Raw genomic sequence first — 57,671 nt, 5'->3', positions numbered from 1 at the left:
TTTTTTAGCATCATTATTTGTAAAATATTGTTCACTTTCGGCGTCTTCTGCCTCTAATCTGTCAATCAATAAATTAGCCGATTGTTCACCCATTTTTTGTCCATGTTGGCTCACCGTTGTTAAACTAGGTGTTGCATGTTTTGAAAGCACGCCATCTGTAAAACCTATAACTTGGATATCGTCTGGGATTTTCAATCCTAATTGTCTAGCAACTTTCATAGCGGAGACCGCATAAAGTTCGTTTACCGCAAACACCCCATCAATACTAGGGTTTGACTTAAAAAATTGAACAATCTCTGTTTCTAAAACTTCTAAATTATTTTCAACATCCAAACTGTCATCAATTTTCAAAATCAGATTTGAATCTGCAACTATTCCGCTATATTGTAATGCCTCTAAATAGCCTTGAGTCCTTAATCTACCTACACTAATGTAATCCATTGTTGTTATTAAGGCAATATTTTTACAGCCATTTTCAATGAGTTTCTTAACCGCCTTAACTGCTCCATTTAAATCATCAACAATAACTTTGTCACAATTTACCTCATTAACGACCCTATCAAACATGACAATGGGGATTCCTTGGCTTATGGCGGCATTAAAATGATGATAATCTTGTTTCAATAACGTTTCCTTGGAAATCGATAGAATAAACCCATCAATACTCCCATTGGCAAGCATTTCCATATTTATAACTTCCTTGGTAAATGACTCATTGGACAATCCCACAATAACATTATAGCCTCTACGATTGGCTACCCTTTCTATACCTCGGATGACTGTTGAAAAAAAATGGTGTACAATCTCTGGAATTAAAATACCAATGGTTTTTGTCTTTCTGTTTTTTAAACTGAGCGCTATGTTGTTAGGTTTATAGCTATAAAGTTTAGCAAAGGCCTGTATCTTTTTCGTAGTATCCTCACTAATCTCTTTGCTATTGCTCAATGCTTTTGAAACTGTAGAAATGGAGACATCTAGTTCTCTCGCAATTTGTTTTAATGTTATCTTTCTTTTCATTAATCTTATTGTTTTTATCTATCAAATACCAATAGCCAGTAAACATTCTACGAATTCCTAGCATTTTTATCGCTTATTTGTCGGTGTCGAATTCTTACTAAAATAACAATTTTATATGGTTATGTAAAGATATCATCTTAATTATTTCAACAATAAAAAATTATTACTTTATTAGAATAAAGTCGTTTAAACTAAAAAGTTGTCAACACGAAAACGTTTTCGCTGAATATTTCGTAACTTATAATTATTTATTCATAATTTCTTTACATAGTTTTGATTTGAGAAGTGAAAATATAACTAAACTAAAAATTAAGACTTTAACTAAAAAATGTATGAAGACAATTATTAATGCTATACTGTTTTCTCTGCTTTTTGTGCCCACCATCTTAGAAGCACAAACAAATTTAAAAGGAACAGTAACAGAACAATCAACATCTTTACCTATCCCAGGTGTTAACGTGATTATTAAAGGCACGTACACAGGAACAGCTACAGATTTTGATGGTGAATATCAAATTGAAGTAAACAACGGTGATGTACTATTGTTTTCTTTTATAGGTTATAAATCACAAGAAATTATTTATTCGGGGCAAACCGTTTTGAATGTCGTATTAGAAGAAGATACCGCTCAATTATCTGAAGTTGTAGTGATTGGTTATGGTTCTACTACTAAAAAGGATGCTACTGGCTCTGTAGAATCGGTGACATCTGAAGATTTTACAAAAGGTAACATTGTAACCGCAGAAAACTTACTAAATGGCCGGGTATCTGGCGTCACGGTTACCACTAGTGGTGCACCTGGTTCGGGCTCTGAAATTAGAATTAGAGGTGGCTCATCTATAAACGCATCTAATAACCCTCTTATTATTATTGACGGCTTGCCTATTACCAATGATGGTGTAAGCGGGTCTAGAGGTGTTTTGGCCAGTATAAATCCAAATGACATTGATTCGTTTACTGTTTTAAAAGATGCCTCAGCAACTGCTATTTATGGTTCACGGGCATCAAATGGTGTTATCATTATTGTTACTAAAAAAGGGAAGTCTACTTTTAGTGCAACTTATGATACACAATTCAGTTTTTCAGAGGTGTCAGACCATATAAATGTCTTTACTGGCGATGAGTTTAGACAACTAATAAATTCCCAACCCATTAATGGGACAACAATAAATACTGGTTTATTGGGAAATGCCAGTACAAATTGGCAGGACGAAATATTTAGAAATACCATGTCATCGCAACACAATGTTTCTATGCAAGGAGCTCTTTTTAAAGTTTTGCCAGCAAGATTTTCATTTGGAACAACCAATCAAGAAGGTACTTTAGAAACTTCAGAGTTTGATAGACGAAATTTAAGCTTAGCATTAAACCCTACTTTTTTTGATAACCATTTAAAAGTAAACTTAAATGCGAACCTTGCTTTTGAAGATAACCGATTTGCCGATGCTTCGCAAATAAATGCAGCACTAGTGTATGATCCATCACAACCCGTTTACGATCCATCGTCTCCTTTTGGAGGCTATTACCAACATAGAAATGGAACACTTATAGCGAACGGAACGACAAACCCTGTTGCCTCTTTACTGCAAAGAACCAATACTGGAGATGCCAATAGATCGTATGGTAATTTAAATTTTGATTATAAATTCCATTTCTTTCCAGAATTAAAAGCAGTAGTGAATATAGGTTATGATGAAACGGAATCTAAAGGATTAGATATATCGGATGCGCTAGTAGCAACTACAGATGCCGATCAACTTTTTAAAGGTTCATACAAGCAAAATTCACAAAAGAGAACCAATAAGTTACTTGATGGATACTTAGCATATAATAAAGAGTTTGATGATTTTCGAACTGAATTAACTGCAGGTTATTCATATCAAAAATTCACTAACAGTGGAAAAAATGGTAGAAATATAACAGATCTTTTAAGTGTTGATGACTTTTACTCTGATCCAGATATTGTTTTAATAGGTTTCTTTGGTAGAGCCAATGTGACTTTTCTAGATAAATATTTATTAACTTTTACATACAGACGCGATGGTTCTTCTCGCTTTAGCAAAGAAAATCAATGGGGAGACTTTCCCGCTGGTGCTATCGCTTGGAATATTAGTGATGAAGACTTTCTAAAAAACTCCAACACCATTTCGAATTTAAAATTAAGAGCCAGTTACGGGATTACTGGACAACAAGAGGTGTCTGAAAAAGATATTTTCTTAAGTAGATATAGAGGTGGAAGATCGGACTCCCAATATCAATTTGGGAATTCTATAATTGAATCTTTAATTCCCTCTGAAATTAATCCAGACTTGAAGTGGGAAGAAACAACGACTATTGAATTCGGAATTGATTATGGTTTATTTGATGATAGAATTTCGGGGTCATTAAATGTCTTTAAGAAAAATTCCAAAGACTTATTATTCGTAGCACCGGTAGCTGATGCCACTAACTTTTCAAATAGCATCATTCAAAATATTGGAGAATTGCAAATTCAAGGTTTAGAATTTTCTTTAAATGCTGATGTGGTTAAAAAAGAGGATTTTAATGTTAATTTAAACTTTAACGCCACCTTTTTAGACAGAGAAATTAAAAATTTAGCACTTGGACAAGATGTTAGAACTGGTGGAATCGCTGGAGGAACTGGAAATAATATCCAAATACACAGAGAGGGCGAAGCTCCCAATTCCTTTTATGTATTCAAACAATTGTATGATCCTTCAGGAAATCCAATTGAAGGTGCTTACGCAGACTTGAACGGTGATAACATTATCAATGACAACGATCGCTACATAAAAGAAAACCCTGGAGCTGATGTTATACTCGGATTCCAATCCAACATTAACTATAAAAATATTGATTTAGCTTTCAACTTGAGAGCCAATATAGGAAACTATGTTTACGACAACATAAACTCGTCTAAAACACAATACGAAAAACTGCTTGATAATGCCGTACTTGGCAATCTTCCAACATCCATATTAGAGACCAATTTCCAAAGAACGTCGGATGTTATCACTTCAGATATATACATTAAGGATGCCTCTTTTTTAAGAATGGACAATATTACTTTGGGCTATACTTTTAATGAGATATCAAATTCCTTAAAAAGTATACGCATATGGGGCGGACTACAAAATGTCTTCACTCTAACAAATTACAGCGGATTAGATCCAGAGGTAACAGATAATGATTCAGAAGCTACATTATCAATAGGAATTGATAACGTCGTGTATCCCAGACCTAGAACCATTTTAGTTGGAGCTAATTTTAAATTTTAATAAAAAACAACGATGAAAACAAGATTTAAAATATACAAAACAATTGGGGTTTTAAGCCTTTTCCTTGCTACGATTACCTCTTGTACCGATGACTTGAACATCATACCCAATGACGATCAGACCATATTAAGTGATGAGCTTTTTAAAGATGAAGCTGCTTACAAACAGGTTTTAGCAGGTATTTATGCCAATTTAGCCTTAACAGGAACGGATGGCGCTGGAAGCTCCAACCTTAAAAATATTGATGCAGGTACTAGTCAATTTGGACGTGTGCTTTTATACGTCCAAACATTATCTGCAGACCAAATGATTTGGTCTTATGAAAATGACCCTGGTACCAGGGAAATTCAAAGAAACCTATGGACAGCACAAAACCCTTTACTATTGGGAATGTTCAGTAGAGCTCATTTATCAATTGCTTTAGCAAATAACTTTTTAAGAGAAACTACAGATGCCAAATTAGATGAAAGAAACGTGTCAACATCTGTAAGAAGTAACATAGCAGCTTATAGAGCCGAAGCGCGATTGATGAGAGCCATGGCATATTATTATATGATGGATATTTTTGGAAAAGCAAATTTTGCTACCGAAGATGATGCCATTAATTCACAGCCTGCAGCAGCAGACAGAGACGAATTATTCGCTTTTATAGAAAGTGAACTAAAAGCTATTGACACAGACTTGATGGCACCTAGACAAAATGAATATGGAAGAGCAGATAAAGGTGTTGCTTATATGATTTTAGCAAAAATTTACTTGAACGCTGAAGTTTATATAGGAGAAAACAGATACAGTGATTGTATTACTTACTGCGAAAAAATAATTGATGGTGGCTATTCATTAGCAACAAATTATCTTCACAACTTTATGGCAGATAATAATACAAATTCAGCTACCAATGAAATTATTTTCCCCATTATATCAGATGGCGTTTCTACACAGAATTATGGTCCTACAACCGTGATGATTAATGGATCTGTAGGAAGTCTTGAGGTTAATGGTGAAGAAGTTGGTGTTGGTGCTGCTGGCTGGGGAGGCGCTCTTAGAGTAAGAAAGCAGTTTGCAGATTTGTTTGGATCGAGTTTTGCAAATGATGATCGCAATACTATCATTTCTGAAAACAGACCTATTGATATTATTGATATTTCTGATAAAGATACTGGATATATTATTCAAAAATATTCTAATGCAACATCTACAGGAAGCTTTGGTGCCGACAAAACATTTGTGGACACAGATTTTCCATTATTCAGATTGGCCGATGTGTATTTAATGTACGCCGAAGCTCATTTAAGAGGTGGAGGCGGAAACTTAACTACTGCTGTAGGTTATATAAATGCGTTGAGAACAAGAGCGAATAACTCAAACACTATAACATCTGGAGAATTAACCTTAGATTTTATTTTGGACGAAAGAGCAAGAGAACTTCACTGGGAAGCACACAGAAGACAAGATTTAATTCGATTTGAACGATTTACTGGTGGGAATTACAATTGGGCATGGAAAGGAAATGGCAGTAATGGTATTTCGATTCCTTCATATTTCAATATATATCCTATACCAACGGCGAGTATTGGTGCTAATCCTAATCTTACCCAAAATCCTGGGTATTAATAAAAAATGAATTAAAATGAAAAATTTAAAAAACATATCAATTTTAGCATTTGTGGTATTTATGTTTTCGCTGCTTAATTCATGCGAGGACACCACAGATACTTTTGAAGTAGCAGTTACGGCCCCAATTACTTTGGCAGATTTAACAATAAGTACCATAGAGCTAGATCCTGTAAACACAAATAATGCAGCGTTAACGCTTAATTGGACTGAAGCCGATTATGAACAACCAGCATCTGTAAATTACAGTATTGAAATTTCTGCAGATGAATCGTTTACTAATCCAGTAAAAGCAGCCACCGTAAACGGAAAAAATACAGTGACGTTATCGGTAAGTGAATTAAATTCGGCAGCTGGAACAATTGGTTTACCTCCATTTGCATGGAATACTTTATATACAAGAGTAACATCGTCTCTTGGTTCACAAAACGGACTACCAGTACCATCAAACAGCATCAGTTTTAGCGTCTATCCCTATTTTAATTATCCCTTTAATGATTTTTATTTAGTAGGAAACGGCGTCTCGTCTGGTTGGAATAATAATAGCAACAACCATCCTTTATTCAGGGATCAAGGAAATGCTAATTTATATCATTACACAGGCTTTTTTACAAAAGGAGGCGGTGGCTTTGATGATGGTAGATTCAAAATATTAGAATCTAGAGGCTTATGGCAACCACAATGGGGTGTTACCGATAATGAAGGTGATGATGTTCTTAAAGAAGCTGGTGAGATTGCTGGTAACCCTGGCACGCAAAGTAGTGATCCTGGTCGTTTTGGAGTTCCTGCTGATGGATACTATATGTTTACTATCAACTTTTCTTCAAAAACATATACTAATGTTCCTTATGATGCCTCAGCTGCAACCAATTTTACGAGCATGAGCATTCAAGGGACTGCGGCAACTACGGCAGCCATGAACCAGTCAAGTTTTAACGGGCATATTTGGTATTTAAATAGTGTTCGTTTAATACCCGGAGATTTACAATTTCTAACCAATACAGGATCTGTTTGGGCAGGAACAACGGCATTCTCTGGTCAAGCTACAGAAAATGGAGGAAACATTCCAGTTGTTGTAGAGGACGATTACGAAGTTTGGTTCAACGATTTAGATGGTCGTTATATACTAATTCCATTGAATTTATAATCATTAAAAGAACATAGACATGAATTTATATATAAAAAAATTAGGCGTCCTTTTTCTCTCTCTTGCTTTTATTTTTACAGCTTGTGAAACTCAAGAAAGTATTGAGATTACGTCTCCAGATCCAGCATTGGTATTACAAGAACCAGGCATTAGTAACGTGTTTTTAAATTTTGGAACACCAACAAATGCAGCAATAACAATCTCTTGGAACGATGATTTAACAGAGAGTTCTTCTTATGATATTGAAATGTCATTAGATCCCGAACTAACAACCACAGTTAATTTAGGGAGTGTAAGTGCTAAATCTTATACAATAAATGTTGAAGATTTAAATGCAGCTATAAGAAGTGCTGGCGCTACAAACTACAGAGATGTTGCTATTTATTTAAGAGTAAATGGAAGTGGAATATACAGTAACGTGATACAATATTTAGTGACTACCTACCCTACTGAAGCACCTGAAATAACCAGTCCGTCAGCAAATGACGCTTTCGTACTATCTTTAAGTACTTCAAACGAAACGGCTATTACGGTTGAATGGACAGATCTTGCATTATCTTCTACTCTTGGAGTTGATATAAACTATACGGTAGAAGCTGCCTTAGAAGGAACAGACTTTGCGGTTCCAGTTTCTTTAGGCACAATTGAAAACGATACGAAAATATCTTCGACCCATGCCGATTTAAATGCCGTTGCCATTGGAATTGGATTGACTCCAGAAATTTCAGGGAACATGAACATTAGAATTGTCGCAAAAAACACGAATTCTAATGGCAATGTTCTAGAAAGAGTCTCTGAAGTTCTAACTATTTCTGTAACACCTTACCTCGCAAGTTTCCCTAATTTATATATGGTTGGTGATGCTACAACACCTGGTTGGGATAACAATAATAATAACACACCCATGTTCAGAAATCAAGATGTTCCAAATGCTTATGTATTTACTGGTTACTTCAAGGCTGGCGCATTCAAATTATTAGAAACCAAAGGACAATGGCAACCACAATGGGGCACAAACGATGGTTCCTCACTAGCCGTAAATCCTGGTGGTGGTTCAGACCCTGGTACATTTAATGTTGCTTCTGCTGGCTACTACACCTATAATATGACAACAGTTGGCGAATCAGGCAGTTACACAGTAACACCTTATGATGCATCTGCTGCTGCTACTTATACAACGATGGGCCTTATAGGACAAGCTATTGGTGGCTGGGGTGATGGTGATGAAATTAACTTCACTCAAGATCCAAACAATCCTCATTTATGGTATTCATTAGCTGTTAACTTTACTAATGGTGAGGAATTTCTAATAAGGGCCAACGATATGTGGAATGATGTATGGCGACATACTGGCTCAACAGAACTCTACGGTAAAGCTCTTTTAGCTGGAAGCGGAAATAACTTCCCGTTTACAGAACCATCTGGCAGTTACGATGTATGGTTTAACGATTTGGATGGCAGTTACGTCATCATTGCAAACTAAATACTTTTTAACAATAAAGAAAAGAGGCTGATGTATTTCAGCCTTTTTTTTCCAAAATATTATAGGTTATGAAAAAAATTCTACCCATACTTTTTTTACTTTTCACCCCTTTATTAAACGCTCAGGTTTACACCACATCTCCTGCAATACCAACTTCTACAGGAATAATTACAATAACATTTAATGCTACGGGAACCGAATTAGAAGGCTATACAGGCGATGTCTATGCACATACCGGAGTCATAACTACAGCTTCAACAAGTAATTCAGACTGGAAACATGTTATAGGAAGTTGGGGAAATAATACCACACAACCAAAATTAACCCGAACCGGCACAAATACGTATCAATTAACCATAACTCCCGATATTCCAACTTTTTACAGCACAACTGTTGGTGAGGTTGTTACCCATATTGCCGTTGTGTTTAGAAACAGTGCAGGAAATGCCCAATCCAGACCCGATATTTTCATTCCTATCTATGCCGAAGGCCTAAACGTTACTATAACAAACCCTATAAACAGTGCCGTTTATAATTTAAACGACAACATTACCATTAGTGCGGAATCCAGCATTAATGCCAATTTAGAATTGAAAGTTAATAGTACTTCCATACAAACAGCTTCAAACACGACTTCAATTTCAACCTCATATACGTTTACATCAACAGGAAGTTATACTATTGATGCATTGGCATCTCAAAACGACGAAACCAAACAAGAAACCATTTCGGTTTATGTAAAAACAACGACCCAAAACCAAACCATGCCCACAGGTTTAAAAAAAGGTTATAACAACAATGGCGACGGTACTGTAACGTTTGTTCTAGAAGCCCCTTTTAAAACCGATGTATTCTTGGTTGGAGGTTTTAATGACTGGATGCTCAATGAAACTTACCAGATGAAGAAAGATGGGGATTATTTTTGGTTAACGGTAAACGGACTGAACCCAGATACAGAATATGCCTATCAATATGTTATTGATTACAATTTAAAAGTAGCCGACCCCTACTCTAAAAAAGTTCTTGACCCTAATAATGACCAATACATACCAACAACCACCTACCCTAATTTAATGGCGTACCCAACAGGTGAAACAACGGGCATAGTTTCTACTTTTAAAATTAATGAAACACCATATACTTGGCAAAACACCTCGTTTACAAGACCCAACAAAGAAAACATCATTATCTATGAAATGTTATTAAGGGATTTTACAGAAAGTGATACGTATCAAGAAGCCTTAACACATCTGGATTATTTACAAGACTTAGGCGTTACAGCTATTGAACTCATGCCTATTAATGAGTTTGAAGGCAATGATAGCTGGGGATATAACCCTTCATTTTACATGGCTTTGGATAAAGCATACGGAACAAGCAACGATTTAAAACAATTTGTTGATGCATGCCATAGCCGAGGGATAGCCGTTATTACAGATGTTGTTTTTAATCATTCATACAGCCAATCACCTTTATTACAAATGTATTGGGATAGTGTAAATAACCGCCCTGCTGCAAATAGCCCTTATTATAATCAAAACCACAATTTAGTTGATAATACGTCTGCACATTGGGGCTATGATTTTAACCATGAATCTACTTATACAGTCGACTTTTTTAATGATGTTTTAAAGTTTTGGATGGATGAATATAAGATTGATGGGTTTCGTTTTGACTTTACCAAAGGGCTTTCAAATACCCTTTATTATGGGACAAACAACTGGGCAAGTGCCTACGATGCCGATAGAATAGCAAATTTAAAAGCGTATGCAGACCATGTATGGAATCAAGACCCTGGAAATGAAGCTTATGTTATTTTTGAGCATTTATCCGATAATTCTGAAGAAACGGAACTCGCTAATTATGGCATCATGCTTTGGGGGAATCTTAACCATAGTTTTAATCAAAACACCATGGGATATGCATCAGATGCCGATGTTTCTTGGCTATCGTATAAAAACAGAGGCTGGAACAACCCACATGTTGTTGGTTATATGGAAAGTCATGACGAAGAACGTTTAATGGTTAAAAATTTAGCCTATGGCAACTCGAATGGTGGCTACAATGTAAAAACCTTAAGCACAGCATTAGATCGACAAGAAGCCGCCTCCGTCATTTTTTATGGCGTTCCCGGTCCTAAAATGCTTTGGCAATTTGGAGAACTTGGTTACGATAAAAGTATTAATTGTGCAAACGACATTAGCGACGGTAGCTGTAGGCTAGAGAGAAAACCTGTTGCATGGACACTGGGTTATGATACTGAGACAGACCGAATGGATTTGCATAACGTAACAGCAAAAATGATAGCGCTTAAAAAGCAATTTCCGTCTACTTTTAATACCGATGATTTTAGTTTTAGTTTAAACGGTCTTGTAAAACGCATTAACTTGAATGATAATGTTGGGAATTTAGATGTTGTTATTGTAGCAAATTTTGATGTGACTACGCAATCCGTAAATCCAAACTTCCCTACCACAGGGAACTGGTACGACACGTTTTCTGGAAACACATTAAACGTTACCAACCCAACAGCCTTATTAAGCTTACAGCCCGGTGAATACCGATTATATTCCCAAACACAAAGCTTAAGCACGAACCATGTAGGAACTTCAGAAAGCATTAAAATGTATCCAAACCCAACAAACACTAGTTTTTCACTCAATAAAAACAGCAACAATATTGTTATTTACAGCCTTACCGGAAAACAGGTAAAACAATTTAAAGGGCCATTTTTAAAAGGAACTTCATTTGATGTCTCGAACTTATCCAAGGGTATTTATTTAATGAAAATAACAAATGATTCTGGAGAATTAAACGTTATGAAACTAATAAAGGTATAAACTAATAAACCAACACATTTATTCATAGGTTGGAAATTATAAAACGAAGCTTAATACGTCTATATCTTTGAAAATCAAGAAAACGAATTGAACAGCGAAACATATCACGAATAATTCAAAATACACAAACAAAAAAAAAGCAGATTGTACAATCTGCTTTTTTAAAGCCAAAAAGATTGAGAGCAATCCATTTGGACTTTACCCTAAACCAACTAAAAAGTATACAAACCTAATTAAGAGGTCATGAAATAAGTTACACTTTTATGGGAAAAACTTACACAATTCACAGATTATGATAATGAACCCCTCTTGACTTTTTGTTTTTAACCGAAAATAAGGTGATGTTTCCATACTGATTTATTTTACATAAATTAAGAGCATAAACCAGACGTACCGAACCAAAATAGGTTGTATAAAACCAAATCGAATTTGTTTTTTACAAGTGTGGTAAATTTCATAAAAAACCTTATATTTGGTTCATGGAAACAGCAACAAAACCAAACCACATAGGCAGAAAGATTAGCCGTATCAGGGAGCTAAGAGGCATGAAACAGGAAACCCTTGCCGAAGGACTGGGCATCAGCCAACAAGCAGTGTCTAAAATTGAGCAATCTGAAACCATTGAAGGTGACAAACTGGAACAGATTGCAAAGGTGCTGGGTGTTACAAAGGAAGCAATCGAAAATTATAGTGATGAAGCTGTATTTAACAATATTCAGAATAATTACGATGGTTCCGTAATCCATGCTGGACCTACAATAAATCACCATTGCACATTTAACCCTCTCGATAAACTATTAGAAGCGCACGAAGAAAATAAAAAACTCTACGAACGTCTTTTAAAATCTGAAAAGGACAAAATCGAGTATTTAGAAAAACTCCTCAATAAATAATACCATACCAGAAGAAAATAATTGCTAATTTAAATCTCAAAAAATTCCCTTTTATATGTTATCCGGCTGCAAGGAGCATATTAAAGGGATTTTTTTTTAGCCTTATAAAACAACTGCATAGACGCACTCAAAGTGATGGTTTCCTTTAGTTTAAAATCGCTGCTATAGGTGTTTTTGGCAACTTATAAGGTTGGGAATTATAAATAAAAATCAATAATTCCGTCTAACTTTTCATGTGTTTATATTTATCTGTTTTTCAAAGGACACATGGAACGCCTATAATCATTTCCTTGGGTGTACAAAGTTTTGGTCATGGTCGTTTCACCTTCGGTTTCGTGAATAGTTATTTTCTTATAAAGAGGGACTTCAAAAAAAAATATTTTCAATAGTTTGGTTTTAATATTGCTACGAAGTCACAGACTTCGCAGAGCTGGATGTTGGCAACTGGCTTTATATTATTCCTTTGTCTTTCAGCCATTTTTCCAACTGATTTGGCAATGTTTCTTCAATATCAAGAGGGTCGAATGGTTTATATAATTTTCCAACTAAATCAGTGTGAAGGTTAGTCAAGGTTTTGTCTTTTAATAAACAAATAGGTTTTCCAACTCCCATCATATAACCAACTTCTAAAGATACATTTGGATTAAAGTTATCTTCTGTGACTCTTTCAAAAATTGAAATTCCAAAATCGCTACAATGCATATATGTTCTAATGTTAGCAAATAAATCGTCAGCATATTCTTTGTCGTCTGCTCTTAAACCAATAATGTTGTGCTTTTTTAAAGTTTCTTTAATAACCTTTACTAATGAATCGTGAACTTTTGTATTTCCAAACTGCATTACAATAAATGCTGTTTTTTGAGTAGTTGGATAATCATCTCTAAAAGCTTCTATATATTTTCCTAATTCTGGTACTGATATTGCTTGGTCTGACACTTTTTGTTCTGTTTGTTTTGATGCTTGTAAAACAGATTCAACATACTGTTTTGAATATTCTTCTATTTGTCCGTCTGTAATTGTTTTTGCAGTTAAAACTGGAATAGTAAAAATCCAATGAACTTCGCCTATTTCAATTTTTAACTGGTATATAAGAGATTGAGTTGGAATAACTCCGTATTTACTTAAATCTCTATATGAGATAGAATTTCCACCAGGTTTGTCTACAAATGCAAAGTGATAGTTTTGCTGGTCTTTACCAACAAATAAAAAATTCATACGAAAAATTGAAAGCTGATTAGCAGGAACCATAAGTTGTCTGCCAATTTCTCTTACTTTATTTCCAAACTTTTTTACTAATTCATTACTTTCTTTTTGTTCAGCTTCGGATAAGTCTCCACCTATAGAAGCCATTCCTCCTTGCATTATAAATTCTATTGCAGACATATTTTATATTTTGGTTTTTTTTCAGCTTGTTGCCAACAATTGTATAACCACAACAAACAGCAGTTCAATTGTAGCTATATTCTTTCCACATGCAATATATTACTTTTTAATAAGCTTTTAATAAAAAAACTTAGTCTAAAATACAGTTTCTTATGCATACTTGCTTTAGCTTTAATATTGCTACGAAGTCACAGACTTCGCAGAGCTGATGTAATAATTCTGCTTGCATCAATATTAGATGAGTTAATTTATCAAAGAAATATTAAATAATGAACACATTAATTTCAATACATTTTTCTTTATATATTATTTCGATCCCCTTCATTGGTTTATTATACCATTTTTGCGAAATTCCATCAGCATTATATTTTTTTGATTTTAGAAAGTCTAAAATTATTCCTGCCATTTGGAAAGAACGGGAATCACTACCTAAACCAGATATTTCTATACAAACATCAGGTTTTAGAGAGTTTTTTTTAATTATTTGTTCTAAAAAAGTAATTAACTGTTGTTTATCAACATCATTTAAAACCAATGGTTTTTCATTAACATTAACAGTGTTATTATTACCTAAAATTCCGCTATTATTACCTGTATTTATATTTGCTGGTTGGTTATTAACTTGTATTTCTGTTTCTGAATTTTTGACTGAAGTAGATTTATCTTTTTTAGGAATTTCAACATATTTAGTTACTACTCTTTCTTTATATATTGTATCTGAAGGGATTTTTATTTCCTTTTCTAAATATAAAGTATCTGGAACTTTTCCTATTTTGAAATATGATGTTTCGATTGAATAACCTTTTGATAAAATAATTATGATAATAATAAACAAAGCAGCAAGCACAAAATATTTAATCTTATCCAAGATTTGCCAAAAATTCATAGGTTTTGATTTATCGTTGTTGCTCATAGTTTCTCAAATGTGTGCCAACACCCATATAACCACAACAAACACCATCGCCATTGTAGTTATATCGTTAATATGTTTACGAATATAATAAAAAACCACCTACAAAAAACATTTTTAAATGTAAAGTAGGTATGACAGCCGTCTTAGTTTAGTTTCGTTCGCCCTTTGTTCAGGCAAACCCCCATCCAAAAAATAGATTCCCGAACCATAGCTGAACAAAACCCGAACAAAACGCTAGGGGACGCTACGAAAGCCAAGCGCCAAAGCACCGTAGAACCCGTATTTGGGATACTCACCCAGTTTCTGGGACTTCGAAAAGTAAATACCATAGGTATTAGGCAGGCCAATAAGTGCATGCAGCTATCGGCTATTGCTTATAACCTTAAAAAGTACCTGAAATTCATAGATAAACACAGTAAAAGTGGAGCCACAAGCCTGTCCTATGTTCGTTTTGCTTTTAAAGCTATCATACAATACATTTTACGTCTTTTTAAGCCTCTTAATTTTAGGGAGCAAGCAATTTAAACGGTAAAATAAAAGCCCTTAAAAGGGCTTATTTGTATCTTGTTTTTAGAAAATTAAGGGCTTGTGCAACGGCTACCGGTGTTACCACACGTTTTTTTCTTTTGGTGTTGATTTATATTCTCCATTTCCACTTTCCATAATTCTCTTTTCAAATATTTTTGGAAAGTATTTCATAATTATATTAGACTTTAATTTTGTAAATCGGCTAACATTTTGGTCAGACTTTTTCCATAAATTTTCAGCCTCTTTTTCAGTCAATACTTTTTCAATTCCGTTTTTAGTATCAATTTTTATTAGCGGAAGTTCAGGTTGATTCTCTCCACAAAGTGTTATCTGTTTTTCTAATTTCAAACTTATGGATTTCATAAAATCCGTAATCTTAATAAATTCCGATTCCGTTTTAATTTCGGTTGGATTTATGTCAAACTCGATTTGGTTTTCTAGAAAGAAGAAGCATTTCACAACAATTCCACTTAAATCGATAGTTGCTGATTTAGTTTCCAATTCACCAGTTTCGTCCGCAAACATTGTTTTCACGTATCCGATGTCGATTTTGTCTGTCAAATTATCTTCATAAATTCCAAAAGTCAATTTGTATTCAGAGTTTAATAAATCAACTACTTTTTCCCAATCCGAAATGGTTGCGTTTTGGACATAAATATCTCTTAAGGCTCCATCCTTTTCAAAAATCCATTCTATGTTTTTCCAATTTCTCAATGTTGCTCTCAAATGTGTGGTAACACCCATACAACCACAACAACAGCTATACAATTGTAGTTATATCGCCTATATATGCAATAATGTATACTTTTTTAATTATGGTTTTATAAGAATTCCTGTTTTAATACGCTCCTGCCCTTTACACCCTAACACCCATGGCTCCTACCCACAAATCTGGCTCTCATCAGTTTCTCCCTCCATTTCCCCTTTTTCCAAAACAACGAAAATTCTTATCCCATGCAATATATAAATAAATGTTTAAAAAACTTTCAAAACATACTCTTTTAAACAGTGTTTATTTAGTTTGCTCCCACCTATGTTCGCCCATTGTTCAGGCAAACCCCCATCCAAAAAATAGACCCCCGAACCGTAGCTGAACAAAACCCGAACAAAACGCTATGGGACGCTACGAAAGCCAAGCGACAAAGCACCGTAGAACCCGTATTTGGAACACTCACCCAGTTTATGGGACTTAGAAAAGTCAATACCATAGGTATTGGGCAGGCCAATAAGTGCATGCAGCTATCGGCTATTGCTTATAACCTTAAAAAGTACCTGAAATTCATAGAAAAACACGGTAAAAGTGGAGCGGCAAGCCTACGTTCTCTATTTTATCGTTTTAAGTCTATTATAGACGCCATTATAAGTCCATATAGTCATCTTGAATTTACATTGTAATACCTATAAAAAACAATAAACGCCCTTAAAATTGGCGTTTTTATATCATAGGTTTGCAAAATTACGGGCTTGTGCAACGGCTACCCGTGTTACCTACAGTTTTTATATTTCGTTTCCTTTTTCGTCAGTTACTATAATTGTCCTTTGTCCCATATTTGGCTCGACAAAAAGCCCCATTTTTTCAATCCGATTTATGGTTGAATTTTTTAATTCCGAACACTCAACATACATATAATAATCATATCCGAAAATTATTTTAAATTCAGATTCGAGTAAGTTCATCCAAATAGTTTCTCTTAAAATTAAGCGAACTATTTTTTGAATCTGAGTTAAATTCAGAATAGTTCCGTTTTCCAAAATGTCAATTTCATTATTAAAATCAACATCAAGATTCTTTAATCGACCATTTTTTCTATAGTTTTCAAAATCTTCGAATGTATCACGTAATTCTAATGAGTCAATTTTTAGACTTGTTATATTTTTTTCGTTAAGAATCAGTTTTATAGATTCCGCATATGCCGTTTCAGTTTTTTCATATTCTTCAAAATCCACATTTCTATATTCAGATTTTCCTATATCACTAATCGCTGTCCATTCGGAATTATCCAGAAAATGCCCTTCTTCATTTCTCTTTTTTGGGTTAAATTTTGTTATTCTGTAAGTCATTTTCTCAAATTGTGGGTAACACCCGTATAACCACAACAAACACCATCGCCATTGTAGTTATATCGTTAATATGTTTACGAATATAATAAAAAACCACCTACAAAAAACATTTTAAAAATGTAAAGTAGGTATGACAGCAGCCTTGGTTCAGTTTCGTTCACCCTTTGTTCAGGCAAACCCCCATCCAAAAAATAGACCCCCGAACCGTAGCTGAACAAAACCCGAACAAAACGCTAGGGGACGCTACATGAAGGGCAAGCGAGGTTCGTTTTTTATGTATTTCTGTTTTTAGTTGCATTTTTCGTTCCCCATTTAGCCATTTGTGTTAAAATACTTTCTAATGACTTACCTTTTTCGGAAAGTTCATATTCTACTCTTGGTGGAACTTCGGGATGAGAAATCCGATTTATCAAGTCGTCGGCTTGTAATTCTTTAAGTTTTGCTATTAGCATTCTTTCCGAAATTCCGGATAATCTATTTCTTAATTCACTATACCTTAATTTTTTTTCATCCAATAAGAATGCTAAAATACTAAGTTTCCATCGACCGCTTAAGATTGAGTTTGTATATGCAATTCCACAATTTGCTTCTAATTGCTCCTTATTAATTGTATTGGTAGACGTTGTTTTTCTCATTTCTTACTTTTTTGTTAGTATCATACAATTTTGTATGTACTTTCAATTTGTAAATATAACTATTACTTTTGGACAAAATTATATTAGATATGAAAATTTTAGTACAAGTAGCCCATTGGATTTCATATGGGTATTTAATTTATGCATTTGGCTATGCAAGTCTTTTCAAAGTTTTTCAAAAGGAAAGTATGATGGGAAATATGAGCAATTTTGGTTTCGGGAAAATATGGACACTATTTATTGGTTATGGCGAATTGTTGGGTGTAATAGGTTTAGTTGTTGGATTTTGGATGCATCAAGTTAAAAACATATCAACTTTATGGTTATTGCCATTCGCAATTGGTGCATTAATGGTTCATTTCGCACATAATGATTATAAATACTTTTACACAGCTTTGTATTGTTGTATTGCTGGTATTATTTTACTTGTTACGGATAAAAATTTCAAAGTAATATTATAATGATTTAACCTCCGAAATTTTGAATGAATGCACGGTTTTAAATGACCGCCAACACCCATATAACCACAACAAACAGCAACACCATTGTAGTTATATCGTTAATATGTTTACGAATATAATAAAAAACCACCTACAAAAAATATTTTAAAATGTAAAGTAGGTATGACAGCAGTCTTAGTTTGGTTTCGTTCTCCCTTTGTTCAGGCAAACCCCCATCCAAAAAATAGACCCCCGAACCGTAGCTGAACAAACCCCGAACAAAACTCGAACAAAACCCCTCTATTTTTGGGCAGGTGTGTCAATATGTGTCAATATGTGTCAATATGTGTCAATTTGTGTCAATATGTGTCACGGGTTTGTTTGTTAGCGTGCTGGGTGTTGGGTTCAAGGTTCTGGGCGTCAAGGTTCTGGGTTTGGTGAATCGGTTAACTATAATCAGGGAGGTCAAAATCGTGAAACGTGAAAAAAATCGTGAAAGGTGAATCGTCAATCGTCAATCGTCAATCGTCAATCGTTAATCAGAAATCGTTAATCGTTAATCGTTATTCAGAAATCGTGAAAGGGGAATCGGGAATAGCGGCTTGGGTTCTGGGTGTTGGGTTCTGGGTGTTGGGTTTTAGTGAATCGGTCAATTCTAATCAGGAAGGTCCAAATCGTCAATCAGAAATCGTTAATCGTTAATCGTTATTCAGAAATCGTGAAAGGGGAATCGGGAATAGCGGCTTGGGTTCTGGGTGTTGGGTTCTGGTGAATCGGTCAATTCTAATCAGGGAGGTCAAAATCGGGAATCGGGAATCGTAAAGTAGGGTCTTGTCGTTAAAAAAAAGCATCTTTCTAACTTTCTAACAATCTAACCATCTAACTATCTAACCTCTTGGGTTCTGGGTGTTAGACTTCTTAGAATGTTAGATTTTTTAGATTTTTAGATTGGGGATACAATACAAAAAAGAGGCTGTCTGAAAAGTCTAGTTGGATGTCATATTGAGCACTTCGACAAGCTCAGTACAGGCTTTGTCGAAATATTTTAACTTACTGGTAATCAATATCGGTTTCGACAAGCTCAACCTGACAAACTAAATTTAAAGGACTTTTTAGATTTTTAGATTAGAGATACAATACAAAAAAGAGCCGTTATTTAAAATAACGGCTCTTTTTTCGGCCTAAGCTCAATCAATTACAGTTGTCTTAACAACACATTCTTTGATTAGTTTTCAAAATATAAATAATTTCATTAAGGTTTTTATTTAACTTGTTTACTAATCTTTGAAATAAATCGGTTTCTTTACCTGCTTCAAATTTTAAATCTTCACTGGTAAGTTTTGGATATTTTTCTTTTAAGGCAATGGCTTGTTTTTCCCAATCACCTACAATGATATATTGTTCACTGGGCAGTATCTTAATTTCTTTGTTGGTGGTTACTATCATAATAATATACTATTTACATATGACTTAATCGCACTTACACAAAGATTGCTAAAAATTCTATATTATAGTTTACACAAAAAAAACAAAATGTTATATATGTTACAGGTTTTCTAAGTTACCCCTTCGTTTCTTCCCTAACTTTTTATAGAAAGTTGGAGTATGTCCCGTTACTTTTTTGAATTGATTGGATAATTGGGCTACACTGCTATAATGCAGCTTATAGGATATTTCCGAAAGATTTAATTGGTCGTAAAGTATGAGTTCCTTGGCCCTTTCTATTTTATGTTTTATGATGAAATGTTGTATGGTTATTCCTTTTACCTCTGAAAACAAGTTGGACAAATAGGTATAATCATAGCCGAGCTTTTCACTTATATAATCAGAATAGTTGACTTTGGGTATCTCATCCGTGTAATGAACCATTTCTATGATAACATTCTTGATTTTATCAATAAGAATGTTTTTTTTATCATCCAACAGTTCCAATCCAGAAAGCGCTAGATTGTGTTTAAGTATCGCCTTTTGTTCTTCGCCAATGGTCTCTACAATTTCAATCATACCAAGTTCAATACTCATATGATGCAGCCCGAGTCTTTCTAATTCATGCTTGACCATAAGCTTGCATCTTAAACTTACCATATACTTTATATATAATTTCATATGAAAGTTTTTGATTGAATGTATTTATATTATTTAGTTTATGTAAGATACAACTATTTTATGTAAGGTGTGTTACACAACTTTAGTCCATAGTTACATAACACACATCCTTATAAACCGAAACACTTAAAAAAACATTTAAAAAACAAGAATTTAATCAAACCCTTCATAACCGCTTTTTATGACGGTAGATATCATCTTAAATTGCTCGTTGGCAGTAAAGTGATGTCTTTGGTTACTGGGAATAACAATACCCTGCCCGAGACTTAGTTGATATTCAATCTTATTAATGGTAAGATTGGCGGTCCCATCTATAATTTGTATGTAAGTGTCAAAAGGTGACGTTTTTTCGGCTAGTTCTTCGCCAATATCAAAAGACAATGCAGTTATGTTTCCTGTAACTTTTTTGATAATGGTCTTACTCACTACAGCATTTGGTATATATTGTATTATTTCTACTACAATATGAGGAGTAGCTTTTTCTAATTCATTGCCAATTGATTTCATGGTGTTACTTTTTTATTTACTATTAATAATTATTGTATACCAATTGCACATACTCGTGCTATTGATTATTAGCTAAAATAGCTATCTACAGGTTGGTTAGCTAAATCTTTTTTCAACTTTGCAGAATAAAAAGTAAGCATGATGTAATACTACAATTTTATATTTTAATGTTCTTAAAAATAACAACAAATAATAAAATAAGGGTTGCTATTGTTAAACCGACTAAAACAAATCTCATTATTCTATATTTTAAAAAAATTGATTCCATTGAGGGTTTTATTTTATATTTTATACCATTTTTTAATGGTACACAACTATTATTACTTCAGTTAAAGATAATATTATGGTATTATTAATACTGTAAAGATGGGCAATAGTACCCCGAAATTATTACATAATATAATTAAATACTTACATAATCTACAGGTATTTTAATATATAACCCATTTAGGGTTAGTTTTTATGAGCTTTCTTCTATGGCGTATGTGCTTTGTTTATTTCTCCAGACTCTTGCCTCTGCCTGTAATTCTACCTTTTTTATTATATCTATTATTAAGTACTTCAAATAAATTTTTAAAATACTCTGAAGGTGTAAGAATTAAATATTCCTATAAATGAATTATATCAATTACAGATACTATTATATGTAATTAAAGAACAAAAAATAAAAGCAGACATCATGTCTGCCTTTATTACCAAGTTAGATGATTCATCTTGAATTCTTCTAACAAAGTCAATGGAATTAATTAATAGCGGTATCAAAGGTAATTGGAAAGCTGGTAAATTAGTTATACCCTTTTTAAAGAGATTTACATAATTCACAGATTTTTAATTATGAACACTAAAATTAAAAAGGACTCTACAACGGGACAACCCAAAACCAAACACCCATCAATTTGATGTAATTACCCATTGGGTATATTTCTTTATCAATACTAATTTTTATATAAATTGTCACATTGAGCACTTCGACAAGCTCAGCACAGGCTTTGTCGAAATGCATCTTCTAGTGTCTTCGACAGGCTCAGACTGACACTTGAGTACTAAATTGACTTTAAATTCGTTATAAATTAAATTTTCTTAATTTCACCCAACGGGTTATAACTATATTTTTATATAAATCCGATACTTATCAAGCCACCACCCTAACCACCAACATAATAGCATAAATACTAATGCTGTAACTAAAGCCCCAAAAGATCCTGGAAATACATTTTGAAAAATAGTTTCGCTTACCCACTCAAATAGGTCTAGCCCAGAGCTTGTTTTAATTTGACGTAAAGAGACATAGAACAACTCGGAAAACAAATAAATAAACAACGGATTTTTGCCAAAAACATCAAAAAACTTAACGCCAAACTTTACGTTTTGTATTTCGATGGCATAAATTAAAATAGCCATTATAGATAAATCCAATCCTATAGTGTAAAGGGCAAATGAGCTTGTCCAAAGTTTTTTTGAAATTGGAAATACTAAATCCCACCAAAGCGCCAATGAAGCCAGAAGAAATCCTACTATAAGTAATTTGGAAATCCCCTCATGCGTCTTCCCCTTTTTTTGAACAAAAACCCCTGCCATATATCCAGCCAGTACATTTACTATAGCTGGCAACGTACTTAAAACACCTTCGGGATCAAAAGGTATACTATCTCTTTTATAAATATGTCCTTCCCCTAACAAGCTTAAATCCAATTTAGTAACAGCGTTTGTTGCCATATCCAAAACGCCATCAGGCTCTCCAAACACGTATAAAATCACCCAATAAGCCAGCAGAATGCTCCCCGACAAAATCAAAGCGACTCTTTGTGATACATAGTAAAAAATGATGGATGCAAAAAAGTAACATAAAGCAATACGTTGTAAAACGCCCATAACACGAGTCTCACTGAATGGTTTTAGTTCCCATGAGTCGTTAGCTTGTTGAAAAAATGGAAACCAATACATTAAATACCCAATCAAGAATATTAGAAAGGTGCGTTTTAATATTTTTTTCCAAACAAAACTTGGTGGGGCAGATTTTAGTTTTCCCATTGAAAAACTCATGGCATTGCCCATTGCAAATAAAAATGAGGGAAATACCAAATCGGCAAGTGTAAAACCAAACCAATTGGCATGCACCAAATAAGGGTATAAATTGGCTCCTGTTCCCGGTGTATTTACAACAATCATTAAACAGATGGTTAACCCTCTAAACACATCCAGAGATAAAAAGCGAGCAGAAGCTTTAGAAATCATTTCTTTCATTTACTTTATATAATTTAATTATTTCCCAATAGCACATAAATAAGAATAGTAATAACACAAAGTAACATTGCCATTGGCTTCGTATATTTCCAAGATTTCATATCTACTACATGTAAATCTTCCTCATTAAATTCTGAATTTGCAGGGTAAAAATGAGAAACTCCAAACATGACCGCTAAATTCAATAAAAACTCAATACCCCATATATGCACAAAATGAATGTCAACCTTAAAAACAAATGTTGTTAAAATATAAAATGCAAGTCCTACAAAAAGTGACACTTTAGCTCCCATAGCCGATATTCTTTTTAGAAAAAAACCTGCTAGCATAATAGAAGCTATTGGTATAAAAAAGATTCCATTTAATTGTTGCAATAATTGATACAACCCATCTGGAGCATTAGCAACCATAGGAGCTGCTAATATGGCGAAAACGGCTAAAACGGTAGAGGTCAACTTACCTATCCGTACCAATTTCTTATCGCTACATGTTTTTTCTAAATGTCTTTTATAAATATCTATACTAAAAATAGTTGCAGCACTATTAAGCACACTATTAAAAGTGCTTAAAACAGCCCCTAATACAATAGCTGCAAAAATACCAACCAATCCAACTGGCAACACTTTCTTGATTAATTCTGGATAAATCATATCTTGATTATCATATAAAGAATCTCCAAAATAATAATAGCCAATAACGCCAGGTAAAATGATAATGATTGGAACTAATATTTTTAAAACACCCGTAAAAAGTAATCCTTTTTGTGCCTCCACTAAATTTTTGGCTCCAAATGCACGTTGTATTATGGTTTGATTCATACTCCAGAAATAAAGTTGATTAATAATCAATCCCGTAAAAAGAACACCAAATGGTAATACGGAATCCTTAGCGCCTATAACATTAAATTTCTCTGGGCTATGTTTATATACTTTACTTAAACCTTCTAAAGGATTGCCATCTCCAATACTTATAAGAGCTAATAAAGGAATGGCTACCCCACCAACCAAAAGGCCATAGCCATTAATTGTATCTGATATGGCAACGGCTTTTAAGCCTCCAAAAATGGCATAAACTGAACCTAACATGCCTATGGACACGACAGAAATCCATAATCCCTGCTCTTTGGAAACTTCTAAAACTTCTGAAATATTAAAGATACTTTCAATATTTATGGCTCCTGTATAAAGAACTATGGGAATTAAGGTTACTATAAACGAAATCATTAAAAACAATGCCACTAAAGTTCTTGTAGCGTTATCAAATCTTTTTTCTAAATACTGGGGAATTGTAGTAAGTCCCATTTTTAGATATTTTGGGATAAAATAAATAGCGGCCGCTACTAAGGCCAATGCAGATGTTACTTCCCAAGCAATAATAATAAACCCATTTTTATAGGATGACCCGTTCATCCCTATAAGGTGTTCCGTTGAAATATTAGTTAGCAACATGGATCCCGCAATAACAACGCCCGTTAAACTTCTTCCTCCAAGAAAATATCCATCTTGTGAATTTAACTTTTCCTTTCTTAGCTTATACCAAGAATAGAAAGCAACAAATGCCGTAAAGGCAACAAAAGTAATAACAGTATACATGGTTAGTTAGTTGGTTTGATTTATAATACAATGTTTAGATAAAAGATGATTTTATCTAAACATATAAAAACAAAAAAATATAGAAGCTTTTTAATTTAAAACCTCAATTTTTCCGGCAAATACTTAGCTACTAATTCTTTATAATACGGAAGCAAAGCATTAACATCTGGTTTAACTGGTGTTTTTGTATATAAATCATAAGGATTAAACTTTTTTACCCACTCAAACATTTCAACATCTTTATCATTCATTAAATGTGCATAAGCATTATCTCTATGCTGTGAATAAAAAGAATGAAATCTAATCATGTATAAAGCGGGTTCAGGTAAGTAATCTTTCATTATTTGATATAGATATTCATCATGTCCCCAACTCATTTTCACGTTATCAAGTCCGCAATTTTCAGAATAAATACCAAACTTAGTGTTGAAGCGTTCATCGTTATAATCCGGATTATCTTTAAAAAATTCTGGATACACAATTTTATCTGAATAGGCACAACCCACGGGAAAAGTATCACCTACAACAGCCCATTGTGGTTCTCCAAAAAGACATAAAACTTTTCCAAGATCATGTAAAAATCCAGTAAGTACAAACCAATCGGGATGACCATCGGCTCTAATGGCTTCAGAAGTTTGTAATAGGTGTTGTGTTTGATCTAAATCAATATCTGGATCACTATCATCTACAAGCGTGTTTAAAAAATCAACCGCTTCCCAAATAGACATTTCCTTTTTATTAAATTTCAGAAATTCTTCTTCCTTACTACATACAAAATCATACGTTTGATAGGTGTGATTTATTCTATAAAACTCTTTAACCGTTTCCTGTCTATCAGAATCCACATAATTTCTAAATGCTTCTTTTTCTTTATCAGTTGTGATTTTGTCTGGATCAGGATATCTTTCTAATAAGTTATCTTCCCACTCATCTAGATTCTTTAACGGGTTTTCTGAGTCTATTGAATTTTTCATGAAATTAAGTATTGAAAATTAATAAAACGAAGCTAAAATTTTCAATAAAAAAAAGCATGGATTAATACATCAAAAACATGGATAAATTCACATATACCCCAAACCCTGTTAGGGTTTTGAACCCTAATAGGGTTCAAATATCAGATATTACCTTTTAAATCGAACTCCAGTTAATTAATCAACTTGCTTGGTGGAAAACCAAACTGCTTTTTAAAACATCGGCTAAAATATAAGGGATCGTTAAAGCCTACTAAACTTGTTACTTCAGACACGTTATACTTTTTTGTTTTTAAAAACTGTGCCGCTTTTTTTAAACGTATGGTTCTTATAAACTCATTGGGAGCTAAATCTGTTAGTTCTTTAATTTTTCGGTATAATTTTGAAGAGCTCATACCCAATTCATTGCATAAATAGACGGTTGACAAGTCTAATTCACTTAAATTATCGTTTATTAAAGCAGTCACTTTTTTCATAAACTCTTCATCTATTGGGGAATGGGTAAGCAACCCTATTTCACTTTCTACTTCGCCAGAAAATTTAGCTTTCAATTCCAATCGTGTCTTAATAATGTTTTCAATGACTGTTTTTAAAAGGGAAGGATCAAAAGGTTTTACTAAATAGGCGTCAGCTCCAATACCATACCCTTTTACCTTATCTTCGTTTTCAGAAAGTGCCGTTAATAAAACAACAGGAATGTGGCTTATAAATTCGTCTTTTTTTAATTCTTCACAGAAATCAAGTCCGTTCATAACTGGCATCATAATATCGGCTACACAAATAATAGGTTTAATTTGTCTACAAATCCGTAACCCTTCTTCGCCATTTTCTGCATCGTAAACCTTATAATAATCAGACAAATAGTCAACTAAATATTTTCTAAGTTCATTATTGTCTTCAATAACTAATATTTTTTGCTTTAACTCTGTACTTTGAATTATTTTCTTAGCCGGTAAAACTGGAGTTATTGGTTCTTTTATGTCTTTAATATCATATTCAAAAACTTCCTTGTCTTTATAAAAATGACGAGCTATAGGAATTCTAACTATAAATTCACTGCCTTTATTTGGCTCGCTCTTTACTTTTATTTTTCCTTTATGAAGTTCTACTAATGATTTTACCAACGACAAACCAATACCCGAGCCTGTATTGTTTTCTTTACTATTAGTGGCTTGATAAAACCGCATAAAAATCTTTTCTTGACTCTTTAATGGGATGCCGATACCATCATCAATAACTTCAATAACTAAATAATCCTCACTGCCATTTTTCAACCTAATAAACAAGTCCACATTACCATATTTATTTGTAAACTTTAAGGCATTGGATAAAAGATTATAAAGGATTTTGTCATACTTGTCATTGTCTATCCAACCCACAATATTCTCATTTTCCGAAATAAAATTTAATTGAATTTTCTTATTGTAAGCCAGTTCTTTAAACGATTCAAAAATGTTTCTGGAATAATCTACAATATTTGTTTTTGAAACTTTAAGCTTCAACTCTCCTGTCTGTGCTTTTCTAAAATCCAGCACTTGATTTACTAAAGTCAACAACCTACTGGCGTTTTGATGAATAAGATTAAATCTGCTTTTTTGATAATCAGTAGCAGTTTCTTTTCCTTCTTCCATTAACTGTTTAGCAGGTCCTAGAATAAGTGTTAATGGGGTTCTTAATTCATGTGAAATATTTGTGAAAAACCTAAGTTTTTCATTATTCAATTTAACATCTCGTTCCCTATTTACCTTCTCTGTGAGTAACTCTTGTTTTAATTTAATTCGATTTTTGATCTCTCTTCTTATAAAATAGAAGATTAAAACAAACACAACTGCGAATAAAATAAATGCTTGTGGGGTTAACCAAAAAGGAGGCGTTATTTCTATTTGATAAGAAGCAACCTCGCTCCAATAACCGTAACTATTACTTGCTTTTACTTTAAACACATAATCGCCTGGAAACAGATTTGTATATTGTACAGTCCTGGAATTGCTGTTAGCCGTTATCCAAGTCTCATCAAACCCCTCCAACATGTATTGAAATTTATTAAGTCTTTCGTTTGTAAATGATGGTGCTGAAAACTGAAATGAAAAATTACGATTTACATAACTTAACGCTACTTTTTTAGTATAATTAAGATTCTTCAAAAGTGGCACTTGCCCATTAATATCCATGCCTGGAAATATTTCTCTATTCTGTATTTTAAATTCGGTAATCATTGGTTTTGGCGAATAGGTATTGTCTTTTATATTATCTGGCGAAAAATAAATGACACCGTATTTACCACCCACATAAATCAGTGAATTATTAAAATTATAAAACCCTTTCGAGCTAAATACATCTAATCTATTACCGCTCATCACATGATAAACGTTTGCTGTTTTTAGCGTTGGATTATATTTTGCGATGCTATTGTTATTTATGTTCAACCATAAATTATCATTAGTATCTAAAGTCATATCCGTAATCCATTTGCCACGTAATTCCTTCGGTTCAGAAATAAGCTCAAACTCATCGTTTTCTGGCACATAAACAGCCATTCCATTTCGTGTTGCCGCCCAAACATTTTTATTTGAATCAATTAAAATATCACTCAAATTGTCTTGCGGAAGTCCATTCTTCTTTTCTGGATTATACTTAAATAATTTCGTGGTTTTTGTCACAAAATTGTGTCTTACCAAACCTCCTTCAGTCGCAAGCCACAAATCATCATCAACTTTCTTTATGGTATTAATTTCAAAATTAGGCAACAATCTGCCACTAGAACGTTTTGGAAGTAGCGTTTTGGAATCTAAAACAATTACACCCTCACCAAAAGATCCCACAAGCAAGGTATTGTCATTATATTTTAAAAATGTAGAAACAGATGAATTCGCAAAACCTGGATCAACGACTTTTGATGTATTTTTTATGTAATCGTAAACTAATATGTCCCCATTCCATAAACCGCAATAAAAGATGTTCCCATCTTCAGAATAAATGCACGAAATATCCATCTTAACATTAGATAAGGGAATAAAACTCTTTCCTTTAGAAATAAAAAGTCCATTATGCCAAGTAGCTACAATGACTTTTTCATCATAAGTTTTAGCAAACCCTCTAACCCTAGGAATTTGATCGCCGGTATATAAAGCAATATCATTATTTACATTAAATTGATTTTCATAAGGATCATACTTATCCAATCCGTCTTCCGTACCAATCCACAAAACCCCTGAAGCGTCAAAATAGAGAACAGAAATCAAGTTATCAGCTAAAGATGTATTATCTGTTAATATGGAATAGTACCATTGAAATTTACCCTTTTCAATATCTTCCAATTGATCACATACTAGAAGCCCCCCTAAAGTTCCAATCCAGAATTTACCGTCAGGAGCACGTGCTATTGATACAAAATAAGGCCCTATTTTTTCTCTAAGCAAACCGTCTTTAACATATATATTTATAAAAGTATTAGAAGCTTTATCCAGCTTATAAAGCCCTTCTCTAGTACCTACAAAAATATCCGACTTGAAATCTTCATATATGAAATTTAAATAGGGATTTATATTATTTGAATTTGGAATCGATAATGTATAAGTTCTTAATTCTACAATATCCCCGGCGTTATCTAAAGAAATCTTCGCAACCGAACCTGTTTCATAACTACCTATCCAAATATTTCCTTGACTGTCTTCAAAAATTTCCTTGACATAATTAAATCCTGGGAGGTCAACCTTTTCAAATTTATTTTCTTCTTTATAAAACAAATAAACGCCTGCACTTTTAGTGCCTACCCAAATTCTATTAAATTTATCTACGTAAACAGAACGAATTTCTTCATCAGGTAAACTATTTGGATTATTTTTTTCTGGCAAAAAAGTGGTAAATTCTTGAGTATCCAGTTTTAATAGCGTTAGCCCCATTCTTGTTCCAATCCAAAGATTATTGGATTTCTCGTCCAACTCCAAAGCCGTTATATCATTACTGTATATACTATTTCTCTCTTGAGTCGAACTTAAATAATTTGCAAAATGATAACCATCAAAACGATTAAGACCCGAAAAGGTACCAAACCACATAAAACCATTTTTGTCTTGAACGATATGCCTAACTGAATTATGAGTCAAACCACTATCATCATTATAATGCTCAAATTTTATATTCTGAGCATTATAATGATAACAAGTAAATAAAAAAATGATTAAAATAAATGAATGCTGTCTCATAAAATAAATTCTAAATGCAATTTAATTTTTTTAAATCACAATGTCAATCTTAATCCCATTTAAGGATCTAAACGTTCTAGATTATTGGTTTTTAAATTTATTTTGAAGTGATTCGAAGGTTGTCCTTTTAGGGTTTTTTGAAATATTTTCGCCCATAAAACTAACTTATCATCATCTACATTTTCTAATTGTTTACATACCATTTGATATTGTTTTAACCTACTAAGTCCAATTTCTGGAATGGCTAATTCATCAGAATTTCTCAACCTATAAAAATCAAATATCATATCAAAACCCGTCCAAGTTTCAAAATCACTAATAGTCAAATCATTAGATAACAACAATTTGTGCGTTTCAGAGTTATTACTCTTTATTTCCAACAAATCTTTACCTGTAAGTTTTAAAAAAGATTCTAAAAAGTCGACTGGAAAATCCTTTGGTAAAAACCGAAGTCTTACTAATTCTTTTAAATGCCATGCTGTAAAATCTTTATAATTTAAAGAATTCAGAATATTTCTATTCCAAATTTTATCATTTTTTATACTTTTTAAATATGCATACTCCTGTTCATAAAAAGGAAATAAACTATTAAAATTTCTAACCGAATCTAAAACAACAGTTTCCACTTCAAACTCTGAATCAGAAAGGATCGCAAGTATTTTATAAGCTGGCATATAAGCCGCCAATGAGGGTGTTTGAATATTAAACAACGTATTGCCTTTTTCTGTTGTTCTAATACCCGTATCGTTTATATGCATGTGTCCTCCAAAATGAATTTGAAGACCCGCATCTGCAAATGCTTTGGCTACATCTTCATTTGGAACTCTTTGCAATTGCATTTTATTACCTCCAAAAAAACGTTTTAATTCTGAAGATGCGTCGTCGTTAAAATCAACCATCGGGTAATGACTAAAAGCAATCAAAATCTTTCCTTTTTGTTTTGCTCTTTCTGAAACTTTTTTAACCCAATCTATTAAATGTTTTTTATACAAAAGCACGTTATTATAGCCTATACTAGCTCCTGAAAAATCTTTAGGATTCTCTTTCAATCCAGATAAATTTGTATTAGGAACATATACATTGGCATCTATAGCTAAGAGCCAAACTCCGCTTATAGGTTCAACCAAGTAACTAGCATCTGGCAGTGATAAATCGGTATTTTTAATGGCATAGTTTCTTTTTTTTAATAAAGATTCTTTTAAAGCTTTTTCATAATTATAGTCTTCATAATTATATTTGGAAAAAGGAGTTTCCCAATATAAGTAAGTGCTTTTTGGATAAAAACCAAAATCGGCCATTTCAGTCATCATCTCTTCGTAACCCCAGTTTTTAATATCAGATGTCACAATGGGTTCTAATTGATTTTCTAAAATAGGTGAATTAGTTTTAGCACTGCTAATAATTTGTTCTTTCCCGTCTTTCCCTAAAAAATCAGTTTTGGTTGCATCTTGGGAAAAAGGTCTTACCGCATCATGATTTCCTGTTGTAACAAAAAAAGACATTCCATACTTATTGGAATATTCGTTAAGTATTCGTCTTAATCCTCTAACATGAATAGGTTGTCCATCATCACTAAAATCACCAGGAAGGACTACCGTTTTTATTCCTCTTCTCGAAATATCATTCAATGCCTCTAAAAAAGCAAAGTAGTTTTCATTAAAAATTCTGGTAGATTGCAATTGTGAATGCATGGTTCTGATATTTGCATACTCTCCCGTTACAGGGTTTTTAATCCCCTTATAATCGTTATCTTGAAATTCCCCAAAAATATCTTGTAAATGGGCATCGGCTATGAAAGCAATGCGCGCATTACTATATACAGCTTCCTGATTTGTTTTACAAGAAACCAGTATTAGCAAGAGTATTATAAATACAAGATTTTTTTGAAATTTCATGCCATCAATAATTGATTTATTTCTTTACTGTTTCTTTCGGAAAAGCATATGATTTTTTCCAGCCACCCAAATCAATTAAAATTTGATCTAACATAACCCCAGAATCGACCATCCAAATTTTTAATGTATGTTTTCCTGCTTTATTTACAATTTGTTTAACACTCTTTACACTAGCATTTTTAAGCACATTTTGTTTCCATTCATCACTACGCCCTGACGTTTGAAAATTAACTATTACAGGTTCGGCATCATCGATTGCAACAGCACAACGCACACCTCTACCTTCATAGTTGGCGTGTGTAGGAACGGCTTGCATTCTTACATCAACCTCGCCAAAATTAAAGGCATAAAAATCGTATTCCAGTAATGGACTATTTTGCTGAATCAATTTTAAATCTGTTTCAGAATTTACGCTTCTAGGTAAGGCTGTAATCACTTTTCCTGTATACCCTAAACCTTCTAATAATTCCCAAGAAGCTTCTAACCCATTTACTTTTCTTGAAAAGTTTTCAGCATTTATGGACACAAAGCCTTTATCTTCAACAAAACCTGAATAATCTTCCAACACTTCAAATTTAGGATTATAGACAGATACTCCTATAGTTACAGTATGATCTCCACTAACAAAATCTATAGCACTATTTACTTTATAACTTGGAGGAATCAATTGAAAATCATGACCTAAAGGCGCTTCTTTTTGGTTTTCTCCTTTAGGTACTTTATCCCAATCAATACTTACCCATAAACGTTTTTGTTGTTTCCCCGATTCATTTGTTAAAACACCTTTTGTTTCTGAAATTTTAATCCAATCATTTTTCGGAATTGCTTTCCACTCTACATTGCCTTTTCCTTTTAAAAAGACATCAATAAAATAATGATTGTCTGTATAACTATTAAAAACAGGTAAAACATCTGCAAAACTATTTACTATATCATGATTGACTTCCATTTCATAACCTTCTAAAGCAAGACCTAAAGTTGGTTTTTCATTAGAATCTACAATGGAATAAACAGGTTTGGAAAACACTGGCAAAAATCTAGGTTGCATCGTCATGATATGATTCCATTTTCCTTGTGCTAGCGTTTTGTTATAATAATTAGTTTCTTTTAAAATACGATTATAAGCATTTGCTGATTGCTCTCCATAAAAATGAGCACTTGCCTTTCTCTGTTGTGCTGAAAACTTATTTTTATAATAATAGAGCCATTTCTGATTTAATTTTGAAGCACCAATTACTGGATAATACACTAACTGATAAAAAGCATCTTTACGATTTTCTGAGATAGAATTATATAGGCGCTCTGTGGTTTCAACTACATGTTCATAGGCGTTAATTCTACTCGTTACCTCATCACCATAATGATACTGCGTCAATTCTGTTTCGCCAGCTTTCGTAACTGGTTCCACCTGACTCCAAGCCATAAACTCCGGACGACGCATATAAGCCAGTCGATTATTTTCAAACATTAAATTGGTAATTTCAGTAGCATTTTTATTTCCAAATTCTCTAGCTGCCCAAGATTTCAGATGTGTTCTTATAGAACTACTTTTATCAAAAGTGTCCATATTCCAAGCCATATCTAAAAACAATTCTATATTGTATTCGTGAGGTTTGATGTCGCCACAATTGAGAATCCATAAATCACGGGATTGAAATTCATAGGCTTTAGACATTTCTTCCCACATTAAAACGGGATTCGTAGAATTTAGCCATAAGTAATCATGAGGACGCCCCCAATAGGATGTGTGATAATACACGCCTGCGCCTCCTTTACGCTTTTGTTCTTCAGGATTGCTTAATTGTCGGATATAACCATAGTTATCATCAGTCCAAACAAGTGTAATATCTTCTGGTAAATGCAATCCATTTTGATAATATTTCAAAACTTCTTTATAAGGAATAAAAGCTTGTGGTATCGCTTTCGGATCTTTTTTTAGTTCTTTCTTTAAAATCGCCCTTTGGTCGGTAATAATATTTTCCAATAATTTGACCTGTTGATCGGTATCATCTTCACCAACGATCATAGGGGAATCATGCTCTCCACGCATTCCTGTGGTATACATATTTTCATATGGAGCAGCTTCTTTTACGCGTTTGGCAAACAGGTTTTTTATGACCTCCGAATTGGTATCATAGCGATACTCCCCCATCGTTTCATGATTCCATTCTGTGTTAATATTACTCAACATGGGTTCTGCATGCGATGTGCCAATAATAATGGCATAATCATCTGCTACTTTTTTATTTTCAGGATACGAATAAAAGGGTTTTGTACTTCTATGCATGGCGGGCCAAATGGTATTTGCTCGTAAACGCAATAAGAGTTCAAATATTTTGGAATAGGTTTTTGGGCCTATATCTCCAATTTCAGGTTCGAAATTTAAAGCTGCCCATCGTTGTAACCCCCAATCTTCATCATTTATAAATATACCACGATATTTTACAGATGGCTCATGTGACACTCTATTCTCTATTGAAAGTGTAATATCTTCTTGCTTTGAAGGAGTCACATCTGCCCACCATTCCCAAGGGGAAACACCAATCATTCTAGAGATTTCGAGTATCCCATATGCTGTTCCTCTTCTATCTGACCCTACAATTACTAGAGCTTGACTCACACCTTTAAAGGGATTCTTAACCACTTGAATACTAAAACGCTCCCATGTATTCTTTATGGTTGAGACATCTATTTTGTTCGACTTAATAAGTTTTTCTATAAGCTTATTGTTACCAATAGTCCCAGCTAGAATAATATTATCATCTAATTCATTCAAAACTTTAATAGTTTTTCCTGTGGTATTTTTTATATCGTTTGCCAATATGTTTGCAGCAATTTCAACCACTTTTGCATCTTTTTTATCGATGACAATACTACAAGACTCCGTTGCTTTTACAATTGAAAAATCAAGTGTATTTTGAGCATTAAGAAAAGCTATTTGAAAAAAAAGTAAGGTGATAAAAACTTTAAATATCTTCATGGTTGTTTTTTTATTCTTTCAAAAGTATCGTTATCGAAGGATACTATAAAATTGGATTGAAATAAGGTTGATGGCACATAATAGTCCGTTGAAATTATTTGTGCACCAGACTCTTTAGCTTTTTCAAAAGGGATATAATTATTAGTTCTCGCTTCTTTAGTACCAGAATCAGCTCTTGTACGAACAATATATCCTTTGGCAACTAATTCTTTTATATAATCAAAATCCTTAATAGGATCGTTTATAATTCTAAAGGCTGCTTCTGGGCGTCCTTCTTTACTATTTGCAAATAAAACCCTATCTTTTAACGAAGGATGACCTTCTAAATACCTATTGATTTTATCTTCTTTTTCATCTAAGACAAAAAGAAAACGCCCTTTAACACTAGTCAATTCAGGCCAACCATTTTTAAGAATTGCTTCTTCTAATGTTTTAAAATTGCCTCTAACCAAATCGGGGGTAATTAATTGACTTTGTGGAAGTACACTTTTAATCTCGGTATCAATACTACTTAAAGCTAATGCCGAAAATGGTAATGGCTCTCGCAAATTTTCTATCACTTGATCCTTTGTATTTATTAAAATGAAAATTGGAGTATGATTTGGATTAGTATCGGACCATTTTTTTAGAGCGACTAAAGCATCTTTAAACAACAAATAGTGACTTCTAAAATCAATATCTTGAATATGAAATATTTTTAAACCTGGCGTATTAAGTTTCTGCTCTTTATCAAAAACTTGCGGTTCCTCTCCCAAAGATTTCACTATTTCCAATCCTTTAGGATTCGAATAATAACCACCATTGGGATCGTAAAAAACATCTAATTCTAAATTCCGTAAACCTAAATCTAATTGTTTCTCTAATGATAAATGTGTGTATTGTAATGATTTTGCTTTGGAAGAATCTAATTGAAACATATAATTAAATAAAGGTTTTTCAATAGCAACTTTATAAGAATTATGACTTCCTATAACCTGTACATCATTTAAACACACATTACTATTACCACAACTATAAATACATGTAGCTATGATAAATAGAAAAAAATACTGTTTTCGAATAGTACAGTTCATTTGAGTTTTTAATTAATAATTTCAATTTTTTGATCTTTCATGTCATTGTCTAAAAATGATGAACCAACCTTTTTAAATATATTAATGGTTTTTACTAAAATTAGAGTTAATAAATCTTAAGCACAATAGGTGTGACTTTATTGTTTTTCTCTTCTAGACTAACACTTAATCCTTTCTTGTTGAATTTATACGACCCAACTTTGCCTCCCAACATATCTACCTTTTTATATTTTTTATTATAATAAGGACTCTTTGTTGATAAAGATTTAATCAATACATCCTGGTTATTTTCTGGCCATTCCATAATTACAGCATATAGTACATCTCCCTTTTTTGTAAAACGAATATCTTGAGATGTGTAAGCATCTCCTTTTCCTTCATTAAAACCCTGTGCCTTAAGCGGGTTTGCTTTGTCTACTTTTGGTCCCTCTCCATATATATGCCATGGACGCGTTTCGTAAATACATTCACTATTAATATCCATCCATGCTGTAATATCTTCTACAATTTTTAATTCTTTTTCATCTATGGTGCCATCACCTCTTACAGGAACATTTAAAAGAAGGTTCCCGTTTTTGCTCACAATATCAACTAATATTTGCATAACAGTTTTAGCCGATTTATAACTGTTGTTATTATAGATATCTCTTTTATAATGCCAATTACCAATACATGTACAAGACTGCCATGCCTTTTCCTGAATTGCATCTGGAGCGCCACGCTCTACATCCCAAACCAAGGATTCCTTTTGATGTTCATTTAAAATCTTACCAAAAATTACACCTTCAAGTTTTCCATTATTTAATTCCATATTAGTATTATAATAATGTGCAGCAACCTCTAATCCAACATTGCTTATAGGCCATAATGGAAGTACCGTATCATCAAAATAAATTAAATCCGGTGAAAATTTATTTATCATATCAACCGTACGATTGTAGAAATTAAGACAATATTCTTCTGATGGAATAGAAGCACCATTTTCCCAGCCCCACTGATCTCCTGTAACAACTTCCCCTTCACTTCCAGCACTTAATGAGTGGTTTTGTGCATACAATTTTTGAGGATCTAAACCTTCCCACCATGTATCTTTACCATCTTCCTTTGTCAATTTACCATCATAAGGTATCCCTGCATATTTACCCTCTTTATCTGATTTTTGAGACGTTTCATACCAAGTCCACGCATGGGCAGAATGAATACTCACACCAAATGGCAATCCATTATTTTTTGAAGCCTTAGCCCATCCTTCCAAAATATTTTTACGAGGTCCTATATCAACCGAATTCCATTCTTGATATTTGCTATCCCATAAATCCAAATTGTCATGATGGTTACCCATGGCAAAAAAATATTTGGCGCCTGCACGCTTGTATAACGCTACTAATTTTTCCGGATCCCATTTTTCTGCTTTCCACTCATGAATAACATCTTTAAAACCAAATTCTGATGGATGTCCATATTGTTTTAAATGAGATTCATATTGTTTTTCACCTTCTATATACATATTGCGACCATACCAATCACCCTGTTCTGGTTCACATTGTGGCCCCCAATGTGCCCAAATACCGAATTTCGCATCGCGAAACCACTCTGGTGTTTCATATTGTTTTAATGACTCCCAATTAGGTTCAAATTTACCATTTTGCATTTCTTCTTTTACCTCCTGAGAATATGCGTATATACTTAAAAAAAATAATATTAAACTACTTAATTTACTCATTTTTAATCTTTTATTTGAAAATTAATTTACTGTTTTTACAATACTTTGTTTGACATTTAAATTAGCACGTGTTACTTCTTTTAAAATTACTTCTTCTTTCTTTTCTAAAGACAAATCAACTTGCTCCATCATTAAATCTCGAACATCATCAAAAACAAAAGCAGGTCTAAAATCTGAATAATCAAGTGTGAATTTAATATTTTTCATAGAGATACCCTTTGCATGTCTTACATACAATCCATACGCTGGAAGTTCACCAAACATAGAAAACTCGGGGTAATCTTTTATTTTCTCAGGAACTTGTTCTAACCTATTTATAGGCACATATGCCATGCCTTTTGATGCTCTACCAGGATAACTTATTTCAATATTTTCTAAGACAACATTTTCAACAGCAAACTCTTCAATTCCAACTATTGAAGCAGGAAATGGGTTATGAAAAAAATCGACCTCAGGACCTCTTAAGTCATAATTTATATCTGGACGTCCAAAAGGCACCTGAACTTTCATGTTTTTAATAGAAATATTCTTTACAATTCCAGGAGTTCCACCATCGCGATGACCCAAACGGATAAAAAAAGCATTACCAGTATTTAAAGCCTCTATATTACTTATAGAAACATTTTCAATAATTCCTCCATCAACAGATTGTATGGCTATAGCAGAACGAAACGTATCAAAAACCCTAATATCTTCAATAGTAATATTTTTAAAACCTCCGTAAGATGCTGATCCAAACTTTATAGCGCTTGCGCTAGACCGAATAATACAATTAGCTATATAAATAGAATCATTAAAATGTTCTGGGTAATACGATTTTAAACAGATACCATCATCGGCAGAATTAATATTACAATTGGTGACCTTTACATTTTTACAATCGGTGATATCAATACCATCGTTATTCCAATAGGAACGATTTGTTATGGTCAGTCCATCAATTATAAGATTGGAACACAACTCAAAAGACAAACCCCAACAAGAAGCTTCACCTACTTTTAAATCTTGTACCGTAACATTATGACATTGTGAAAAACGAAACAATTTTGGGCGCATGGTTTCATTGGGTCTATGCCTCCTGTAATTATAGTTTGGATCTATGGCAATACCTGCATGATGTAAACTATCTATTGTCAATGCTAACTTAAGCCCTTGACCATCAATAGTTCCTTTTCCGCTTAGTTTTATATTATTGGCTTTGTGTGCTAAAATTAGAGCCATTTGCGAATTATCATCACTTTTGGGTGAAACCGGTCTTCCTTCAAAAGCCATCGTATCATAATCTTTTGGATTGGTACTGCCCAATAAAACAGCACCTTCTTCAAAGTACAAACTAACATTGGTTTTCATTTTAATACTCCCCGACAAAAATCGTCCCTTAGGAAAAACGACCTGTCCGCCTTTATTTTTATAAGCCGCATCAATGGCGTTTTGAATAGCATTAGTATTCAAGGTTTGACCATCAGGAATTGCACCGTATTTAGTTACTAGGTAATCCTTTTGTTTTTTTTCAACCCTATAGTCTATACCCTTTGCAGAAAGCAAAAAAAACATTAAAACAGGAAGACTAAATAGTGCGATTTTTTTCATTAATTATTTTAAATCATTAAACTTTCTAACCAATAAACATGGAGTGTTGAAAAGGTGTATATCCTGTAAGGTAAACATGCACACCATCTGTTCGCAAACTACCCTTATGATATGTATATTGCTCACTATCTAGATTATTTATTTTACTATGTTCCATTTTTCCAGGACCAAACTGCATTACATCAGATCCCATGGATAATTCACCTAACCCCGATTTTAAGAAATAATTACCATATTCATCCTTTTTTGCTCCAGAAATCAAACTTCCTTCTTTAAAACACATTTCTATAGTAACTTCAACGTTTGGAGGTCCATCTACTTTAAAATCTAAACTTAATTTTCCATTATTTTCGGTAATTTCAATAACTGAAACTTGAGTTTTTACGTTGCTTTTGGTTCGTGAATCAAAATCCATTTTATTCCAATACCTTTCATCTTGCGACCGAGAGAGTTTATAATCGGCATCCTCTCTGTGATATGCCTCAGCGAGTGGCTGGTAATAATTGGCTTCTTTGGTTTCCTTAAAAATATACTTATTCCCCACTTTCTCCAAGCCATCGCTACTAAAATACCCCATTCTAAAAAACGAAGTAGACAAACGCATGTATTTTAAAATGGCATCACCTTTTCGGTACATTAAAAAATTGGGGTTTGAAGATCTTCCAGAAATAACAATTACTGGTTTATCGTTTCCACCGAATAAAGTTATCGACGTTTTACCTCGTCTAATTCTAGCCAGATTGGAGATTGCAAAAAATTTTTCAAAATCATTTTCTACATTTGCGTCAAGAGGAATTTGCTTTTGAAGTTCCCTGTTTGCCATAAAATGTACCAATGCATGTGATAAAATATCGGTGGCAAAACTAGGAAGCCCCTCAATGACATGAACCATATGAGCAAATATGGAATTATTGGTTTGGATCGCCATATAACGGTACTGCAAATAAAATTTAGAAACATCTGTATTCATAAATTGATCCTGCCTTCTAGAATCTACAGTTACCAAATCGCCATTGGTTTCAGTATAATAATAGTAAGTTGTAAGATTCGCTTGAACTTTATCTAATAATTCTGGTTTATTTAGCAATCTAGCCATAGTAATAAACGCCTTATTAATAACGTTCGAATACACACCGCTTCGTTCCAAATAATGTCCGTCAGCATTTAAATAGATGCCTTCTGCTAGCCATTGATTAATTCTTCTTAGGTATCTCTTATCAGGATATAATGAATTGATATTCGCTAAGGTAGCTGAAATAACCCATCGATGATTTGGTGTATGAACACCACCTGTTATCATGGCTTCTCCTGCTTTTACAATGAAGGCTTTTAATTTATCTCTAAGACCCTGTAATTCTGTTTGTTTATTTATATTTAAAACGGTCGCAGCGGCACATAAATATTCTAAGACAAAAGCAGTATCTGGTGGTGATTGTCTATTACCTCCAGCATCTAAAGTTCCATCATCATATTGATTATCTAACAAAACATCTAAGACTTGATTCAACCTTCCTTCAAGAGGTTTTGATTTATAATAAGCCGATTCAGAATGAGATAAAGAAGCGGTCATTATAGAAATTTCTGCTGCTAATGGTCTAAAATTATTTATTTTATACTTTGATTTAAACCACCTTTTTTCTAAAATGCTTTTAACATTAGCGTCATTATTTAAAAGAAGTTTTTTCATTAATTGAATATCCACTTCTGTAATACGATCTTTAAAAAATGTGTTATTTGCAAAAGTCACATCGGCAACTAAGCTACTAGCCAATGTTAAACTACTTAATCTTATAAATTCACTACGACTTATTTGATTTTTCAAAGTATTCTCTTTTGCGTATTACATTTAAAAAGTATTCTCAATATAACATATTACCTTTATTACTTCTAAAAGCATCAATTATTTGCAATTTCGGTTAATGTGAAATTTATCCCCAATGGGTTTTTAGTCATTTTACATAATAAGGGAAGTTCAGGATTTTGTAAAATCCAGATTTCAGTTTCATCAATCTGAGCCACTACATGCCAAGTTGGTATTGGTTTTCCGTTAATGACTACAGGATTTTTTTCTTCACCTTTATCTAATACATACGTGGTATTATTATAAACAAATTGATTGTTTTTTAATAGATCCTGGTAAGCCGATTGCGAAATCATAAAAAACGTTTCCGTGGGTTTCAATACTAAAATTGGCGCGCTTTCACCTTGATTAAAACTCAATTCCGTGCCACTTTTAACCGCTTCTGGCGTCGTTCTGATACTGCTTTTTACACCTCTCGTTTCTAAGTTTAGCACCAAGGTATCCGAAGTCATTTGTGTGGTAAGAGACAATGTTCTTGTTTGTCCATGTAGCTTGCAGATATAATGCAAAGTGGTATTATTTTCAATCGATGGCACGTAGTTTTGCGCCATTACTATTTGATATGTTGCGCAAAAAATGATTGCTATAATGATGTTTTTCATCTGTTTATTTTTATTGTTTTTTAATTGTCAGATGTAATCCCCATATTCATCATTGGTTGATAAACCAAATTAAATTTGTTGGGATTTCATATCCTAATTATTTTGTTGGTGGCAACATAGTGGTTCCCCAAGTGGATGGTTTTGATGTCATTTCTAAAATTAATTCACCTCCATTAACGATGTCTTCATGTAAAATCCATGCTTTATTATAGGGTTTTCCGTTTAATAAGGCTGATTTGATATACCTCTTTTTATCACTCAAATTTTTAGTGGAAATCTTAAAAGATTTGCCTGCTTCTAGCTGTAACGTGGTTTCTTTAATTAAAGGTGTATTTATTAAATAATAAGGCTGACCTGCATTGGGATACAATCCCATCATGTGAAAAGCCAACCAAGAAGACATGGCGCCTGAGTCATCGTTACCCGGCAAACCTTTTGGTGAACTATTAAAATTATTTTTTATAATAGCATGTATTCTATCGCTACTTAAGTCTGGGCGACCAATCCAATGGTACATAGTAGGTGCTAAAAACGAAGGCTCATTAGACACATCGTATAATTCTTCATCAAAAAACGTATCCAATCTGTCTTTAAAAGCTAAATCTCCTCCAGATCTAGCAACAACTTCAGGAATATCATGAGGAATACTTAAAGAATACTCCCAAGACGTTCCTTCGTAAAAAAACACACACCAGTGGCAAACATACCATGGAGATTCGGTAATTGTTGGTGTATATTTAAAAGTTGGTTTCTGAATTTTTGACTCGCCAAAAACCACATCATCTAACCAATTACCTGAAGCATCTTTAGGCATAATAAATCCTGTAGAACCATTATTTTCATAATCTGCACGCCATAAATTTTTCCAATTCTCAGATTGTTTTATATATCTATCATAAATACCATCGTGATGTAACCCCTTGGCAACTGTAGCTATATTATAATCATTATAAGCATAATCAATAGTTCTATTGCCAGCTCTGTCTATACCGTAAGGAATATACCCCAAGCGTAAATAATCTACCAATCCACCGCGTCCTTCTTTTTCTTCATTACCTCCAGGAGGTACCTCAGCATCTTTAAGCATGGCTTTTAAGGCTAACTCATAATCTATACCTTTTAAATTCTTAACAAAGGCATCGGCAATTACTGTTTCAGCATTAGACCCCCCTTGGGTTCGTCCATTTTCGTTTCCACTTCTGCCTTCTGGCAAATAGCCATCACGTTTATAAATATTTAACATCGCGTTAATAATCTCAACCTCTCGATCGGGATCTATGAGTGTAATTAAGGGACTCGATGTTCTAAACGTATCCCAAATGCAATAAAAATCATCATAATAAGGTTCATCGTTAGTCCATAAAGGATTTTCTCCCGTTCTATCAACAGGCATGATCATGGTATGATATAATCCCGTATAAAACATTTTTTTATACGTTTCAGAAGTATCGTCTGATAAAGTAATACGACTTAACAAGTGTTCCCATTTATTTTCTAATGCTAACAAAACGGCATTAAAATCCCAATGAGGAATCTCAGTTTCAATATTATTTTTTGCTTTTAACGAACTTAAAAACGAGATACCAATTTTAACATTGAGTTCTTTTTTCCCTTGATTGCCAAAAGAGAGTAAAGCACCTGTTTTTTTTCCTGAATCAAATTGAGATGGTTGATTAACATAAAACTCACCATCTTTCCAAGTGACATAATTTGCTATTGGCTGATCGAAAGTAGCCCAAAAATAAACAGTATAAGCACGTCCATTATTCCAACCACCTCTAATTCTACTGTAACCTCTAACCTCTGTATTTGAAACTATTTCAATTTGAGAGCCTACAAATTGTTGTGCTTCTCTAGCATCTGGATTTGGCTCCTTTGGTTCTCCTAAAAAGAAACCTAGATCAATCTTTAGATCTTTAGTTGCATTTTCAGGATATGTAATTCTATAAAAAGACACCTTTTCTCCTGTGGTTATTTCCGTTTTTATATTATTCTCTTTAAAAACAGTTTCATAGTATCCCAGTTTTACGTTTTCTTCTTGTCTAAATGAGGTTTGGTCTATCTTATTTAATTCACCAGAAAATGGCATGATTTGTATGTTTCCGTATTTTGGTCCGCCGCCAGTGCCACTAACATGCACTTGACTAAACCCTGTTACTTCTTTGGGCATAGGCAACCAACCACTATTCGGACTTACAGTACAATCTGGACTTGGTTTTACCATTCCAAATGGGCATGACGGACCGATGAATACGCGTCCATCTCCTTCGGATCCAATCATGGGATCTACATAAGTATGATGTTTTTCTTGAGCATTGCTACTGTTAAAAAAAAATACCAAAAACACAAAAAAGATTATTTTTTTTATTGATTCAAGATGCCGATTATTAATAAAAGATTGTATCATAATGCTTTATAAATTATTTATAAACTGGTTTGACATTTCTAAAATTAACTCTCCTCCATTTGTAATATCTTTATGAGAAATACTATAAGTAGACAAAGTAGCCGTATTATATTTAAGCTTGTTTACATAAATATTTTCATCGTTATTATTTATTGCCTTAATAACAAATGTTTCACCTGAATAATACTTTGGATGTAACTGTATGGTAACTTTATTAAAAATGGGACTTCCTATTTGATATGCTGGGTTTTCTTCTGTGCCACCATTCATTTGAAATAAGCCCATTTTAAACAACACATTCAAACTACCCATTAAGCCTTGGTCTTCATCGCCGTTATAGCCTGTACTTGGAGCCAATCCACTAAACGTTTCATTAATCACTGTCCTTGTCCAATATTGTGTCAAATCTGGTCTACCAAGTTGATTAAAAATAAATGACGTCTGTATAGAGGGTTGATTTCCGAAATTGATTGGTATACGGCTATATTCTGGGTGCAATTCGGCATCATGTGATGCCCCTGAAGTAAACTTCAACGCTTTGGCTGTTTCAAATTGCTTATTTAATTTTTCAACAGCTTTGTCTTTTCCACCCATCAATATTGCTAAACCATTGATGTCATGTGGAACAAACCAAGTTGATTGTGCCGCATTTGATTCTATAAATCCATGTTCGTATTGATAAGGGTCAAAGTTTTCGGCCCATTTCCCTTCAGCATTTTTAGGTCGCATCCAACTTGTATTGGTATCAAACACATGTTTATAATTTTTAGACCTAGCCATAAAATAATCATAATCTTCTTCATGATGCAACTTCTTAGCCAATTGCGCCAAAGTCCAATCTTGATAAGCATATTCCAAGGTTTGGCTGGCACCGTCTTGATGCAATCCAAAGTTCCCTTCAGGAATAGGGTAAGGCACATAGCCTTTTTCTAAATAATATTCTAAACCACCTCCTATATCCGTAGTATGCTCGTAACCTGCTTTTCCCATAATCCCCCCAAGCATATGATTTTTTTTGAGCGCGATATAAATAGATTCTAAATCTTCTTTTATGATTCCTTTTTGAATAGCACTTACGATAAATGGTGTTGATGAAGCTCCCGTCATTACAAACGTGTAATTACCTCCAGAAGGTCCACGAGGAATCATACCGCCATCTTTATAATATTGCATTAGGGAATGTACAAATTCTTCCATAATTTCTGGGTACACCAATCCCCAAAGCGTATTGATAGTCCATTGTGCACCCCAAAAAGCATCAGAATTGTAATGGTTAAATTTTGGTTTACCATCTTCATTCAATGGTAACTGGCCAACCCTAAAAGTTTTACCTGTATTATCTGGATAGGCTCCATTAACATCGCTAGTGATTCTTCTGCCTTGTAAAGCATGCCATAAATCGGTATAGAATCGCTTTTGATCTGTATCGGTTCCTCCTTCCACTTGAATTCTTGACAACATATTATTCCATTCGGTTTTCGATTCCGTAACTATTTTATCAAAATCCCAATGAGGTAATTCTTGTTGAATATTATTAGTTGCGTTTTCTATTGAAGTATAAGAAATCCCAGCCTTCATTAAAACAGCTTTCTCTGTATTCTCTATATTGATTAAATAATTTCCTGTTTTAGCATCTTCTTCCAAAGCTGTCACAGGAACATTTAGTTGTACTTTAAAATATATGGTTAATGGTTTAGGACGTCTGTGTGTTGGAGCTGCCACTAATTTACCCGACAACTGGCTTTTCCCCGTTTGCTTTAGTACACCTTCTATATTTTCACAGGGTCCCAATATGGTATTTAAGTTGAAAAGGATACCTGCCTTTTTATTTTTTGGAAACGAATATTGGTGGAACCCAACCCGTTTTGTACTTGTTAATGCGACCTTAATTTGATACCTATCTAACTCTACTGAATGGTATCCTGGCGTTATTGTTTCTGCTTGATGTTTAAAACTTGAGAAAAAATCAGTAAAAATTCGCTCTTTGTTTTCATGGGAAATGGTTACAGGCATTACCGACAAACCGGACAATTGCCAAGCATGAATATGACTGAAACCTTTTATGGTGTCCGTATTGTAGCGATACCCAGTCCCCCAATCGCCTCCAATTTGCGTATCCGGACTTAAATTAACCATTCCAAATGGACGGCTAGCAGATGAAAAGAAAAACCATCTTGAGTTTTCGGTGTCAAGAAAAGGGTATACTTTATCCGATAAAGATTCTTTCTCAATAGAAGGTTTTATTTCCTCTTTACAGGAAACTAAAAAGGGAAGTATAATACTAACCGTTAAAATTCCATTAACTATATTATTACTTAACTTCATTGATAATATTAACGAGAAATTTGTCTTGAACTCCCTAGGATTTTATCTGACCAATAATTCCTGTCTAAATGAATTTTATTTTTTGCTTAAGAAGCGGACTCATAGAAAGCTTTTAATTAAATCCCTAACTTTCACTTTCAAGATACATGTGTTATTGAACTCGTTTAAATTTTTTTCAATTGGCTAAAAAATTGCCCTTTTACGTCCACTCTATGTCTTTTTTTTCCTTCCATAGCTCTGCTATGTAACTCAAAAAAAACTTCGATTGGACAAAAAATGACTAATTTTCACTTCAATCAAAAAAGTTTAAATGAGTTTTAAAAATATAGGCAGACTACAAACATGCCTGCCTATATTTAATTAACAAAAACTAAACTAACTCAAAAAAACCTTTCTAAATGCTATTAGTAATTAGGGTTTTGTGTAATACTATTCGCAGATGCATCAATTTCAGATTGAGGTATAGGTCTTAAAAGATGTTTTTCTTTCAGCGCATTATTCAAAGCCGCATGTGGGTTATGTGCTAAAGTACGCTCTATTAACTTTCCTGTTCTTTTTAAATCCATCCATCTGTTTACTTCACCTGTTAATTCCCTAGCTCTTTCATCAAGAATAAAATCAAGATCTACGTCTCCTGGCACTACTGCTGTAGTTAACCCAGCTCTGGAACGTAACGTTGTAAGACGTGCCGCTGCATCAGTTGTGTTATTTAATTCCAAATATGCTTCTGCAGCAATTAAATAAGCTTCACCTGATCTCATCATAACCATATCCCGTTCTCCCTGTGAAGATTGATCTGGCTGAGTAAAAGGTATGGTTGGATCATCAAATTTAGTAAACATAGGGAAATGTGTATTTGTTACACCGTCATTTTGAAAATAAGTCCCTGGATTGATTACCTTATAGCGTTTTGCAGCAATCTGAGTTGGTGTCCATACAGTTTTAGGAAAATATATTGCTGTATCACCAGCAACAACATTTACAGGTGTACCATTTTCGTAACCTACATAGTCTTCTGTTGCATAATTAACTCTTGTGAAAGTAGCGGTTGCTCTTTCATCATTATCTTCAAAAAGAGAATAATAAAAAGGTGTTGGCATGCCTCCTAATCCTTGTACTGTTTTTTCTAAACCTGGATAATCATAAAATCTAAATTTATATAACATATGTTTAGAGTTACCCCAACCTCTGCTTACTGAATTACTTCCAAATAAATAAGAGAAAATTACTTCTGAGTTTCTTTGATTACCTATATCAACCAGTGATGCAAAAGAAGACACCAATGTATGATTAGTTATTACCGTTTCTGCTAAAGAGGCTGCCTCTGTAAAATCTGAAGATGTACCAAAAGATTTGTAGCCTCTTGTTAGTAATACTTTTGACAACAAGTGTCTTACAGCATCTTTAGTTACTCTGCCGTATGCACTTGCTGTTGAATTAACAGATGCTAAGGCATCTTCTAAATCTTGAACTATTTGTGTATAAACAGATTCTTCGCTCTCGCGAGTATATATAGTTTGAGCTGTTGTAACTTGATTTACAACTAAAGGAACACCTCCATAATTTTCTACTAAATTAAAGTAGCTCCAAGCTCTAAAAAATTTAGCTTCTCCTATACCAATAGCTTTCTCACTATCAGTAAGGCCTACAATATTATCTGCATTATCTATAGCTGTATTTGCTGCGGCAATAATACTATATTGATTCGCCCAATATACCTCTACAGCCCAAGTGAAAGAATTCATATTTACATAATCATTAATTTCATCGACTCCTGTAATTGTTGACCTTCTGGTTACAACATCAGTCCCTAAATCTTCTAAAGTATAGTACATATCAGGAACGTAATGTGTTGTTGTTTCTCTAGCTCTTTCATATACCGAGGCTACCAATTGATTGAAAGTCTCTGGATCAGAACTGGCTGTTTCTATTGTTATAGAAGACTTATTTTCTTCTTCTAAATAACTGTCGCAACTAGTACTAAACACACTCGCTGTAAGCAGTATTATAATTATTTTATGATTTATATATTTCATTTTCTTGAATTTTATTTAACAAATAATTAAAAATTTAAATTAAGTCCTAGCATATATGTACGAGACAAATAAGAGGCGCCCCAAGAGTTTCTTCCAGCACTATCTGGATCCCATCCGTCATAATCTGTAAAAATGAATGGATTTTGTACTGTGGTATAAATTCTTAAACCTTCAATTTTAAGCTTATCTAAAATATTAGAAGGAAGTGTATAACCTAATGTTATGAAACCAACTCTAGTATTAGAAATATCTTTATACTTTATAGTATGTTGATATTGTCCACCATTACCTGGTTGATACCAATTGTTAGTAGGATTAGTTGGTGTCCAGTAATTTACATCATACGCATTAAAAAGTCTTGATGGATCATCATCGTAAGGGAATGAGTTATTTGAATGGAAATTACTCATTAATTTATTACCCTGACTTGTGTTTATAGAAAATGCAAAATCAAAGTTTTTATAATTCATGGTACTAGTAACACCACCAGTCCATTTTGGAGTTGCTTGACCAATAACTTGTCTGTCTTTATCAGCAGTTATTTCACCATCACCATTTATGTCTTTTACTCTAACCTGACCAGGAGTCTGCCCATATGTCGCAGCCTCAGCAGCTTCATCTAGTTGCCAAATTCCATCAAACACATAGTCATAAATTGCACCTATAGGCTCTCCTACTCTATGAATAAAATTTGTACCTCCTTCATTAAAGAAAATATCACTTCCGTTTAATTTATCAATAGTATTCTTGTTTGATGCAAACGTAAAATTAGTGGTCCATTTAAAATCTCCCTTATCAATATTCACTGTGTTTAATGCAATCTCGATACCTTTATTTGAAGACGCTCCTATGTTATCATAAATACCTGTGAAACCAGTAACAGCAAGAATTCTTTTGTAAAATATAATATCTTTATTTTTTCTATTGTATATATCAATAGAACCATTAATCTTATTATTTAAGAATCCAAAATCAAGTCCCAAGTTTATCTCACTTGTTTTTTCCCATTTAAGATCTTTATTAGCAATGTCTGTTACATATAAAGTTGAAACAGCACCATCTCCAATATTTGTAGCACTACCAGCAAGCAGAGATTGAGATTTTAAAGGCCCTAATCCACCTCCTTGACCGTTATTACCCGTCTTTCCATAACTTAATCTCACTTTTGCATTAGAGAATATACTTTGAGATTGCATAAAATCTTCATCAATTAATTTCCAAGCAAAAGCTGCAGATGGGAAAAATGCCCATTTATTGCCTTCTGCCAAAATGGAAGCTCCATCATATCTTCCTGTGAAAGTAAATAAATACTTATCCATTAAAGTATAATTTAATCTTCCGGTATAAGACTCTAAGGTTTGTTTAATAAAATCACTTGAAACATCTCTAATATCAAGTCCGGCATCTAAATTGTAGAATGAATAATTATCTGTCGTGAAATTTCTAACCTGATTATAATACCCTTCAGAACGTTCACTAAATCTAGAAATTACACCTGTAAAATCGATGGCATGAATCCCTTTGGTAAATTTGTAGTTAAGTATATTATCCCAAGTATAAGAAAAATAATTAAAATTGTTTACTTGAGCCCTTCTATTTGCAGGATTACCAGTAACACTTTTTGAATATAGTGCACGATACTCTCCATATCTTGTATACTTTACATTTGGAGAGAACTTAGTAGTAAATGTTAAGCCTTCCAAAGGTTTAATTTGTAATGCAATATCACCAATATATTGTAAATATTTTGTTTCTTTTGTTTCTCCAGTTGGCTCAAATAGTGGATTTGTAATTTGAGTTTCCTTTTGAGTAGGAAAGAATCTTAAAGACCCATCATCATTATATGGTCTACCAATTGGCTTTAATCTATAAGCACTTCTAAATCCTTCCCAACTTGCAGAATTTTGAAGTGCATTAGTAATATAATTACTTACACTTAAATTCAGCCATTTAGTAAGGTCACTAGTTAAACTTCCTCTAATGTTATAACGGTCAAAAACTTCACCACCAAGAGTACCTTCGTCTTTTGTGTAAGCCAATCCTGCCGCATATTTAGTTTTCTCTGTTCCTCCGCTTACGTTAATAGTATGGTTAGTTTGAAAACCGTTTTTAAGTGTAAGATCTACCCAATCTGTACTTATGCCATCTGCAACATTTTGTAATTCTTCACTATCTAAATAATCAGAAAGCACAACCTGATTTCTAGTATAACTTAAATTTCCTGAAGCAAATTGACCACCAACTACAACATCCTTAAGGTATTCTACATACCCTGGGCCATCTTGCATAGATGGAAGATGATACGCTTGTTTAAAACCTACATAATTACTATAATTAACTTTTAGGTCTCCTGTTTTACCACGTTTTGTTTCAACAATAACCACACCATTACTACCTCTTGAACCGTAAATAGCAGTAGCAGAAGCATCTTTTAAAACATCCATTCTTTCAATATCTGCTGGGTTCAAAAATGAAATATCATCTACGAAGATACCATCTACTATAAATAGAGGGTTTTGCCCTGGATTAAAACCGCCTTGATCTGCAGTTTGATTTTTATTAATGGTACTAGCACCACGTATACGAATATTGAATCCTCCTGAGCCAGGTTTGTTGTCTGTACGTTGGATCACCACCCCAGCAGCTTGTCCTTGTAATGCAGAAATTGCATCAACTTTGTTTGCTCTCTGAATCTCTTTAAAACCAACTGATGCAACAGAACCTGTTAAATCACTTTTCTTTACAGAACCGTAACCAATAACCACGACTTCGTCAAGCTTGGCTGCATCTTCTTCCAATTTAACATCCAATGTAGGCTCCCCATTAAAAGCAACCTCCGTTGTTTGGTAACCTAAATAAGAAAACACCAGTACATCACCTGGGTTTGCTTTAATTTGATATTTACCATCAAAATCTGTGGCACTACCAGTTGAAGTTCCTTTAACAACAACATTAACACCAGGTATAGGAATGTCTTGATTATCAGTTACAACACCTGTCACTTGGTTTTGTGACCAAGATGTTGATGAAAAGCCTATTAAAAAGGCCAATAATAAAAGTTTAAGTTTCTCCATTTTAATTTGTTTAGTTAATAAATTAGTTTAATTGCTTTCATCATAATTTTTTTGCTAATTATAATTTTTTGTTAAAATTACTGTTGTTGTTATTTCACCTAATGGACATTTCATTCCAAAACATGGACATTTTTACTACCTCTTGTGTTTATTGACCTAATACACCCATTTTACAAAAGCTTCCATGGCAGCATAATGCGATAATCCTAATTGATGGTATATATCTGCTGTTTCTTTATTTCTGTCTTCTGCACGTTGCCAAAACTCTCTACTATCTGCCCCTTGAAATACCACACCGTCCTTTTGTGATTGATGCTTAAATATTCCCTTGCGTTTTTCAAGCACTTGGTCTGGTCCCATGGGCACTGCCATTTCTATTTCATCAATGCTCCATTCTTGCCATGCGCCTCTGTATAGCCAAACCCAACAATCATTCATAAACTTCCTAGGCTTCAATCGTTTTACAGCCTCAAAAATAGCATCAAGACATACTTTGTGAGTGCCGTGTGGATCTGCTAAATCGCCTGCTGCATAAATTTGGTGAGGTTTAATTTTTTCTATCAAATCCATGGTTAATTGTATGTCTTTTTCTCCTAAGGGTTTCTTCTCAATACTCCCTGTTTCATAAAAAGGAAGTTCCATAAAATGAATTTGACTGTCTGGCAAGCCAACAAAATAGCAGGTCGATTGGGCTTCTCCCTTTCTTATTAAACCTTTTATATATCTTACTTCTTCAATATCTATTTCACTTGCCTTTTTATTTTTAAGAAATGTAATCGCTTTTTTATAGATATCTTCCGCCTTTTTATTTTCTATTCCAAATCTATCGTTATAGTCACATACAAAACTCGCAAATCTTAATGCTTCATCATCTGCTACGGCTATGTTGCCCGAAGTTTGATAGCCTACATGTACTTCATGCCCCTGTTCTTGTAGACGCTTAAAAGTGCCACCCATGCTAATAATGTCATCATCTGGATGCGGACTAAAAATAAGCACACGCTTTTTGGTTGGTTCGGCACGCTCTGGTCGTTTGCTATCATCGGCATTCGGTTTACCACCTGGCCAACCTGTAATGGTATTTTGTAATTTATTGAATATTTGAATGTTAATATCATAAGCAGGACCTGAATCTGCTAATAAATCGCTCATTCCATTTTCAATATAATCAGCATCGGTAAGCATTAAGATAGGTTTCTTTAAATGTAACGCTAAACCTAAAACAGCCTTTTTTATGAGGCTATCTGACCAATCAACCTTTTCAACTAGCCAAGGTGTATTGATACGCGTTAATTTTGATGCAGCAGATTTATCTAGTACAAATGTGGCATTGTTATGTTCTTGCAAAAAAGAAGCTGGTACCAGATTGGTAACCGTTCCTTCTACCGAGGCGTTTATTATATTGGATTTTCCTTCGCCCCATGCTAATAATATAACACGTTTGGCTTCCATTATTTTTTTAACACCTAAAGTAATTGCAGTTCTTGGTGTATTATTTAAACCAGAAAAATCATTACTAGCCGCTACTCTTGTAATGTGGTCTAAAGCTACCAATCTAGTTTTAGAATTTTGAAGCGATCCTGATTCGTTAAACCCAATATGACCATTACCACCAATACCTAAAATTTGTAAATCTAAACCTCCCAAAGCTTCAATTTTTGCTTCATAAGCATTACAATATTCCGCTATGTCTTCCTTTAAAAGTAAACCGTCTGGTACATGATAATTTTCCGGTAATATATCGATATGATTAAACAGCTGTTCTTTCATAAAACGGACATAACTATTTATAGAATCTGGTTCCATAGGATAGTATTCATCTAAATTGAATGACACCACATTCTTAAAACTTAAACCTTCTTCTTTATGCAATCTTACTAATTCAGCATACAATCCTTTAGGAGAAGATCCTGTTGCCAACCCTAATATACAGGGCTGTTTCTGGTTTTGTTTAACCCTTATTAGATCTGCTATTTCTCTGGCTACAGATTTAGAAGCTTCTGTTGAATTTTCGTAAACTATAGTATCTACATTTTCAAATCGTTTTTCAAAACTTGTTGCTTTATCTATACTACTATTTAACATTGCTTTTGTTTTATTTATTGATTATATATTTTTTTTATTCTAATAAATTACGCTCTAGACCAACTTTTATATTTATGTCCCCACATAGCAAAAAACAATATGATGGAATAACACGGAATTAAAATCCAATAACTACTTGTTGCAGCTGATGCTATGGCTTCAGATTCATTCATTCCATTAACAATAAGTTGTTTTGTATTAGCATCTACCAACCTTCCATATAATGGAGGGATTATGGCACCGCCTGAAATTGCCATAATTAATAAAGCAGATGCTGTTTTAGTAAATTTGCCCAAACCATCCAAGGTTAAAGGCCAAACAGCTGGCCAAACCAAAGCATTTGAAATACCTAAAAATGCGACAAATAGCACCGACGTAAACCCTGATGTAAATAATATACATATACTAAAAACGATTCCTAACACGGCACTGATTTTAAGAGCCATACCCTGTTTTAAATATTTAGGAATTAAAACAGCTCCCAATCCATAGGTAGCTACCATAGCTAAAAGTGTAAAGGTGGTGAAGAATTTAGCATCAGCAGCAGAAAACCCTAATGATATACCATAAGCAATAATAGTATCTCCAGCTATCACTTCTGCACCCACATAAACGAATAATGTTAGTACTCCTAACCATAAATTAGGAAATTGAAAAATACTGGTTTTTGTTGTTTCTCCTTCTTTTATTTCTTTAGCTTCCATTGCTTCTACATGTGGCAATGGTGCCTTTCTAATTAACAGTCCTAAAACGAATAAAACAATTGCCATAATTAAATAGGGCATAAAAACGCTATCGGCCATAGTGTCTAAAAGGACATTTTTTTCTTGAATAGATACACTTCCTAATTTCTCTTTTACGTCATCTATTCCGGAGAGTAATAAAGCTCCAAAAATTAATGAGCCCAAAGCTCCTGCCGTTTTGTTTGCAATACCCATAATAGCAATACGTTTTGCTCCACTTTCAATAGGACCCAAAATAGTGATATAGGGGTTGGCGGCTGTTTGTAACAAAGTCATGCCTATGCCTTGAATAAAAATACCTGATAAAAACACCCAATAGGTTCTTGCTTCTGCTGCAGGTATAAATACCACAGCTCCAATAGCCATTATAATTAAGCCTAAAGACATCCCTTTTCTATATCCAATTTTGTTGAGAATATAAGAAGCTGGCAACGCCATAACAACAAATGAAATATAGGATGCTGTAGCTACAAAATAAGATTGTGTATCGGTTAGTTCATTAATAGTTTTCATAAATGGTATCAATGCACCATTTATCCAAGTGACAAAACCGAAAATAAAAAATAGACTGGCAATAATGATGATAGGAACTAACGTATTATTGGATGAAGTAGTGGTCTGTTTCATAAATATATTATTTCTTTTAAAACCCTTTTGGTTTTCTTAATATGATTGAAAGTTTTCAGTATTTAACTAATGCATGTCATCATTTTTGCACCAATTTGTTTCCCATTCTTTTATTGATTTCCTTTCTTCCAATTCATCAAAGGGTTTGTTATTTACAGTAGATTCCCTAAGTGCTTGCAAAAACATGCTCCACCTTGGCCAATAAAATTCCTTGTACATGCCTTGCCATGCTCTAGATGCATAATCATTTAAATGGCCTTCACCTCCCCACATCGTGATTAACATTTTTGCATTTTTTAAATAAATTTTAGAAACTTCAGCGGAATTTCCATAATCCCTAGCTAATGTTAACCAATCGTTTAAATTATTCAAAGGTTGCCCCGACAGCATGTCATCTATAACTAAAGCACGCTTCTCTATTTCTTTATATAATAAATCTGCTTTTTCTATATCCTTTTCATTATAGGCTTTAACACATTCTATTAATAAATCATCAATGATTAAAGAGCCATACTGTCTGGATGCTTCTATTAAATCATAATAAAAAAGACTGCTTTTATCATAGTTTTTTGATTCCTTAACCAAAATATCCAAAGCTTGTTTTAGCTTTTCTTTGTCTCCAGGGTTTCCTTCAAACTCAGTTATTTTTAATGTGGGCCGTTTAAAAAACAAATACGCTCCTGCTCTACTGTCCCACCAACGGGTTTCCCAATACTTGGTGCTGTAAACCGATGCTATTAATAATTCCCATGCTTTTAAAATCGATTCTGAAGTTTTTCCATATCTAGCGTTGAGATAGGTTTTTAACCAATGGCTTACTGGTTCTTTTCCTTGCGACCATGGAAGGTCATAAATGTATTCGTAAACCACAGAATTATTGTTTAATCCTTCTGGCATCACTCCATAACCAACAAGGTTTCCTTTGTTGGTATGACTCAATAAACTTTTAAGTTCTTGATTGTAGAAGTTTAAATCGCCATAAACAGGATTTGAGCCTCCATAATTATGCACATATCCATAGGTCCATTGCTTACCATAAAAGGCTTCTTGGTTTTCCCACACTTTATATCTATCGTTGGCATAGTCTTGAATGATGAGTCTATCGTTAGGCACTTTACTTAAAAACGCCATGGTAGCTTCTTTAGTCCAGAATTCTTTATCACTACCAAAAAGCCAACCTTGCATGACCCAAGTTGCCCCTGGAACTGCCTCATCTATGGTTTCATAAATAATGTTCCCATAATCTGATAGTTCTTCATATTTATGGTTTACAGATACAGGAGGCTTAATTTCATTAAAGGAATCGGCTAAATAGAAATCGGATTTCCCATATAAATTAGAGTATAATTCAATAAAGCGTTTTCCTATTTCTTTAAACAACGGATCTTTGGGATCTAATAAATAGGTGCTTTCAAAACCACCACCAGACCAAGAGTTTAATGCACTTATCTTTGAGTTAGGATGCATTTCTGCAAATGCTTTTGGTACGTAACCACTAAAAGCTGGTACTACAGGATGCATACCCAAAGCCCTCATTTTTTGCAATATTTTTTTCTGAATCTCTGACTTTTTATCAATCCATTCTTGTGGCAATGGTCCTTCATGACTATTTATATTGCCCATTCTTTGCCATGGTAAAAAAGCGGGTCCTGTAAAGTGTTCTTGTAATTGACCTTCAGTTAAGCCATATTCTTTCCATAGTTGTTGCCAAACAATTTCCTGCCCCTCAAGTGCCGTTGGTAAATTAATACCATGTAATGCCATCCAATCTATTTCTTGCGACCAACGTTCCCAATCCCACCAAGGCGTTGTATAACCAAATACACAGGCATTTAAATATTCTCTATATTTGAAAGGTGTCGATCCTTTTTTAGAATAAACTGGCCATGTTTTGGGCAAGTCAATTCTGTTACCTTCCCAACTGACCAAAACCGCTCCAATATCTTTAAGGAAATTATAGGCTGCATAACAAATGGTTGTATTAGACGTTCCTTGAATGGTTACTTTGTTTGCTGTAGTTTTGACTTCGAACCAATCTGTATGATCGGACTTTGAGTTTTCAACAATACTCAGTTCAAATTCATTGACACGACTACCTATAAGTTTTTCTATGACGGCTAATGAACTTTTTGTGTCTTCAGTATTTTTACATGATATATTGAAGAGCAAAAAAAACAGCAATAAAATAAATTGAACAGGAATTTTAAGCGTATTATAGACTTTATTATTTAAAGCGTGTTTTCTCATTTTGAAAATAAATTTAAACTGAAAGACGGTCTAAGTTTTACCCTTTGGTTCTTTTACGTGTCTCCGTCATACTTCAGCTATTTTCTCGTTTCGTAGCTACGGCTATGAACTTCAAAATACCTTTACCTGACGAAAAAATACACTATAGAATATTCCAAAAACAACATTTAGACAGTCTCTTAATCTTCATTAAAACTTTTTATAAAAAATTAATGCCATTATATTGTTGAAAAGATTGTAAAAAAAGGGAGAACAAATCATCTCCCTTTTAAATAAAACCAAATTCAACAACTAATATTTACATCAAACATTCTATTTATTAAGTTTTAATAACTCATGATAAAATTACAGTCCCTTATTAATATTGAAATGGACACTTTAATCAAAAACATAGACAAATCGTTTTTCATTTTTCTATGCTTATTTACTTATACCCGTGAGGTTCAGTATTATAATTGCTTACCTTAATTTGATGTTAGATTATGTGAGTGAGCATTAAATATTCTAGATGCTGAACATCTAAATGATTTGAAACTTAGAAAGCGG

Annotated in this window: 38 protein-coding genes (1 of these 38 cut by a window edge); 10 read left to right on the top strand and 28 right to left on the bottom strand. The window is 33.5% G+C overall.

From position 1 onward, the window contains the following. Nucleotides 1-1,035, bottom strand: partial view of a LacI family DNA-binding transcriptional regulator gene (locus ACGLWY_RS14200; protein WP_396620360.1) — the 5' portion only. 57 nt of this gene lie to the left of the window's left edge; 1,035 of the gene's 1,092 nt are visible here — the first part of the coding sequence; its start codon is at nucleotides 1,033-1,035; the stop codon falls past the left edge of the window. 314 nt (nucleotides 1,036-1,349) lie between these two features. Here ACGLWY_RS14200 and ACGLWY_RS14195 point away from each other — a divergent pair, with 314 nt between their 5' ends. From ACGLWY_RS14195 to ACGLWY_RS14170, 6 genes are all read left to right on the top strand, one after another. After that, on the top strand, nucleotides 1,350-4,295 hold the full coding sequence (locus tag ACGLWY_RS14195; RefSeq protein WP_396620331.1) for a SusC/RagA family TonB-linked outer membrane protein: 2,946 nt from the start codon (nucleotides 1,350-1,352) through the stop codon (nucleotides 4,293-4,295). Between the two features lie 12 nt (nucleotides 4,296-4,307). Continuing rightward, the gene (locus tag ACGLWY_RS14190) at nucleotides 4,308-5,909 is read left to right on the top strand and encodes a RagB/SusD family nutrient uptake outer membrane protein (protein ID WP_396620330.1); all 1,602 of its coding nucleotides are present in this window, start codon (nucleotides 4,308-4,310) and stop codon (nucleotides 5,907-5,909) included. 16 nt (nucleotides 5,910-5,925) lie between these two features. Beyond that, on the top strand, nucleotides 5,926-7,056 hold the full coding sequence (locus ACGLWY_RS14185; RefSeq protein WP_396620329.1) for a SusE domain-containing protein: 1,131 nt from the start codon (nucleotides 5,926-5,928) through the stop codon (nucleotides 7,054-7,056). A 19-nt stretch (nucleotides 7,057-7,075) separates the two neighbouring features. Continuing rightward, a complete protein-coding gene (locus ACGLWY_RS14180) occupies nucleotides 7,076-8,539 on the top strand; it encodes a SusE domain-containing protein (protein WP_396620328.1) in 1,464 nt (487 codons plus the stop codon). Nucleotides 8,540-8,607: 68 nt separating this feature from the next. Beyond that, on the top strand, nucleotides 8,608-11,379 hold the full coding sequence (locus tag ACGLWY_RS14175) for an alpha-amylase family glycosyl hydrolase (RefSeq protein ID WP_396620327.1): 2,772 nt from the start codon (nucleotides 8,608-8,610) through the stop codon (nucleotides 11,377-11,379). A gap of 479 nt (nucleotides 11,380-11,858) precedes the next feature. Further along, nucleotides 11,859-12,272 (top strand): helix-turn-helix domain-containing protein, encoded by a 414-nt coding sequence (locus ACGLWY_RS14170; RefSeq protein ID WP_396620326.1) that lies wholly within the window; start codon nucleotides 11,859-11,861, stop codon nucleotides 12,270-12,272. Between the two features lie 245 nt (nucleotides 12,273-12,517). Here the strand turns inward: ACGLWY_RS14170 and ACGLWY_RS14165 are convergent, their stop codons facing one another. From ACGLWY_RS14165 to ACGLWY_RS14155, 3 genes are all read right to left on the bottom strand, one after another. Beyond that, on the bottom strand, nucleotides 12,518-12,658 hold the full coding sequence (locus tag ACGLWY_RS14165) for a hypothetical protein (protein WP_396620325.1): 141 nt from the start codon (nucleotides 12,656-12,658) through the stop codon (nucleotides 12,518-12,520). 64 nt (nucleotides 12,659-12,722) lie between these two features. Further along, nucleotides 12,723-13,655: a hypothetical protein gene (locus tag ACGLWY_RS14160; RefSeq protein WP_396620324.1), complete on the bottom strand. Its 933-nt coding sequence runs from the start codon at nucleotides 13,653-13,655 to the stop codon at nucleotides 12,723-12,725. A 262-nt stretch (nucleotides 13,656-13,917) separates the two neighbouring features. Then, on the bottom strand, nucleotides 13,918-14,568 hold the full coding sequence (locus ACGLWY_RS14155; protein ID WP_396620323.1) for a hypothetical protein: 651 nt from the start codon (nucleotides 14,566-14,568) through the stop codon (nucleotides 13,918-13,920). Between the two features lie 165 nt (nucleotides 14,569-14,733). On the opposite strand from ACGLWY_RS14155, the gene ACGLWY_RS14150 reads away from it, so the two are divergent. Beyond that, a complete protein-coding gene (locus ACGLWY_RS14150) occupies nucleotides 14,734-15,093 on the top strand; it encodes a transposase (protein ID WP_396620322.1) in 360 nt (119 codons plus the stop codon). Nucleotides 15,094-15,174: 81 nt separating this feature from the next. Here ACGLWY_RS14150 and ACGLWY_RS14145 read toward each other — a convergent pair whose 3' ends face one another. Then, nucleotides 15,175-15,840, bottom strand: coding sequence for a hypothetical protein (locus tag ACGLWY_RS14145; protein WP_396620321.1), 666 nt, complete (start codon nucleotides 15,838-15,840; stop codon nucleotides 15,175-15,177). Between the two features lie 300 nt (nucleotides 15,841-16,140). Between ACGLWY_RS14145 and ACGLWY_RS14140 the strand changes: the two genes are divergently transcribed. Then, nucleotides 16,141-16,491 carry a transposase gene (locus ACGLWY_RS14140; protein WP_396620320.1) on the top strand — a complete coding sequence of 117 codons (351 nt, stop codon included), beginning with the start codon at nucleotides 16,141-16,143 and terminating at the stop codon, nucleotides 16,489-16,491. 102 nt (nucleotides 16,492-16,593) lie between these two features. On the opposite strand, the gene ACGLWY_RS14135 is transcribed toward ACGLWY_RS14140, so the two are convergent. Both ACGLWY_RS14135 and ACGLWY_RS14130 read right to left on the bottom strand, forming a co-directional pair. Continuing rightward, on the bottom strand, nucleotides 16,594-17,157 hold the full coding sequence (locus tag ACGLWY_RS14135) for a hypothetical protein (RefSeq protein ID WP_396620319.1): 564 nt from the start codon (nucleotides 17,155-17,157) through the stop codon (nucleotides 16,594-16,596). Between the two features lie 272 nt (nucleotides 17,158-17,429). Next, entirely contained in the window at nucleotides 17,430-17,792 is a 363-nt protein-coding gene (locus ACGLWY_RS14130) for a winged helix-turn-helix transcriptional regulator (RefSeq protein ID WP_396620318.1), read from the bottom strand. An 89-nt stretch (nucleotides 17,793-17,881) separates the two neighbouring features. Here ACGLWY_RS14130 and ACGLWY_RS14125 point away from each other — a divergent pair, with 89 nt between their 5' ends. Both ACGLWY_RS14125 and ACGLWY_RS14120 read left to right on the top strand, forming a co-directional pair. Next, the gene (locus tag ACGLWY_RS14125) at nucleotides 17,882-18,253 is read left to right on the top strand and encodes a DoxX family protein (protein WP_091604868.1); all 372 of its coding nucleotides are present in this window, start codon (nucleotides 17,882-17,884) and stop codon (nucleotides 18,251-18,253) included. 459 nt (nucleotides 18,254-18,712) lie between these two features. Next, the gene (locus ACGLWY_RS14120; protein WP_396620317.1) at nucleotides 18,713-18,934 is read left to right on the top strand and encodes a hypothetical protein; all 222 of its coding nucleotides are present in this window, start codon (nucleotides 18,713-18,715) and stop codon (nucleotides 18,932-18,934) included. Between the two features lie 504 nt (nucleotides 18,935-19,438). Here ACGLWY_RS14120 and ACGLWY_RS14115 read toward each other — a convergent pair. The 21 genes from ACGLWY_RS14115 to ACGLWY_RS14015 all read right to left on the bottom strand — a co-directional run bounded on the left by ACGLWY_RS14115 (nucleotide 19,439) and on the right by ACGLWY_RS14015 (nucleotide 57,125). Beyond that, the gene (locus ACGLWY_RS14115; protein WP_396620316.1) at nucleotides 19,439-19,678 is read right to left on the bottom strand and encodes a hypothetical protein; all 240 of its coding nucleotides are present in this window, start codon (nucleotides 19,676-19,678) and stop codon (nucleotides 19,439-19,441) included. Nucleotides 19,679-19,777: 99 nt separating this feature from the next. Further along, the gene (locus ACGLWY_RS14110) at nucleotides 19,778-20,338 is read right to left on the bottom strand and encodes a helix-turn-helix domain-containing protein (RefSeq protein ID WP_396620315.1); all 561 of its coding nucleotides are present in this window, start codon (nucleotides 20,336-20,338) and stop codon (nucleotides 19,778-19,780) included. Between the two features lie 153 nt (nucleotides 20,339-20,491). Next, nucleotides 20,492-20,845, bottom strand: coding sequence for a cupin domain-containing protein (locus ACGLWY_RS14105; protein WP_396620314.1), 354 nt, complete (start codon nucleotides 20,843-20,845; stop codon nucleotides 20,492-20,494). 1,104 nt (nucleotides 20,846-21,949) lie between these two features. Further along, a complete protein-coding gene (locus ACGLWY_RS14100) occupies nucleotides 21,950-23,089 on the bottom strand; it encodes an acyltransferase family protein (RefSeq protein ID WP_396620313.1) in 1,140 nt (379 codons plus the stop codon). Nucleotides 23,090-23,103: 14 nt separating this feature from the next. Further along, nucleotides 23,104-24,681 (bottom strand): solute:sodium symporter family transporter, encoded by a 1,578-nt coding sequence (locus tag ACGLWY_RS14095; protein ID WP_396620312.1) that lies wholly within the window; start codon nucleotides 24,679-24,681, stop codon nucleotides 23,104-23,106. Between the two features lie 95 nt (nucleotides 24,682-24,776). Beyond that, a complete protein-coding gene (locus ACGLWY_RS14090) occupies nucleotides 24,777-25,655 on the bottom strand; it encodes an inositol oxygenase family protein (RefSeq protein WP_396620311.1) in 879 nt (292 codons plus the stop codon). A 170-nt stretch (nucleotides 25,656-25,825) separates the two neighbouring features. Further along, entirely contained in the window at nucleotides 25,826-29,857 is a 4,032-nt protein-coding gene (locus tag ACGLWY_RS14085) for a two-component regulator propeller domain-containing protein (RefSeq protein ID WP_396620310.1), read from the bottom strand. Between the two features lie 59 nt (nucleotides 29,858-29,916). Beyond that, the gene (locus ACGLWY_RS14080) at nucleotides 29,917-31,752 is read right to left on the bottom strand and encodes a metallophosphoesterase (RefSeq protein ID WP_396620309.1); all 1,836 of its coding nucleotides are present in this window, start codon (nucleotides 31,750-31,752) and stop codon (nucleotides 29,917-29,919) included. 16 nt (nucleotides 31,753-31,768) lie between these two features. Next, a complete protein-coding gene (locus ACGLWY_RS14075; RefSeq protein WP_396620308.1) occupies nucleotides 31,769-34,732 on the bottom strand; it encodes a glycosyl hydrolase 115 family protein in 2,964 nt (987 codons plus the stop codon). Continuing rightward, a complete protein-coding gene (locus tag ACGLWY_RS14070) occupies nucleotides 34,729-35,805 on the bottom strand; it encodes a phosphatidylinositol-specific phospholipase C1-like protein (protein WP_396620307.1) in 1,077 nt (358 codons plus the stop codon). Before ACGLWY_RS14070 ends, ACGLWY_RS14075 begins: the two co-directional genes overlap by 4 nt. A gap of 106 nt (nucleotides 35,806-35,911) precedes the next feature. Beyond that, nucleotides 35,912-37,528 (bottom strand): alpha-L-fucosidase, encoded by a 1,617-nt coding sequence (locus ACGLWY_RS14065; protein ID WP_396620306.1) that lies wholly within the window; start codon nucleotides 37,526-37,528, stop codon nucleotides 35,912-35,914. A 21-nt stretch (nucleotides 37,529-37,549) separates the two neighbouring features. Then, the gene (locus tag ACGLWY_RS14060) at nucleotides 37,550-39,118 is read right to left on the bottom strand and encodes a glycoside hydrolase family 28 protein (RefSeq protein WP_396620305.1); all 1,569 of its coding nucleotides are present in this window, start codon (nucleotides 39,116-39,118) and stop codon (nucleotides 37,550-37,552) included. 25 nt (nucleotides 39,119-39,143) lie between these two features. After that, a complete protein-coding gene (locus ACGLWY_RS14055; RefSeq protein WP_396620304.1) occupies nucleotides 39,144-40,940 on the bottom strand; it encodes a hypothetical protein in 1,797 nt (598 codons plus the stop codon). A gap of 74 nt (nucleotides 40,941-41,014) precedes the next feature. After that, nucleotides 41,015-41,581, bottom strand: a complete 567-nt coding sequence (locus ACGLWY_RS14050) for a hypothetical protein (RefSeq protein WP_396620303.1) — start codon at nucleotides 41,579-41,581, stop codon at nucleotides 41,015-41,017. A 97-nt stretch (nucleotides 41,582-41,678) separates the two neighbouring features. Next, on the bottom strand, nucleotides 41,679-43,988 hold the full coding sequence (locus tag ACGLWY_RS14045) for a GH92 family glycosyl hydrolase (RefSeq protein WP_396620302.1): 2,310 nt from the start codon (nucleotides 43,986-43,988) through the stop codon (nucleotides 41,679-41,681). A 6-nt stretch (nucleotides 43,989-43,994) separates the two neighbouring features. Beyond that, complete coding sequence (locus tag ACGLWY_RS14040) at nucleotides 43,995-46,313, bottom strand: GH92 family glycosyl hydrolase (RefSeq protein WP_396620301.1); 2,319 nt, start codon at nucleotides 46,311-46,313, stop codon at nucleotides 43,995-43,997. Between the two features lie 404 nt (nucleotides 46,314-46,717). Further along, nucleotides 46,718-48,349, bottom strand: coding sequence for a RagB/SusD family nutrient uptake outer membrane protein (locus ACGLWY_RS14035; RefSeq protein WP_396620300.1), 1,632 nt, complete (start codon nucleotides 48,347-48,349; stop codon nucleotides 46,718-46,720). 26 nt (nucleotides 48,350-48,375) lie between these two features. Further along, a complete protein-coding gene (locus ACGLWY_RS14030; protein WP_396620299.1) occupies nucleotides 48,376-51,423 on the bottom strand; it encodes a SusC/RagA family TonB-linked outer membrane protein in 3,048 nt (1,015 codons plus the stop codon). Nucleotides 51,424-51,579: 156 nt separating this feature from the next. Continuing rightward, complete coding sequence (gene nagB / locus ACGLWY_RS14025; protein ID WP_396620298.1) at nucleotides 51,580-53,508, bottom strand: glucosamine-6-phosphate deaminase; 1,929 nt, start codon at nucleotides 53,506-53,508, stop codon at nucleotides 51,580-51,582. A 47-nt stretch (nucleotides 53,509-53,555) separates the two neighbouring features. Then, nucleotides 53,556-54,878 carry a sugar MFS transporter gene (locus ACGLWY_RS14020; RefSeq protein WP_396620297.1) on the bottom strand — a complete coding sequence of 441 codons (1,323 nt, stop codon included), beginning with the start codon at nucleotides 54,876-54,878 and terminating at the stop codon, nucleotides 53,556-53,558. Between the two features lie 66 nt (nucleotides 54,879-54,944). Next, a complete protein-coding gene (locus tag ACGLWY_RS14015) occupies nucleotides 54,945-57,125 on the bottom strand; it encodes an alpha-N-acetylglucosaminidase (protein ID WP_396620296.1) in 2,181 nt (726 codons plus the stop codon). Between the last annotated feature and the right edge of the window lie 546 nt (nucleotides 57,126-57,671).

Origin of the sequence: Mariniflexile sp. HMF6888 (assembly GCF_044335535.1) — a bacterium.
GTDB lineage: Bacteria > Bacteroidota > Bacteroidia > Flavobacteriales > Flavobacteriaceae > Mariniflexile.
The sequence above is the reverse complement of the archived record's forward strand: the minus strand, read 5'-3'. Positions and strand labels throughout refer to the sequence as shown.

Coding starts and splice junctions, on each gene's coding strand:
- ACGLWY_RS14110 (WP_396620315.1), bottom strand. CDS start 20,338: ATGAAATTATATATAAAGTATATGGTAAGTTTAAGATGCAAGCTTATG.
- ACGLWY_RS14085 (WP_396620310.1), bottom strand. CDS start 29,857: ATGAGACAGCATTCATTTATTTTAATCATTTTTTTATTTACTTGTTAT.
- ACGLWY_RS14105 (WP_396620314.1), bottom strand. CDS start 20,845: ATGAAATCAATTGGCAATGAATTAGAAAAAGCTACTCCTCATATTGTA.
- ACGLWY_RS14125 (WP_091604868.1), top strand. CDS start 17,882: ATGAAAATTTTAGTACAAGTAGCCCATTGGATTTCATATGGGTATTTA.
- nagB (WP_396620298.1), bottom strand. CDS start 53,508: ATGTTAAATAGTAGTATAGATAAAGCAACAAGTTTTGAAAAACGATTT.
- ACGLWY_RS14035 (WP_396620300.1), bottom strand. CDS start 48,349: ATGAAATATATAAATCATAAAATAATTATAATACTGCTTACAGCGAGT.
- ACGLWY_RS14060 (WP_396620305.1), bottom strand. CDS start 39,118: ATGAAAAAAATCGCACTATTTAGTCTTCCTGTTTTAATGTTTTTTTTG.
- ACGLWY_RS14065 (WP_396620306.1), bottom strand. CDS start 37,528: ATGAGTAAATTAAGTAGTTTAATATTATTTTTTTTAAGTATATACGCA.
- ACGLWY_RS14070 (WP_396620307.1), bottom strand. CDS start 35,805: ATGAACTGTACTATTCGAAAACAGTATTTTTTTCTATTTATCATAGCT.
- ACGLWY_RS14080 (WP_396620309.1), bottom strand. CDS start 31,752: ATGAAATTTCAAAAAAATCTTGTATTTATAATACTCTTGCTAATACTG.
- ACGLWY_RS14045 (WP_396620302.1), bottom strand. CDS start 43,988: ATGATACAATCTTTTATTAATAATCGGCATCTTGAATCAATAAAAAAA.
- ACGLWY_RS14100 (WP_396620313.1), bottom strand. CDS start 23,089: ATGAAAGAAATGATTTCTAAAGCTTCTGCTCGCTTTTTATCTCTGGAT.
- ACGLWY_RS14145 (WP_396620321.1), bottom strand. CDS start 15,840: ATGGGTGTTACCACACATTTGAGAGCAACATTGAGAAATTGGAAAAAC.
- ACGLWY_RS14155 (WP_396620323.1), bottom strand. CDS start 14,568: ATGAGCAACAACGATAAATCAAAACCTATGAATTTTTGGCAAATCTTG.
- ACGLWY_RS14020 (WP_396620297.1), bottom strand. CDS start 54,878: ATGAAACAGACCACTACTTCATCCAATAATACGTTAGTTCCTATCATC.
- ACGLWY_RS14190 (WP_396620330.1), top strand. CDS start 4,308: ATGAAAACAAGATTTAAAATATACAAAACAATTGGGGTTTTAAGCCTT.
- ACGLWY_RS14090 (WP_396620311.1), bottom strand. CDS start 25,655: ATGAAAAATTCAATAGACTCAGAAAACCCGTTAAAGAATCTAGATGAG.
- ACGLWY_RS14195 (WP_396620331.1), top strand. CDS start 1,350: ATGAAGACAATTATTAATGCTATACTGTTTTCTCTGCTTTTTGTGCCC.
- ACGLWY_RS14015 (WP_396620296.1), bottom strand. CDS start 57,125: ATGAGAAAACACGCTTTAAATAATAAAGTCTATAATACGCTTAAAATT.
- ACGLWY_RS14095 (WP_396620312.1), bottom strand. CDS start 24,681: ATGTATACTGTTATTACTTTTGTTGCCTTTACGGCATTTGTTGCTTTC.
- ACGLWY_RS14160 (WP_396620324.1), bottom strand. CDS start 13,655: ATGTCTGCAATAGAATTTATAATGCAAGGAGGAATGGCTTCTATAGGT.
- ACGLWY_RS14180 (WP_396620328.1), top strand. CDS start 7,076: ATGAATTTATATATAAAAAAATTAGGCGTCCTTTTTCTCTCTCTTGCT.
- ACGLWY_RS14115 (WP_396620316.1), bottom strand. CDS start 19,678: ATGATAGTAACCACCAACAAAGAAATTAAGATACTGCCCAGTGAACAA.
- ACGLWY_RS14130 (WP_396620318.1), bottom strand. CDS start 17,792: ATGAGAAAAACAACGTCTACCAATACAATTAATAAGGAGCAATTAGAA.
- ACGLWY_RS14185 (WP_396620329.1), top strand. CDS start 5,926: ATGAAAAATTTAAAAAACATATCAATTTTAGCATTTGTGGTATTTATG.
- ACGLWY_RS14170 (WP_396620326.1), top strand. CDS start 11,859: ATGGAAACAGCAACAAAACCAAACCACATAGGCAGAAAGATTAGCCGT.
- ACGLWY_RS14040 (WP_396620301.1), bottom strand. CDS start 46,313: ATGAAGTTAAGTAATAATATAGTTAATGGAATTTTAACGGTTAGTATT.
- ACGLWY_RS14135 (WP_396620319.1), bottom strand. CDS start 17,157: ATGACTTACAGAATAACAAAATTTAACCCAAAAAAGAGAAATGAAGAA.
- ACGLWY_RS14050 (WP_396620303.1), bottom strand. CDS start 41,581: ATGAAAAACATCATTATAGCAATCATTTTTTGCGCAACATATCAAATA.
- ACGLWY_RS14175 (WP_396620327.1), top strand. CDS start 8,608: ATGAAAAAAATTCTACCCATACTTTTTTTACTTTTCACCCCTTTATTA.
- ACGLWY_RS14075 (WP_396620308.1), bottom strand. CDS start 34,732: ATGAAGATATTTAAAGTTTTTATCACCTTACTTTTTTTTCAAATAGCT.
- ACGLWY_RS14030 (WP_396620299.1), bottom strand. CDS start 51,423: ATGGAGAAACTTAAACTTTTATTATTGGCCTTTTTAATAGGCTTTTCA.